The following is a 55881-nucleotide window of genomic DNA, read 5'->3' as shown; positions in this document are numbered from 1 at the left end:
CGGTCCAGGTCCTGCGCGACGAGGACGTGCAGGCCGTGCTGGAACAGGCGGTCGTGCGCAAGGTCCTCGCCCAGCCGTGGGGCCCGCCGCTGGGACGCATCCTCGGCCAGGTTTTCGCCGACGGCTCGCACCACAAGCTCGTCGACCTCGTCTGCGACCGCGCCTACGACTGGGTGCGCGACAACCACGAGACGGTGCTGCGCGTGGTGAGCCAGCGCGCACCCTCCTGGTCGCCGAAGTTCTTCGACACGATGGTCGCCGACAAGATCTACGCCGAGGTGCTGTCGTTCGCGTGGGCGGTCAAGACCGACCCCGAGCACCAGATGCGCAAGGCGGTCGACCGCTTCCTGGTCGAGTTCGCCGACGACCTGCAGAACGACCCGCGCACGATGGGCAAGGCCGAGCAGATCAAGCAGCAGGTGCTGGAGCACCCCGAGGTGCAGAACCTGGTCTCGTCGGCGTGGGGCACGGCGAAGAAGATGCTGCTCGACGCCGCCGAGGACCCTTCCAGCGAGCTGCGGATCAGGGTGCGGGACGGCCTGCGTTCGCTGGGCCGCCGCCTGGTCGAGGAGCCCGAGTTGCGTGCCAAGGTGGACGGCTGGCTGGAGGGCGCGGCGGTCTACGTCGTGTCGAACTACCGGGCCGAGATCACCACGCTCATCACCGACACCGTCGAGCGCTGGGACGCGGAGGAGACCTCGCGCAAGATCGAGCTGCAGGTCGGCCGGGACCTGCAGTTCATCCGCATCAACGGCACGGTCGTGGGCGCCCTCGCCGGCCTGGCCATCTACACGATCTCGCAACTGTTCTTCTGAGGCGCAATGAGCGGGCAGGCAGGTGGGATGCACCGCGGCGGCAGGGGATGAGCCGCCGCTGGTGCAGCGGGACAAGTCGCGCCGTCGCAGGCGGGCAAGGTGCCGGTGGCAGGCGGACAAGCTGCAGTGGCAGGCGGGCAACCTGCGGTCGCAGGCGGGCAAGCCGGCGGCTGGCCGACCGGTGCCCGAGAGCGGTAGACGTCAGCGGCCCGCTCCGTGGTCGCGGCGCGACAGATGCCCGCGGCGCGACAGATGCCCGCGGCGCGACAGATGCCCGCGGCGCGACAGACGCCCGCGGCTCGACAGTTAGCCCGAGTGGCGTTCGCGCCAGGAGCGTGCCTTCTCCCGGTTGCCGCAGACCCGCATCGAGCACCACGTGCGTGAGCGGTTCCTCGAGCGGTCGTAGAACGCCCAGAGGCAGTTCTCCGCCGGGCAGATCTTGATGCGGTCCCAGTAGCCGGTGTGCACCAGGTGCGTCGCCGCGACGAGCACGTCCCCGAGGGCGTCGGCGCCGGCGAGCACCGGGATTCCCGCCCGGAGCTCGACCTGCACCTGCCAGGCCGGTGCGACGAGCGCGGCCGGTGCGGCGCAGGAGATCGCCGCGCGCATCGAGTCGCGGATCTCCCGCACCGCGGCCGGCTCCGGCGCCGCGCCCAGCCCCCGCTCGGCGCACCATCGGCGCCAGAGCTCCGGATCGTCCAGGACGTCGGTTCCGGCTTCGACGTCGCACGTGTTGAGGAAGTTCAGGACGAGTTCGAGGTCGCGGTCGGCATCGAGGGCGGCGGCCTGCTGAGCGGGCGGCCGGACCACCTCGGGCGCGACAGCATCGCTGTTCACGAACACCATCGTAGGCCAATAGGAGGTTGCACCTCCGTTCGGTAACCCGCATAATCGTCTCACTGGTTAGTAACCGGCTAATCGAATACACGGGTTTGGTGAGGTGTGATGAACGCGTTTCCGATCGAGTTCCCACTGCGGGACGAGTCGAACCGGCGCCGCTCCGCGGAGGCCGCGGCGCAGGCGGACATCGAGCGCGCGCTGCGGGAGGGCGGCAGGCTTCGTCCTGTCTGGCTCGACCGCTTCGCCAACTGGTGGGCGATGGCGGTCCGGGAGCTGCGGCCGGGCGCCGCGGTGGATCCGGGGCCCGCGCCGCGCGGCTGCCTCAACTGAACCGGGAGCGAGGAGAACCATGACGGCGTCCACTTCGACAGCGCTGCGCCTGGCGGCGTTCGCGCTCGACTGCCCCGACCCGCGCGCGCTCGCCGCCTTCTACGGGCGGCTGCTCGGCTGGGAGATCGACGAGGCCGAGTCCGAGCCGGACTGGGTCGAGCTGGCCGACCCGGCGGGAGGGGCCCCGCTGGCGTTCCAGCGCGACCCGCACTTCCGGCCGCCGACCTGGCCCGGCCGGGAGCGGCCGCAGATGGCCCACCTCGACGTCCGGGTCCAGACGCTCGAAGAAGGGCACGAGCGGGCGCTCGCTGCGGGTGCGACGCCGCTGCCGCAGCCGGAGGACCAGCTCGACGCGAGCTGGCGCGTCTACGCGGACCCCGCCGGTCACCCGTTCTGCATGTGCGCCTGCGCGTAGGAGCACAGGGCTTCCGCACGGGCGCCTACGCGATGTGCGTCATGCGTGCAACGGGGCTTCGGCAGCGGGGCGGAGCAGGGCTTCGGAATCGGGCGCGGGCCGCATGGCTCGCGCCCGATTCGCGTGTGCGGGGTGCCGCGCATCCGCTGCCGAGCGGCGATGCGCTGCCTCCTCGTATGCGCTTCGGCGCGTCCCCGCGCCTCGGCCCGCCTGCGCAAGGCGTGGCGCAGGCAAATCACCCGCCAGTGGTCGCAATCACGCCCGATAGGTGCAAGCAGTGTGCTTGCAGTAGCTAGCACGCCTGGTTATCGTGGGTTTCGACCGGAAAGGTGATCGCAGATGGAACGCGTGGACAAAACGGTCAACAAGGCCGTGAACCAGGCGGTCAGCGATCTCGGCGGCTACATCCGCACGCAGCGCGGCAACGCCCAGATCTCGCTGCGGCAGCTGGCCAAGCGCGCCGGTGTGTCCAACCCCTACCTGAGCCAGGTCGAGCGCGGGCTGCGCAAGCCGAGCGCGGAGATCCTCCAGCAGATCGCCAAGGCGCTGCGGATCTCCGCCGAGGCGCTTTACGTGCAGGCCGGCATCCTGGAGCGCCGCGAGGGCGGTCCGGTGGTCGACGCAATACTCGCCGACCCCGACCTGAACGAGCGGCAGAAGCAGGTCCTGCTGGACATCTACGGCTCTTTCCGGCGCGAGCAAGGCGGCCCCGCAGCGGCCGACGGGGCGCCGGAGGGGACGACCTCCACGACGGCAGACGCCGCGAAACCGCAAACCGAGGAGTGATCGCCATGCCCACACTGCCCAAACCCGAGGACGTCCAGAAGATGCGGGACCAGGCCGCCCATGCCTTCGGCGGGGCCGTCGAGCACGCGCGTCAGCCGCTGCTGGCCGCGCTCGGCGCCGGTGACCTCGCCGCCCATGCGGTGATCGACACCCTGACCCGGATCCGCACCGAGCTCGGCGACCGCGCCGAGTCGGCGCGCGCCGACCTGCCCACCGACTTCAACGAGCTGCGCGAGCAGCTCGACCCGGCCGAGCTGCGCAAGCGGGTCGACGCCTACACCCAGTCCGCGGTCAAGCTCTACGACTACCTCGCCGAGCGGGGCGAGGGCGCGCTGGAGCGGCTGCAGCCGCAGGTTCAGCAGGCGCGCAAGCAGGCGGAGTCCGCGCAGGGCCGGGTCGAGGAGGTCGTCGGCGAGGTCCGCGTGCTGGCCGACGACGTGCTCGGCAAGGTGACCCGCGGCGCCCGCTCCTACGGCGAGAAGGCCGCCAGGCAGACCGAGCAGGCCGCCGACGACGCCGCCGAGACGGTCCAGGACGCGGGTGCGAAGGCTGCTTCCGCCACGCGCAGCACCGCCCGCAAGGCCGCCGCCAAGACCGAGGCCGCCAAGACCGGCGAGTCCGAGAAGTCCGGCTCCGCCGCGAAGGCGACCACGGCGGGCAAGTCGAGCGCGAAGAGCACGCCGGGAGCGGCGAAGACCGCGGGCGGCAAGGCGGCCGGGACCAAGGGCACCACCGCCAAGAGCACCTCCGGCGAGAGCGAGAGCTGAGCCGGAGCACGTGGGTGCCGCGGCCGGAGCCGAGCACGTAGGGTGGGTGACGTGGGCCTGGACACCTGGACGTTGCTGATCATTTGGGGTGCGGGGATCCCGGTCGGGATCTACGCGTTCGTGCACGCCGCGCTCCAGCGCGCCGACGCGTTCACCGCCGCCGACAAGATGACCAAGGCGGCCTGGCTCGGCATCACCGGCGCCGGCGCGCTCGTGCTGATCCTGTTCCGCGGGCCGATGACCATACTGTGGATCATCGGCATGGTCGCGGTGCTGGTCTACATCGTCGACGTCAGGCCCAAGGTCACCGAGGTCCAGAAGGGCAGCTCCTGGTAGTGGCGGCCACCTGGACCACGCTCGGCCGCGGCGCGCCGGTCACGCTCGTCGTGCACGGTCTCGGCGCGACCGAGGGCGAGGCGCGCATCCCGTCGTCCGGTCTGCCCGGGACCCGCGTGGTGCTGAGCCTGCCCGGTCACGGCAGTGCTCCGGACGCCCCGCCCGGCTACTGGGACTACGGCCAAGTCGCCGCCGACGTGCTCGCCGCCGCCGACGAGGTGGGGGCGACGCGCGCGGTGGGCGTCTCGCTGGGCGCGGGCGCGCTGACCAGGATCGCCGCCGACCACCCGGACCGGTTCGATCGGCTGGCGCTGCTGCTGCCCGCGTCGCTCGACCGGCCGCGCGACGTGGCGGCGATGTGGGCGTTCGAGCGCCTCGCCGAAGGCGTCGCGGCGGCGCCGGGCGACGGCGGGGCGAAGCTGCGTGCGGCCGTCGCCGCCGAGATCCCGGAGGGCGTCGACGTCGGTGAGCACGTCGCCCGCCGGGCCGACGCGCTGCTGCGGCTGGAGGACGCGTTGCGCACGCTGCCAGAGCGCAGCGCCGTGTCCGACGCCTCCGCGCTGGCGGCGGCGACCGCGGAGGTGCTGGTCGTCGGCGCCACCGAGGACCCGATGCACCCCGCCGAGGTGGCCAAGTCGGTGGCGGCCGCCTTCTCAGGGGCCCGGCTGGAGCTGCTGCCTTCGGCGGCGCCGATGCTCACCCACCGCAGGGAGCTGCGCGCGATGCTCGTGGACTTCCTGGGCTGACCGCGCCTGCTTGTATCGTCGCGACATGGCTGTTGACTGGTCGCTGGCCGCGGGCACGCTGGAGGTCGCCCCCGCGCTGGAACGCCCCGATCTGCTCGCCGACCCGGTCGCCGAGGCCGTCCGCGCTCTCGGCGAGACCGAGGCGGCGCGTGTCGGGGTGGCCGAGATCGACCCGGAGCTCGCCGACACCGCCGCGTTCTGCGCGCAGTACGGGTCGCCGCTGGAGCTCTCGGCGAACTGCGTCGTCGTCGCGGGCAAGCGCTCCGGTGAGCTCCGCTACGCGGCGTGCCTGGTGCTGGCCACCACCCGCGCGGACGTCAACGGGGTCGTCAAGCGGCGGCTGGACGTGCGCAAGGCCTCCTTCGCGCCGATGGACGAGGCGGTGAGCCTGACCGCCATGGAGTACGGCGGGATCACCCCCTTCGGGCTCCCCGACGGCTGGCCGCTCCTGGTCGACGCCGCGGTGGCCGAGGTGCCCGCCGCCGTGGTCGGCAGCGGGCTGCGGCGCAGCAAGATCCTCACCGCGGGCGAGGTGCTGGCCGGACTGCCCGGCGCGGAGGTCATCGAGGGCCTCGGCCGCTGACGGTCGGGCGCGGCCGGAGTACCGACCCACGGAGTTCCGGGCCGCACCGCTGATCAGTCGAGGCAGAACTCGTTGCCCTCGGGGTCGGCCATCACGATGTGACCGCCGTCGAGCGGGGGCGCGGGCTCGTGGCGCCGGAGCCGGGTGGCGCCGTGGGAGACGAGCCGCTCCGCCGCGGCCTCCAGGGCCTTCATACGCGCGTCACCCTCGAGGCCGGGGGCCGCTCGTACATCGAGGTGCACGCGGTTCTTGGCCTGCTTGCCCTCCGGCACCCGCTGGAAGAACAGCCGCGGCCCGGCGCCATCGGGATCGAGCACCGCGGAGGCGTCGTTGCGGTTCTCGGGCGGCACGCCCATCGCCTCCAACGCCTGCTCCCACGACTCGAAGCCCTCGGGCGGGTCCTGCATCCGGTAGCCGAGCGCCTCGGCCCAGAACGCGGACAGCCCGGCGGGGTCGGCGCAGTCGAAGGTGATCTGGACGTCGCGGGCCATCTCAGCTCGCCTCCCGCCGGGTCCGCTGGTGGGTGTGCAGGTGCAGGTCGCGGAGCAGGCACACCTCGGCCAGATGATGCAGCACCTCCCGGTGGATGTGCAGCACCAGCGTCGCCATGGGGCGCTCGGCGTGCGCTCCCTCCGCCTCCCCGCACGGAAGGGCGAGACCGCTTTCCCCGAGGGACTCGACCCCGGCGAGCCACGTCGCGTACTCCGCGTCGAGCTGGTCCAGCGCCTCGGCCGCGGTCGTGGCGTACTCGAACGACCAGTAGTCGGTGGCCGCGCGACCGAAGTGCGAGGCGTTGCGCATCGCGAGCACGCCGACGATCACGTGCCCGAGCCGCCAGGCGATCGTGGTGAACGGCGTGGGGTCGGGCTCCGGCATCGCGAAGTCGATGGTCATCGCGCCGGACCCGCCCTGCACCGGTGCGGTGCTGGTACCGCGGGGGCGCACGCTCCAGCAGCCGGGTACCGGCTCCCAGAAGTACTCGTCGTCGGTGAGCCCGTCGAGGCGTTCGCGCAGCTGGTTGGTCCAGTGCCAGGTGAGCTGCTCTCGGAGCAGGGCGTTCCAGGTCAGGTCGGTCATGCGCTCAGCCTCTCGCGAACAGCGGACAGGATCGTTCCGCGATCTGTGCGACGATGACCGCGTGACCGTGGAGGCGACGACCGAGCGGGTGCTGCGGTTGCTGGCGCTGCTGCAACGGCGGCCGTCCTGGACCGCCGCCGAACTCGCCGCCGAGCTGGACGTCACCGACCGATCGGTGCGCCGCGACGTCGAGCGGCTGCGTGCGCTCGGCTACCCGGTGCACGCGACGGCGGGCGTCGGCGGCGGCTACCAGCTTGGCGCGGGCACCCGGCTGCCGCCGTTGCTCCTCGACGACGAGGAGGCGACCGCGACGGCGGTCTCCCTGCGGCTGGCGGCGGGTGGAACGGTCGCGGGTGCCGGCGAGGCGGCGCTGCGGGCGCTCGCGAAGCTCGACCAGGTGATGCCGCCCCGGCTGCGCGCCGAGGTGCGGGCGGTGCACGGCGCCACCGAGACCCTCGTCGGCCCCGGGGTCGAGATCGACGCGGAGCTGCTGGTCACGCTCGCGCGGGCCTGCCGCGACGCCGTGCGGGTGCGGTTCCGGTACACCGGCCGCGACGGCGCGGAGCGCGAACGCACGACCGAGCCTGTGCGGATGGTCACCACCGGCAGGCGCTGGTACCTGATGGCCCGCGACGTCGACCGCGACGACTGGCGCACCTTCCGGCTGGACCGGATGCGCGAGGTGGAGGCGACCACCTGGCGCTTCCGGCCCGCTGAGCATCCGGACCCGGTCGCCTACGTGCAGCGGTCCGTGGCCGAGGCGCCGTACCGGTACATCGCCCGGGTGCGGCTGCGCGCCCGGCCCGAGCAGGTGCGGGAGCTGGTACCGCCCCAGGTGGGGCGCGTCGAGGACGACCGCGACGGGTGGTGCGTGCTCGTCGCCGGCGGTGAGGACCTGGACTGGATCGCCGTGCACGTGGCCCGGCTGGGCTTCGAAGCGGAGATCCTGGAGCCTCCGGAGCTGCGGGAGGCCGCCGCCCGCCTGGCCCGCCGCCTCGCGTCGATGGCCGGGACCGGCTGACGGACGCAGCCGCGCACCGGTCAGTCCTCGCTCGACACCTCGCCTGGAGGGCCGGGCGCCCGGTCAGAAGACGACCGTGCGCTTGCCGTGCATCAGCACGCGGTCCTCGAGGTGGGAGCGCAAACCGCGGGCCAGCACCAGCTTCTCGATGTCGCGTCCTTTTCGGACCATGTCGGCCACGGAGTCGGTGTGGTCGACGCGGATCACGTCCTGCTCGACGATCGGGCCCGCGTCCAGTTCGGCCGTCACGTAGTGGCAGGTCGCGCCGATCAGCTTCACCCCGCGCTCGTATGCCTGGTGGTACGGGCGGGCGCCCGCGAACGACGGCAGGAAGCTGTGGTGGATGTTCAGCGCCCGGCCGGCCCACGCCTCGCACAGCTCCGCGGGCAGGACCTGCATGAACCGGGCCAGCACCACCGCGTCCGGCTCGTGGGTGTCGACCAGCTCCCGCACCTGCGCGAAAGCGTCCGCCTTGGCCTCGGGGTCCTTCGGGAAGGGCACGTGGTGGAACGGGATGCCGTGCGCCTCGGTGATCGGGCCGAGGTCCGCGTGGTTGCCGATCACCGCGCGCAGGTCGACGTCCAGCTCGCCGGAACCGACGCGGCCCAGCAGGTCGTGCAGGCAATGGCCTTCCCGGGAGACCAGGATGACCACGCGGCGGCGCTCGGCGGTGTCCGACACCCGCCATTCGGTGCGGTCGCCGAGTTCGGCCGCCACCGCCGCGAAGCGGGTGCGCAGCTCCTCCAGGCCGAACGGGACGGAGTCGGCGCGCACCTCCTGCCTGGTGAAGAACCAGCCGGTGTCCGGATCGGTGTGGTAACCGGCCTCGACGATCCAACCGCCCCAGTCGGCGAGGAAACCCGCGATGCGGGCGACGATCCCGGTGCGGTCGGGGCAGCCGAGGCTGAGGACGAAACGGCGTTCAGGCGTGGTCACGGTTGGTCATTCTCGCAGGCCGGACGTGGTGCCGTGGGAGGCGCCCGGTCACGCGCGGTGACTCTCGTCCGGAAGGGGCGCGGCCGGGCTCAGCGGCCCGCCGCGACGTGCGCCAGCACGGCGTCGCCGCTCACCGACGCGTTGCTCGGGCGGCCCCACACCTTGCGGTAGACGGCGTCGGCGGTGCCCGCGACGGTGGCGTCCACCTCGGTCGCGTCGAGCGCGGAGTCGTGCGGCGAGCCGATCTCGGGCGCCGCGCCCGGCCGGTAGGTGACCAGCCACGCCCGGCCCGCGTCGGCGGCGTGGTAGAGGACGCGCCCGCTGTGCTCCCTTGTGGACCAGTCGGCGAGCGGCAGCAGCAGCGACAGCATCTCGTCGATTCCGTCGGCGGCGAACTCGGGGTCGAACAGCAGCTCGCGCACGTGCTCGCCGCAGGCGTGTTCGGCGTCGAGCCGGTGGATCGCGGTCTCGTGCGCCATCCGCCGGGTCCACGACGACGATGTGCCGCCGGGAAAGAAGGACCACACCGGACGGTCCGGGTCCGCTGTGGACAGCGCGGTGGTGAACTCGACGAGCTGCTGGTTCCAGAAGTCGAAGGCCGCGTCGAAGTCCTCGGGAACGCTTTGCGGCGCCGGCCGCTCGTCCGACGGGCCGAGTTCCAGAGCCAGGTTGACCATCGCGTAGACGCGGGCGAGGTGACGCACCAGCCGGGTGACGTCCCAGCCGGGGCAGGTCGGCACGGGCGCGTCCGGCCCGGCGTCGACGGCCGCGGTGCGGAACGCGGATGCCTGCTCTTCGAGTGCGTCGCGGAAGGAGGCGCTCATGGTTGCGGATTCTAGGGCCCGCACCCGGAGTTCCGGAGCCGTCGACGGGAACGGACTCCCGCGCGCGGAGGTCAGGGGGCGACGGCCGACCACGGGACGGTCAGCTCGCCGAGGCGCCAGCGGCGGCGCCGGTCCAGCACCGGCCAGCCGATCCCGGCCAGCATGGCGACCGCCTCCGCCCACCTGGCGCGGGGGCCGAACGGCGCGTGCGGTGCGGCCTTCGCCCAGCACACGTCCAGCTCGGAGAGCAGGGCGTGCACGCGCTCACCGGGCACGTTGCGGTGGATCAGCGTCTTGGGCAGCCGTTCGGCCAGGTCCGACGGCCGTTCGAGGTCCGACGGCAGGCACGCCAGCGTGAACGTCAGCGGTCCGCTGCGGTCCAGCGTCACCCAGCAGCAGCGGCGGCCGATCTCGTCGCACGTGCCCTCGACCAGCAGCCCGCCCGGCGCCAGCCGCGAGCGCAGTTCGTCCCACGCCTTCCACGCCTCCTGCTCGGTGTACTGGCGCAGCACGTTCAGCGCGCGGACCAGAGCCGGGCCGTCCGAGCCCGCGACTCCGGCGGCCAGCCCGGCCAGCTCGAACCCGCCGCGGCGGAACTCCAGCGCGGGCGGGTCGGCGACCAGCTTGCCCGCCGCCACCCGCTCGGGGTCGATCTCCAGGCCGAACACGCGGGTGTCGGCGCGCAGCGGCCGCAGCCGCGAAGCCAGCTCGACGGTCGTCACCGGGGACGAGCCGAAACCGAGGTCGACCACCAGCGGGTCGGCGGCCTCGCGCAGCGTGCGCGCGACCCACGGTGTGCCCGCCATCCAGCGGTCGATGCGGCGCAGCCGGTTCGGGTTGGTCGTGCCCCGCGTCGGCACCCCCAGCGCGCGCGCCCTCCCGGCGGCCAGTCGCGGCGCCTTCTTCCGAGGCGTCGACATCAGCTGTGCCGGGCGAGCCAATCGCTGGTGAAGCGCTCCTCGGAGGCCAGCAGCTGCTGGATCTGGTCGCAGACGAACTCCTCCAGCTTGCCGCCGACGAACGGCACGTTGACCCGGACGGAGCCGTCCACCACGAACTCGCTGACCGCGTCATCGGCCGGTTCGGCGAGGTCGCGCAGCCACATCGAGCCGGTGATCGAGCACGGCGCACCGGCGATCTCGGCGGCGATCTCCCCGGTGTAGTGGCCCTCCTCGGCACACCGCCACGACTCGCTGCGGTCGATCATGAGGTCGCCGCCCACCACGGTCCGCGCGATCGGCGGCAGCGACTCCGCACGCACCCCCTGGCGGATCTGGAACCGCACGTCGTCACCGGTGACGACGTGTTCGACCAACTCGGTCTTGGTGCCACCGATCTCGTTGAGCCGGTGCTTGAGGTAGTCGACGTCGACCAGCGCCTCATACACCCGAGATGCGGGCCATTCGGAGGTGCTCCGGTGCTCGATGCGGCGTGCCATGCAGCGGAGGTTACCTTTGGCAACCGTGATGCCCTCCATGTCCGGTGCCGAAGGAACCCGCGACGGCGCCTCCCCGAGCGGCGGCTCCGCGCTCGCCGCGCACACCACGCTCCGGCTCGGCGGCCCCGCGGCCGGTTTCGTGGTGGCCGAGGACGCCGAGACCCTCGCCGACGCCGTGCGCGAGGCCGACGCGGCGGGCAGCAGGTTGCTGGTGCTCGGCGGCGGCTCGAACCTCGTCGTGGCCGACGACGGCTTCGACGGCCACGTGGTGAGGATCGCCACCAAGGGCCTGCGCTTCGACAGCGTCGGCGACGGGCTGGTGCAGCTCACGGCCGAGGCGGGCGAGGACTGGGACGCGGTGGTGGCCGAGACCGTGCGGCAGGGCCTCGGCGGCCTGGAGTGCCTGTCCGGCATCCCCGGGCTCACCGGCGCGACCCCCGTGCAGAACGTCGGGGCCTACGGCGTCGAGGTGTCCGAGCTGCTGCTCTCGGTCGACCTGCTCGACCGGCGCACCGGCAACGTGCGGACCGTGCGCGCCGAGGACCTCGGCCTGGTCTACCGGGGCAGCGTGCTCAAGCACAGCGACCGGGCCGTGGTGCTGCGGGTGCGTTTCCTGCTGCGCGACGGCGGGCGCTCGGCACCCGTGCGCTACGCCGAACTCGCGCGCACGCTGGACGTGGAGCCGGGTGCGAGCGTCGCCGTCGCCGAGGCGAGGGAAGCGGTGCTGGCGCTGCGCCGCGGCAAGGGCATGGTGCTCGACCCCGCCGACCACGACACCTGGAGCGCGGGCTCCTTCTTCACCAACCCGATCGTGGAAGCCGCCGACCTGCCCGCGGTGCTGTCGCGGATCGTCGCGAAGGTCGGCCCCGACCAGCGCGTTCCGCAGTACCCGGCGTCGGACGGGCGGACCAAGCTGTCGGCGGCGTGGCTGATCGAGCGCGCCGGCTTCGGCAAGGGCCACCCGGGTCCCGGCGGGCGGGCCCGGCTCTCGACCAAGCACACCCTGGCGCTGACCAACCGCGGCGAGGCCACCACGGCCGACCTGCTCAGCCTTGCGCGTGAAGTCCGGGACGGGGTGCTGGCGCAGTTCGGCGTGTCCTTGGCGCCGGAACCCGTTCTGGTGGACTGTGCCCTGTAGCAGGCGTGGCGCACCGGCCGTAAGAGTGACTCTTCGTGACTAATTAATCACCCTGTGTGTTAATGGTAGGTGGAGGGGCCACCATGCTGAGCATCAGGGAACTTCGTGACCGCGCGGTCATCCGGCCGATCAAGCGTGCGGTGGAAGACCAGTTGCTGGATCTTCCGGGCGTCACCGCCGTCGACATCGGCGAGAAGCGCACGTCCGGGCGAAGCACCGGTCAGCAGGTCATCGTGGTGTCGGTGGCGAACAAGCTGCCCGCCGACCAGCTGGCGTCAGAGCTCCAGGTGCCGGCCGACATCCTCGGCATCCCCACCGACGTCATCGAGGAGACGCCGGTGCTGCACCACCTGCACGCGGGTGTCGACCAGCCCGCGCCGCCCATGCAGCGGCGCACCGACCGGATCGGCGGCGTCCGGGCGGGTGGCGGCATCGCGCCGCACCGCTCGGTGCAGCTCGCACCCCCCTTCGTGCCCGCCACCGGCGAGTACCGGCGGATCGGCACGCTGGGCCTGCTGGTCACCGGCAACGGCCCTGCTTCGGTGACGATGGGCCTGACCACCTTCGACGTGGCGTGCCTGGACGACGCGTGGTCGGTCGGCGACCGGATGATCGACCCCGACCTCGACGAGGTCTACGCCGACCTGGCGCGGGCGGCGCTGTCCGGCCGGGTGGACGCGGCGGCGGTCACCCTCGGGGCAGGCGTCCACCACTGCGGGGCGATCGACGGCATCGGCCCGGTCGGCGGGCAGCGCGGGGCCTACCCGGGCGAGGTGGTGCGCAAGAGCGGTTACGCGACCGGCCTGACCTCGGGGATCGTCACCTCCATCGACACCACGCTGCGCGTGGACCACGGCGACGCGCTCGGCGTCCGCATCCTGCGCGAGCAGATGCGCATCACCACCACGGCGGCCCGCTTCGCCGGCGCGGGCGACGCCGGGGCGGCGCTGATCGACTCCACCGGCTACGTCGTCGGCCTGCACATCGCGGGCAGCGGCGACGGCGAGATCGGCTTCGCGAGCCCCATCGCCGACGTCCTCGCCGAACTCGACGTCGAGCTCTACACCGAGAGCGAGAAGCTGGAGGTCTGACGCGCAGCGTCAGATGACCCGAAGGGTGTCCGGCCACAGGCCGGAGGGAAAGTGGCGGTGCTGGTCCGTCCGGGGCTGCTCCGCCGCTAGCTAGCCCACCGCCCAGGCCACCCGCCGTCGCGCTCTGCGCGCCTCAACGCCGCTGCGCGGCGTCGCGCCGTCGCGTGTCAGACCGTCCGCGGTCGACCTCGCGCGCTGCCTCCCGCGGCGCGCCAAGGCCGCCTCACGCCGTTACGACTGCCGGTGCGCGCGGGTGGCGGAAGCCTGGGCGCGCGGCTTCATCTCGATGAAGTCGAGGTTCACGTGCGAGGGACGGGTCACCGCGAACGCGATGACGTCGGCCACGTCGTCGGCCGTGAGCGGGGTGAGGCCCTGGTAGACCGCCGCCGCGCGCTCGGCGTCGCCGCCGAAGCGGACCTCGGAGAACTCCGTCTCCACCATCCCCGGCGCGATCTCGGTGAACCGCACCGGCTCGCCGAGGTGCTCGCCGCGCAGCGTGCGGTGCAGCGCGCCCTGCGCGTGCTTGGCGGCGGTGTAGCCGGAGCCGTTGTCGTAGATCTCGGTGGCGGCGATCGAGGTCACGGTCACCACGTGCCCGTCGCCGGAGGCCACCAGCTTGGGCAGCAGCGCCTTGGTGACGCGCAGGGTGCCCAGCACGTTGGTCTCCCACATCCAGCGCCAGTCGTCCTCGTCGGCGTCGGCGACCTTGGCCAGGCCCTTGGCGCCACCGGCGTTGTTGACCAGCACGTGGCAGGTCCCGACCTGCTCGACGAAGGCCTCGACCGAGGCCGGGTCGGTGATGTCCAGCGCGACGGCGACGCCGTCGATCTCGGAGGCCAGTTCGTTGATCCGCTCGACCCGGCGGGCTCCCAGCACCACGCGGAAACCCTCGGCGGCGAGCTTGCGGGCGGTGGCCGCGCCGATGCCCGAACTGGCACCGGTCACCACGGCCCAACGGGTGTCAGGTGTCGTGCTCACGCCCCGATCTTCCCCCAACCCCGCGGAGGGGGCGCGCGCTCACCCGATCGATGTGACACGAGACACTGTGGTGTCCAGACATCTTTTCGGGGCGTCATACGTCTTACACACAGGGTCAGAGATCGATTGGAAAGAAGGTCAAGGTGCTGAGCAGGGTTGGGCGCTCGCGGTCGCGGGCGCTGTGGACCGCGGTGGCGGGCATGCTGGCGGCGTTGCTGCTGGTGTCGGGATGCGGATCGAGCGCGCCCGGCGGCAGCGGGAACGCGGCGCAGGCGGCTCCGGTCGCCAAGGTCTCGATCGAGCCGGGTGCCGGTGCGGTCGACGTCAACCCGGCCGCGCCGATCAAGGCGGGTGTCGAGGGCGGCAGGCTCGACGAGGTCACCCTGACCAACTCCGACGGCAAGCAGGTCGCGGGCGAGCTGGCCCAGGACGGCCGGAGCTGGAAGGCGACCGAGGCGCTGGGCTTCGGCAAGACCTACACCTGGTCGGGCAAGGCCACCGGCTCCGACGGCCGGACGGTGCCGGTCGAGGGCGAGTTCACGACGCTGAAGCCGGCCAAGACCGTGCGCGCCACGATCAACCCCACCGACCACGCCGAGGTCGGCATCGGGATGCCGATCAGCATCAAGTTCGCCGAGCCGGTGCAGGACAAGGCCGCCGCGCAGCGGGCGCTGTCGGTGCGCACCTCGGTGCCGGTCGAGGGCTCGTGGGCGTGGTTGTCGGACACCCAGGTCGACTGGCGGCCCAAGGAGTTCTGGCCCGCGCACACCAAGGTGTCGGTCGAGGCCAAGCTCTACGGCGTGAACTACGGCAAGGGCCGCCACGGCGTGGCCGACCTGAGTACGGAGTTCACCATCGGCCGCGCGCAGATCGTCAAGGCCGACGTCAACACCCACATGATGGTCGTCGAGCGCGACGGCAAGCAGGTCGCCAGCTACCCGGCGAGCTACGGCAAGTCGGCGGACCCGAACCTGAACACGCCGAACGGCACCTACGTCGTGATGGAGAAGAAGCCCGTCGAGATCATGAACAACCCGCGCTACGGCTACACCGACGTGGAGAAGAAGTGGGCCCTTCGGATCTCCAACCACGGCGAGTTCATCCACGAGAACGAGGAGAACCGGGCCGCGCTGGGCAAGGTGAACAACTCGCACGGCTGCGTCAACCTCAGCGAGGCCGACGCGAAGTCCTACTTCGACAGCGCGCTGCTCGGCGACCCGGTGGTGGTGACCGGCTCCAACGCGGGCATGCCGCCGCACTACGACGTGTTCGACTGGCTGCTGAGCTGGGACCAGTGGAAGCAGAAGTCCGCGCTGTGACGCGCTGAACGACCGCCGAACGGCCTGTTCGTCCGGAACCTCCGGATGGGCAGGCCGTTCGTCGTTCCCGGGGTCTCGCGTTCGAAGGTGGTGTTCTCCCTGGTCAAGGGGCCGACCTGGGTGGGGCGAGCGATGGCCGGCCGCTTCGGTGTGCGGAACACGCTGGTCACCGAGCTGTCGGCGGTCCTGGAGGCCGTGGCCGGCGCGGCGCCGTCCGGTAACCGGGAGCCGAACACCGCGCGTCCAGCCGCCGAATGTGAACAGCGCCACCCGGCGGCGCCGGAACAGGGGTTATGGCACCGCCGGAGCGGTAGCGTCGTCGCGGGCCCCGGTTCGGCCGGACGCTACGGGAATGTTTCCGCGGTCGAAAATGTCGGGGTGGAGGGCGCTCGAAAGGCTCGGGCCGCCGGCGAAAGGCCTCGATGGACAGCAGATGACCGCCACCACTGATCTTTCGCGCACCTGGCCGCGCCGGGCCGCGGTGCTCTCGCTGCACACCTCGCCGCTCGAGCAGCCGGGCACCGGCGACGCGGGAGGGATGAACGTCTACATCGCCAGGACCTCGGCGAAGCTGGCCGAGCTGGGCACCGAGGTCGAGATCTTCACCCGCGCCACCTCCTCCGACATCCCGCCGGTCGCGCAGCTCGCGCCGGGCGTGACGGTGCGCAGCCTGCTGGCGGGCCCCTTCGAGGGCCTGGACAAGAACGACCTTCCGTCGCAGATCTGCGCCTTCGCCGCAGGCGCGCTGCGGGTCGAGGCGCGCCACGACCCCGGCTACTACGACGTCGTGCACTCGCACTACTGGCTGTCCGGGCAGGTCGGCTGGCTGGCCCGGCAGCGCTGGGGCGTGCCGCTGGTGCACACCGCGCACACGCTGGCCAAGGTCAAGAACGCCGCCCTCGCCGAAGGCGACACGCCGGAGCCGATGGTGCGCGTGATGGGCGAGGAGCAGGTCGTGGCCGGCGCCGACCGGCTCGTGGCCAACACCGAGTTCGAGGCCGCCGACCTGATCGAGCGCTACGACGCCGACCCCGACGCGGTCGCGACCATCCCGCCCGGTGTCGACCTGGAGCGGTTCACCCCCGGCGACCGGTCGGCCGCGCGGGCGGAGTTCGGATTACCGGCGGATGCGGTCGTGCTCGGCTTCGTGGGCCGCATCCAGCCGCTGAAGGCGCCCGACGTGCTCCTCAAGGCCACCGCGGCGCTGCTCGGAAGGCACCCCGGGCTGCGGGAGCGGCTGGTGGTGCTGGTCGTCGGCGGCCCGTCGGGCAGCGGTCTGGAGCGCCCGCGCGCCCTGCACGAGCTGGCGCAGTCGCTCGGCATCGCCGACGTCGTCCGGTTCCTGCCGCCGCAGCGCGGCGACGCGCTGGCGTCGGTGTACCGGGCGTGCGACGTCGTCGCCGTCCCCAGCTACAGCGAGTCCTTCGGCCTGGTGGCATTGGAAGCGCAGGCGTGCGGTACCCCGGTGGTCGCGGCGGCGGTCGGCGGCCTGCCGGTCGCCGTCGCCGACGGCGTCTCGGGTCTGCTGGTGGACGGGCACGAGACGCAGCGCTGGGCCGACGCGCTGGCGTCGGTGGTGCTGAGCCCGGGACGCCGTGCCCGGCTCGCGGCGGGGACCGTCGGCCACGCGGCGGGGTTCTCCTGGGAGAGCACCACCGAGTCGCTGCTGGACACCTACGCGCGGGCCAGGACGACATTCGACGCACGACTGCGGATCCGGGAGGTCACCGCGTGAGCCTCGACGAGGTCATCAGCTCAACCCTGGACGAGATCGGGCTGGAGTACCAGCACCGCGACGACGGGCGCTTCTTCGTCACGCTGCCCGGCACCAAGAAGCTGCAGACGAACTGCTGGCTGCTGGTCGCCGAGCACGCGCTGGTGGTCGAGGCGTTCGTGTGCAGGCAGCCGGACGAGGCCCACGAGGACGTCTACCGCTACCTGCTGCGCCGCAACGCCCGGCTCTACGGGGTGCACTACACGATCGACTCCTCCGGCGACATCTACCTCGTCGGGCGCATCGGCCTGCACGCGGTGACCGCCGACGAGCTGGACCGCATCCTCGGCCAAGTGCTGGAGGCCGCCGACGGCGACTTCAACACGCTGCTGGAGATCGGCTTCGCCACCGCGATCCGGCGGGAGTGGGACTGGCGCACCTCCCGCGGCGAGTCGCTGGCCAACCTGCGCCCGTTCCAGCAGCTGATCGAGCGCGACCGGCCGATGTCGGGCTGAGCGCCCGCGACGCGCGGCGAAGCGCCCACAGGCGGCGGGGCTCCCTGCAACGCCGTGATCACCTCCGCTCGTCCTCCGGTTGTCCGCGACGCGGACGCAGACCGAGGAGAGTGGAATGCGCGAACGCAGGGGCACGTGGCGATTACGGCGACCGGCCGTCGCGTTGCTGGTGGGGGTGCTGGCGGCCGGGTGTTCGGCCGGACAGGACGTGTCTTCGCAGGCAGGGCAACCGGCGATCGCTCCGGACCGGGCGGCCGAGTCCGACTCGAAGGGGCTGCACGCCGAACAGCAGCAGAATCCGGCGGTGCCGGAGCGGCAGGTCGTCCGGACCGCCGATCTGGGCTTGGAAGCCGCCGACGTGACGGGCGCGGCCGCCCGCGTGCGCGGGTTGGCCGAAGCCGCCGGAGGCCACCTGGCCCAGGAGGACAGCTACCGCGGTGGCACCGACCTGGTGCTCAGGGTGCCGTCGGAACGCCTCGACCGGCTGCTCGACGAGATCGCCGGTCTGGGCGAGGTCACGACGCGGAGCCAGCGCGCCGAGGACGTCACCGACCAGATCGTCGACACCAGGAGCCGGATCGAGTCCCAGCGCGCGAGCGTGCAGCGCCTGCGCGCGCTCATGGAACGGGCCACCAGCGTGGCCGACATCGTGCGGATCGAGAGCGAGCTGAGCAGCCGCGAGTCCGAGCTCGACGCCCTGCTGCGGCGCGACGCCGCGCTGTCCGGGCAGGTCGATCTGGCCACCCTCGACGTCCGGATCTCGGCGCCGCCGTCGGTCGCGGGCGATGACGACGACACGGGTTTCCTGTCCGGGCTGGCAGGCGGGTGGAACGCGCTCACGGCCGTCGGAGCGTTCGCGCTCACGGCGCTCGGCGCCGTCCTGCCGTTCGCGGTGGTGCTCGCGGTCCCGGCCGCCGGGGGCGGGGGATGGCTGCTGCTGCGGCGCAGGCGGCTCTTGAGGCGCTCGGAACTCTGACGCGCGGCGTCGGGCCGAGGGGTCCTCGGTGAGCGGAGATGGCGTCCGGGGGTGGGACGCGCGGGGCGGTTCGGGAGAGAGGGGGAGTCGCGAGCTCGAACCGCCCCGCGTAGGGGTCCCGCCTGTCGGGCCGATGGGCGGGGGGCACCCGCGGCCCGGCGGGGCGCGGTCCAGATTGGGGGAAAGCGAACCGCGCTCTTTGCTCTCATCGAATCGGGGAGTGCGTGGGAGCCGATCAATGAGAGCGATGACAACTTCGCAGAGTCGCGCACTGGTCACAAGGCCGTCGCTTTACTCCATTAGGGTGAAGTTGGTCTCTGAAAGTAACGCACCGGAATCGAGAGGCTGTCGGTTTGCGAAAGTGAGTGAGCTGCACCACTTTCGAGTTACGGAGGTGCGGTGATCGGATAACCGTCCCGTGACGGCCACAACCAAAGCTGCGGCCTGCCGCGCGCTGCGGGACCGTGGCCGGAGGGTCCGTGCGGGCCCGCGCGTCCACCGATGAGCGAACCCGCCGAGGAGCGTGAAGATGACCGAGCGAAACGCCACCACCCAGTGGACCGGAGACCTCAAGTCCGGTTCCGGCAACGTCGCGCTGGACTCCTCCGCGGCCGGGACCTTCCCGGTCACCTGGGCGTCCCGGGCCGAGGCGCCCGAGGGCAGGACCAGCCCCGAGGAGCTCATCGCCGCCGCGCACTCGTCGTGCTACTCGATGCAGCTCTCCGGGCTGCTCACCGCGGCGGGCACGCCGCCGGAGTCGATCAGCACCAGCGCCGAGGTGTCGTTCGGCCCCCGCGGGGACGGCTTCGCGATCACCGGTATCGCCCTGACCGTACGCGCCAGGGTCCCCAGCTCCGATGCCGCGGCCTTCGACGAGGCCGCGCGCAAGGCCAAGGACATCTGCCCGGTCTCGGCCGCGCTGGCCGGCACCACGATCACCCTCGACGCGGCGCTCGAGTGACGCCCGCGCCCACCGGGGCGTCCGGCCCCGGTGGGCGTGGTCACGGGTCGCCCGGAGCCGTATCCGCTGGTTATAGCCTGGGCCCATGACTGCTGGGACTCTGGTGCTGCTGCGGCACGGTGAGAGCACATGGAACGCCGAGAACCTGTTCACCGGCTGGGTGGACGTGCCCCTCTCGGAGAAGGGGCAGGCCGAGGCCGGACGCGGCGGTGAGCTGCTCCGCGAGAGCGGAGTGCTGCCCGAGGTGCTGCACACCTCGCTGCTGCGCCGCGCCATCTCGACCGCCAACATCGCCCTCGACGTCGCCGACCGGCACTGGATCCCGGTCCGCCGCGACTGGCGCCTCAACGAGCGCCACTACGGCGCGCTGCAGGGCAAGAACAAGAAGCAGACCCTGGAGGAGTACGGCGAGGAGCAGTTCATGCTCTGGCGCCGCTCCTACGACACGCCGCCGCCGGAGATCGAGCCCGGCAGCGAGTTCAGCCAGGACGGCGACGCGCGCTACGCCGGCATCGACGCGCCGCGCACCGAGTGCCTGAAGGACGTCGTCGCCCGGCTGCTGCCGTACTGGGAGGAGGCGATCGCGCCGGACCTGCGCGCCGGCCGCACCGTGCTGGTCGCCGCGCACGGCAACTCGCTGCGCGCGCTGGTCAAGCACCTGGACGGCATCTCCGACGCCGACATCGCGGGGCTGAACATCCCCACCGGCATCCCGCTGCGTTACGACCTCGACGACGACCTCAGGCCCACCAACCCGGGCGGCACCTACCTCGACCCCGAGGCCGCGGCGAGCGCCGCCGCGGCGGTCGCCAACCAGGGCCGCTGACCGCGCCGGGCGGGGTGCCGTGCGCAGGCGCCCCGCCCGGTCCACTGCGCTTCGCTGTGAGAGCGCGACCCGGATCAAGTGACACCGGGACGAATGATGCGAGTGGTGTTCGTGTCTCTGCGTCCAACGCGGCGGAACCGCTCGTCGTGACGGACGTGAACCGACCCCGACCCCAGGGTGAAATGGGGGTGAAGAAACTGGCCGATTCGTGTCATGGGTATCACGGAACGCCCATGTGGACTGGCCTCCGCCCGCCTCGGCCTGCTTACGATGCTTGCGTGACCGCATTGGGCTATACCGCCCTGATCATCGCCGTGCTGCTCGTGGGCGCGGCGAGTGGCTATCTGGCCGCGAGGGCGACTCGGCGTTATGAGCGAAAGCAGCCGAAGGGCCCCACCGTCGCCGAACTCCTCCAGCGACTGGTGCACACGACCAACAACGGGGTCGTCGTGGTCAACAGGTTCGGCGACGTGGTGCTGCACAACCCCCGCGCCGACGAGCTGGGGCTCATCCGCGACAACCAGGCCGACCCGCGCGCCAGGAAGGCCGCCGAGCAGGCAATCGCCACCGGCGAACCCACCGCGGTGGACCTCTCCCCGCTCGGCCGCGTCCTGCGCGGCCGCGGCCCCGCCGCGGTCCTCGGCGACGCCCGCCCCCTCGGCGACGGCTTCGCCGTCATCGACGCCGGTGACGAGTCCGACGCGGTGCGGCTGGAGGCGACCCGCCGCGACTTCGTCGCCAACGTCAGCCACGAGCTCAAGACGCCGGTCGGCGCGCTCGCGCTGCTGGCCGAGGCGGTGCTCGACGCGGCCGACGACCCGGACGAGGTCCGCCGCTTCTCCACCAAGATCCTGCACGAGTCGACCCGGCTGGGCACGCTGGTCTCCGAGCTGATCGCGCTGTCGCGGCTGCAGGGCGCCGAGCGGCTGCCCGAGCTCACCACCCTCGAGGTGGACGCCCTGGTCGAAGAGGCGCTGGGCCGTTGCCGCATCGGCGCCGAGTCGGCCGGGATAGAGATCGCGGTGGACGAGCCGTCCGCTCTGCTGCTCGACGGCGACCGCACGCTGCTGGTCACCGCGCTGAGCAACCTCGTCGACAACGCCGTGTCCTACTCGCCGCCGGGCAGCCCGGTCTCGATCAGCCGCAGGCTCTCCGGCGACTTCGTCGAGATCGCCGTCACCGACCGCGGCATCGGCATCGCGCCGGAGCACCAGGAGCGGGTGTTCGAGCGGTTCTTCCGCGTCGACCCGGCGCGGTCGCGGGCCACCGGTGGTACCGGCCTCGGGCTGGCCATCGTCAAACACGTCGCCGCCAACCACGGCGGTGAGGTGAAGCTGTGGAGCAGGCTCGGTACCGGCTCCACCTTCACGCTGCGGGTGCCCAGGCACGCCATCGGTGAGGAGGGCGGCAAGCCCGAGCCGGAACGGGCGCCCGTGCGGTCGAAGACCGAGAGTGCGGACGGGGTCGAAACCGTCGAAACGGGAGGAGTCCGGTGACCAGGGTGCTGATCGTGGAGGACGAGGAGTCCTTCGCCGACCCACTTGCCTTCCTGCTTCGAAAGGAGGGCTTCACGGCGGCGGTCGCGACGACCGGTCAAGAGGCGTTGGAGGAGTTCGACCGCAACGGCGCGGACATCGTCCTGCTCGACCTGATGCTGCCGGGAATGAGCGGGACCGACGTCTGCAAGCAGCTCCGGCAGCGTTCGGCGGTGCCGGTGATCATGGTGACCGCGCGGGACAGCGAGATCGACAAGGTGGTCGGGCTGGAGCTCGGCGCCGACGACTACGTCACCAAGCCCTACTCGGCCCGCGAGCTGATCGCGCGGGTGCGCGCGGTGCTGCGCCGCGGCGGTGAGGCCGAGGACATGCTGCCGCAGGTCCTGGAGGCAGGGCCGGTGCGCATGGACGTGGAGCGCCACGTGGTGACGGTCTCCGGCGAGGAGGTCAGCCTCCCGCTCAAGGAGTTCGACCTGCTGGAGTACCTGCTGCGCAACGTGGGCCGGGTGCTGACCCGCGGGCAGCTCATCGACCGGGTCTGGGGCGCGGACTACGTCGGCGACACCAAGACGCTCGACGTGCACGTCAAGCGGCTGCGCTCGAAGCTCGAACCCGACCCCGCCGAACCCCGCTACCTGGTGACGGTGCGCGGGCTCGGCTACAAGTTCGAGGTGTAGCGGGCGCGCTCGTGGACCAGGGGCACGGGACCGGTTTCCAGGGCGCTGGGGCCGGTCCCGCCTCATGTCCGGACGGCCGCGCCCGGACTCCGCGCCCCGGCGGCGGCCCCCGGGACGAAGCCGGTTCGGGGGCCGGCTCCCGGAGGGCGCTCCGCGCGGCGTCTGACCCACGTGCCGCCCCGCTCGGGTCGGGGCGTCCACCTCGGGCGGACCAGTCGCGTCCGCGTGAGCCGCGACCGCGCCTCGGCCGTTGCGCCCTCCGGGGCCATCACCTTCGTCCTGGTTGCCCGCTTCGCCTGTTTTGTTGCTTCCGTCGGGCCTGTGGCGCTACGCCGATCGGGTGGTTTGGTACGGAGTGTCGGCGTGTCGGCCACACCCGAATGGGCGTTGGCGCCGGTCCGCCCGCCGGTCTGCCGGGCTGTCGTGCCACGCCATGTCGTCTTCCGCGCAGCGTTGCCGCCGACCGGGTGAACAGTGGTGTTCCTGGTGCAGACGAGCAGGTACGGACTGTGACAAGCATCCGTCATGGGCCCCACCTGGCCCAGTCGCGCGGTCGCAGCCGGTAACGTTGTCGCTCATGCGCCTAGGGGTGCTCGACGTCGGATCCAACACCGTCCACCTGCTCGTGGTGGACGCGCACCGTGGTGCCCACCCGACGCCCATGACATCGGACAAGACCGTGCTGCGCCTGGCCGAGCGGATCGGCGAGGACGGCCACCTCGGTCCCGAGGACGCCGACGAGCTCGTCCGCACCGTCGCGCGGGCCCAGGACGCCGCCGTCGCGGCCGGGTGCGAGGAGCTGATGGCCTTCGCCACCTCCGCGATCCGCGACGCCGACAACGCCACCGAGGTGCTGGAGATGGTCCGGGACCAGACCGGTGTCGACCTCGAGGTGCTGCCCGGTGAGGAGGAGGCCCGCTTCACCTTCCTCGCCGCCCGCCGCTGGTACGGCTGGTCGGCCGGCAACCTGCTGCTGCTCGACATCGGCGGCGGCTCCCTGGAGATGGCGATGGGCATCGACGAACAACCCGACCTGGCGGTGTCGTTGCCGCTGGGCGCGGGGCGTCTCGCGCGCACCGTGCTGCACGACCCGCCGAGCCGGCAGGAGGTCGAGGACCTGCGGGAATGGCTGGAAGACGAGCTGGCGGGCACCGCCAAGCGGTTCCGCAAGCTCGGCAGGCCCGACCGGGTGGTGGCCAGCTCCAAGACGTTCCGGTCACTGGCCCGGCTGACCGGCGCCGCACCGTCCTCGGCGGGCCCGCGGGTGCCGCGCAGGCTGACCGACACCGGCCTGCGCCAGCTCCTGTCCTTCATCACCCGGATGTCGTCGGCCGACCTCGCGACCCTGGACGGGGTCAGCGGCGCCCGCGCTCACCAGCTGGTCAGCGGCGGGCTGGTCGCCGAGGCCGCGATGCGGGCGCTGTCACTCCGGGAACTCGACATCTGCCCGTGGGCGTTGCGGGAAGGAGTGATCCTGCGTCGACTGGACCACACCAACGGCAACGGCCACACTGCCATCCAGGCCCGGGCCGCGATCGGGTCCGGGCAGTCGGGGCCCCAGCAGGACGCGCAGCGAGTAACTGGACGGAAGGCTCAGCACGGGGCACGGTGGAATCGATGAGTCGGGACAGCGGGGCCAACGACCCCAGCCAGCGCACCGTCGCGGAGCTGCTCGCCGAGTACGGCGGCGGCTCCCAGCGCAGCACCCGGCGACGCCGCAGGCGTGCCGAAGATCCCAGTGAGACGGCTCCGCAGGCGATCATCGAACGGGTGATGTCGGACAGCGGCCAGCTCCGCGCCGTCGATCCGGAAGCCGAGCCGCCGCAGCGCACCAGCCACCGCCCGCAGCGGTCGGGCAAGCAGGCCCAGCCGCAGCAGGAGGCGCCGCCGACCGCGGGAGCCACCCAGGTCCCGCCGCCGACCGCGGGAGCCACGCAGGTCCCGCCGCCCGCGCCCCCGGCTCCTCCGCAGGAGCCGGCACCCGTGCAGCAGCAACCTCCCGCGCCGCCCGCTCCGCCTGCGCAGGAGCCGGTGCAGGAAGCGCCTCCCCTGCCGAAGCAGGACGCTCCGGAGCCGCCGCCGAAGAGCGGCGGAGGCAGCTTCTGGGCGCAGCGCTTCGCGTCGGGCGCGGGGGACAAGCCCGCGCCGCCCATGCCCGCTCCGCCGCCGCCGGCCGCGGGTCCGGCCGACGGGCCGGGCGCTGACCCGGAGGCGACGATCCAGCAGCCCGCGCTGCCGCGTCGCCCCTCCCCGCAGCCGCGGCCCAAGCCGGGGCCGCCGCAGGAGGTGGAGGGCGCCACCGAGCAGTTGCCGCGCGTCGAGGCCGAGGCCCGCAACGACGCAGGCGGCACGGCCATGATGCCGTACCCGCCGCAGGCCGCCGAGCCGGAGGGCACCGCCATGATGGCGTACCCGCCGCAGGCCGCCGAGCCAGAAGGCACGGCGATGATGGCCTACCCCCAGCAGGCGGACGCCGACCGCGACGACGACCCGTACGACTTCGACTCCTACGGAGACCCGCAGGAGTACCAGGACGACCAGGACTACGACTACGGGCAGGACTACGCCGAGCCGAGGGACCGCGAACGCGCCCGCGACTACGACGACTACGACCCCGAGGCGCCCGCCGGGCTCGACTCCGACGACTACCTGTCCGACGAGGAGGACGCCGAGGACGACGAGGAGCGGTCGCCGACCAAGGAGTGGGGCACCCTGGTGCTGCAGGGCGGCGTCGGCGTCGTCAGCGGCATCGGCGTCTGGTTCGCCTTCAACTGGCTGTGGCTGCAGCTCGCGCCCGCGGCGCTCGCGGCGGCGCTGGTCGTCACCGGCTGCCTTGTGTTCATCGCCAAGAAGTTCTTGCGCGGAGACGATCTGAACAGCATTCTGCTGGCGGTCGTGGTCGGCCTGGTGTGCACGGTCTCGCCGGCGGCTCTGCTGCTGCTTTCGCACTGACCGCGCCACCGGCTGGGGAACGACACCGGACCTCGGGCATGCTGGGCAGGACATGACATCGGAACGAGTCCCCGAACGCACAGACGAAACGCACGAGACGCACATACCGGTCGGGCTCTCGAGCGCGTCGGTGTGGCCCCAGCCTGCCCGGGCCGCCTTCGAGATGGCCGCGGACCTGGGTTTCGACGGTGTCGAGGTGATGGTCTGGGCCGACGCCGTCAGCCAGGACGTCGCCGCGCTGCACCGGTTGGCCGACCGCCACGGCGTGCCCATCCTCGCGGTGCACGCGCCCTGCCTGCTGATCACGCAGCGGGTGTGGTCGCCGGAGCCGGAGGAGCGGCTGCGGCGCTCGGTGGTGGCCGCCAGCGACCTGGGCGCGTCGACCGTGGTGGTGCACCCGCCGTTCCGCTGGCAGCGCCGCTACGCCGAGCGCTTCAGCGACCTGGTGGCGGAGCTGGAGGAGGCCAGCGGCATCCGGGTCGCGGTGGAGAACATGTTCCCGGTGCGCCCGCCCAACACGTGGAAGCGGCTGCGCGGCGGCAAGGCGTCGGGCCTGTCGGCGTTCAAGCCGTCGCCGGACCCGACCGACGTCGGCTACAACAGCTACACGCTCGACCTCTCGCACGCCGCCGCAGCGCACGTCGATGCCATCGAGCTGCTGAAGCGGATGAAGGACCGCCTGGCCCACGTGCACCTCGCCGACGGCACCGGCGCGCCGCGCGACGAGCACCTGCTCCCCGGGCAGGGCACGCAGCCGTGCGCCGAGGTGTGCGAGGCGCTGGCCGCCGACGGCTTCGACGGCTCGGTGGTGCTGGAGATCAACACCCGCAAGGCCCGCAGCGCCAAGCAGCGCGCGGCCCTGCTGGCCGAGGCTCTGCTGTTCGCCCGGCTGCACCTGGAACCGGTGAGCTCCTGAGGGGCGCCGACCGGGGGCTACCTGCGCGAAACCGATCCCGTGACCGCGAAGTGATCAAGAACGAGCAGGGTCCGTAGAATCGCTAACATGAATCGACTCCGCGCTTTGCTCGCCGACGAGCGTGGTTACCCGGTGGGTCGAGCGTGACCGACCTGCCCGACCTCTTCACCGCGGCCACCGCTGTTCGTTCTCTGGGGGACGGCAGTTTCGTCGCCGATCTGCACCCGGACTGGTCAGTCGGAGACCGCCCGCACGGCGGCTACCTGCTGGCGATGATCGCCAGGGCGGCCACCGAGGGCACCGACCTGAGCCCGCTCGCCGTCAGCGCGCAGTTCCTCCGCGCGCCGAAGACCGGGCCGGTCCTGGTCCGCAGCGAGACGCTGAAGACCGGCCGCACCGTCACGGTCCGCCGCACCACGCTGGAGCAGCGGGGGCAGGTCTGCGTCGACACGACCGTCACCCTCGGCCAGGTCCCGGTCGAGGAACCGGCGTGGTCCGACGTCCCGGACATGCCCGTGAACCCACCCGCGGAGGCACTGGACCTGTCCACCTCCGACGCGGTGAAGTTCTACAACCTCGCCCGCACCTGCGACGTCCGCCTCGACCGCGCGAGCGCCGGGTTCCTGGACGGCGACGTGGACCAGCCGCCGAGGCTGCGGCTGTGGGCGAAACCGCGCGGGGCGCAGCCCGACGTGCTGTTCAGCCTGGTCGCGGGTGACCTGACGATGCCGGTGACGTTCAACATGGGCCGCTTCGGCTGGTCGCCCACGGTGCAGCTGACGGCCCTGCTGCGGGCCCGGCCGGCCAACGGCTGGCTGCGCCTGGTCGTCGACTGCAGGTCCGTGCACGGCCGCTGGTTCGACGAGGACACCACGGTCGTCGACTCGACCGGCCGCGTCGTCTGCCAGGCCCGCCAGCTCGCGATCAGCGCCTGAGGCCACGCGGGCAGAAGCGTTGCGCCGCGCGGGCGGCGGGCAACAGCCCGCCGTCCGCGACCGGCAACAGGTGGCCGGTGTGCCTCAGCCGAGCGTCTGCACGTCGAGCTCGCCCTGCGAGTGCTGCTGGCGCAGGCGCTTCTTGTCGAACTTGCCGACGCTGGTCTTCGGGGTCTCGGCGACGAAGGTCCAGTGCTCCGGCAGCTGCCACTTGGCCACCCTGCCCGCCAGGAACTCGCTGAGCTCCTCGGCGGTGGCCCGCTGGCCGTCCCGGAGCACCACGGCGACCAGCGGCCGTTCGTCCCACTTCTCGTCCGGCACGCCGATGACCACGGCCTCGGCGACCGCCGGGTGCGACATCACGTGGTTCTCCAGCTCCACCGACGAGATCCACTCGCCACCGGACTTGATGACGTCCTTCGCGCGGTCGGTCAGGCGCAGGAACCCGTCGTGGGAGATGTGCCCGACATCTCCGGTGCGCAGCCAGCCGTCGTGGAACTTCTCGGGGTCGTCCTCCTGGTGGTAGGCCCCGGCGATCCACGGCCCGCGCACCTGGAGCTCGCCGACGCTGGCGCCGTCCCACGGCAGCACCGAGCCGTCGTCGCCGACCAGCCGCGCCTCCACCCCGGCGGGGATGCGCCCCTGGCTGGAGCGGTAGGCCCACAGCTCGTCACCGGTCGCCCCCGCCGGGGGCCGGGCGACGCTGCCCAGCGGCGAGGTCTCGGTCATTCCCCAGGCGTGCAGCACCGGGATTCCGTAGCGGTCGTGGAAGGCCCGCATCAGCGACGGCGGGCAGGCCGAGCCGCCGACGACGACCTCGCGCAGCGACGACATGTCCTGCGGGTCCTGTTCGAGGTGTTGCAGCACCCCTTGCCAGATCGTCGGAACCGCCGCGGCGAACGTCGGCCGCTCCGCGGCGATCACGTGGGTCAGCGGCTCCGGCTGGAGGAAGCGGTCCGGCATGATCAGCGACGCCCCGACCAGGAACGCGGCGTAGGGCAGGCCCCACGACATCGCGTGGAACATCGGCACCACCGCCAGCGCGCGGTCGGCCTGCGACAGCGCCATCCCGTCGGTCATGCACACCTGCATCGAGTGCAGGTAGATGGAGCGGTGCGAGTACACCACGCCCTTCGGGTTGCCGGTGGTGCCGGACGTGTAGCACATCGCCGCCGCCGAGCGCTCGTCCAGCTCCGGCCAGTCGAACTCGTCCGGCTGCGCCGCCAGCAGCTCCTCGTAGTCGTGCACCTCGACGCCCTCGGGAGCCTCCAACGATCCGCCGCCTGCCACGACGACGTGCCGGACGGTGCCGAGCTGGGGGAGGATCTTGGCGAACAGCGGCAGCAGCGTCGAGTCGACGATGACCACCCGGTCCTCGGCGTGGTCGGCGACGTAGACGATCTGCTCGGGGAAGAGCCGGATGTTCAGCGTGTGCAGCACCGCGCCCATCGACGGCACCGCGAAGTAGGCCTCCAGGTGCTCCGTGTTGTTCCACATGAACGTGCCGACCCGCTGGTCGCCGGTCACGCCGAGCGCGCGCAGCGCGCCGGCCAGCCGCGCGACCCTCCGCCCCACCTCGGCGTAGGCCGATCGCCGCGCACCGTCGCCGGTCCAGGTCACGACCTCGGCCGTCCCGTGCGGTCCGCTGCCCTGGGCGAGTATCCGGGCGGTCGTGAGGGTGCCATCCTGCATCGTGCTGAACATCGAGGTCATCCGCTCCTTCGATCAGGTGTGGCGGCGGGGTGGCTTGTGGTGGCAGACACACTAACGATCGTTGTCAACGTCCGGGAGGGGCCGGAGGGTGCACCCAGCGTGTTCTGGCAGGCTGCTGGGCATGACGACCATCGCGGTACTCGGAGCGGGCAAGATCGGTGAGTCCCTGATGTCGGGGCTGCTGCACGCCGGGAGGTCCCCGGAGGACCTGCTGTTCACCGAGCGCTACCCGGTGCGGGCGCAGGAGCTGACCGCGAAGTACGGCGTCGAGCACGTCGACGTGGCCGGAGCGGTGCGCCGGGCGGACGTCATCGTGGTCGCGGTCAAGCCGCAGGACATCGAGCCCCTGCTGGACGAGATGGCCGCCGACCTGCCGCCGGGCAAGCTGGTGGTGTCGCTGTGCGCGGGCCTGCCGACCGCGCTGTTCGAACGCAGGCTGCCCGAGGGCACCCGGGTCGTGCGGGTCATGCCGAACACGCCGATGCTCGTCGGCGAGGCGATGAGCGCGATCTCCGGCGGCGAGCACGCCGAGGACGAGCACCTGCGGCTGGTCGAGGAGCTGCTGGGCAGCGTCGGCAAGGTCGTGCGGGTGCCCGAGAGCCAGCAGGACGCGGTCACCGCGCTCTCCGGATCGGGCCCGGCGTACTTCTTCTACCTGGTCGAGGCCATGATCGACGCCGGGATCCTGCTCGGCATCCCGCGCGCGGTGGCCGCCGACCTGATCGTGCAGTCCGCGGTCGGCGCGGCGGCGATGCTGCGCTCCGACGAGGGGCACCCGGTGATGCTGCGGGAGGCGGTCACGTCCCCGGCGGGCACCACCATCGCCGGCATCCGGGAGCTGGAGAAGCACGGCGTCCGGGCTGCGCTGATCGACGCGATCGAGGCGGCCAAGGAGCGCTCGGTGGAGCTGGGCCGCGCCCACCGCGAGGACTGAGCGCCTGTCTTCGGGCTCACCTCGCGGGCGAGGTGAGCCCGAAGGCCCGGAGTAGCGGCTGATCCTCAGCGGCCCGGCCGGAGCGGCTGGAGCGCACTCGCGCAGGCCCCGCCCGAGCGGTCGGCCGGGCCTGAATCCACCTGCGGCCCCGGCGCGACAAGGGCTCGCCGTGCGCGAGCGGCCCGGACGGCGGAGCATCGGTGATGCGCGCCACCGGCCGAAGCACCAGGCAGCAGCCGGTGTCCGCGGTTCGATACGTCGCATGCAGCACAGCAGTCCCGCTACTCTCGATGGAGCACGCGCGTGAGTTCTCGCCGGAGGGGAAGCCGGTGACGCGACGCGTGCGGAGGATCGGTGAAGCATGTCCGCGAACTCCGAACCCAGCCAGCAGTCCCCTCCCGGCATCGGCGAGGTGCGGTTCCTCACCGTCGCCGAGGTGGCGAAGCTGATGCGAGTGTCGAAGATGACCGTGTACCGCCTGGTGCACGCAGGCGAACTGCCCGCCGCCCGTGTCGGGCGCTCCTTCCGCGTCGCGGAGAAGGACGTGCACGCCTACCTGGAGCACGCCTACTACAACGCGGGTTGATCGCGCGACCGCGAGTGGCCGAGCACCCCGCGCCGATGGGCCGACGTACCCCGCGTCGTCGGGCCCTCACCCGTGGGCGGGTAAAGTGGCCAGTCGGTCGTGCCTGGTGCCATTGCTCCCGCGGTGCCGCGCCGGCACGTGATGACATCAGATCCGCCGACGACAGCTAAGGATTCCGCATGGGCTCGGTCATCAAGAAGCGCCGCAAGCGCATGTCCAAGAAGAAGCACCGCAAGCTTCTCCGCAGGACCCGCGTCCAGCGTCGCAAGTTGGGCAAGTGAGCCTGCGCCACCTGCCTCAACCGCCGTCGGCCGTACTGGGCCGGCGGCGGTGGTTTTTTCTGGGCCGCCCGTTCGGCCAGGCCCGGGAGCTGTCCTAACGGGTGACCCCGCCGTCGCGGGCGAAACCTGATGGTGGCGATGTGGACCCGGCGCCGTTACCTCGCCGACCCGTTTGGTGGAGGATTGCGGCGGTAGCATCGGCAGGTCGTAGGACTGCCGCAGTGTGTGAGCTGCCGGGAGGCGAGCTCGTCGGCCCGGGCAGCTCCTCGTAGACGCGGAGCGGGGAGGCGCGAGGTGCCCAACGTCGTCCTGGTCACGGGGGTCAGCCGGTTCCTGGGCGGACACCTCGCCGCGCGCCTTGCCGCCAATCCGGCCGTGGAGCGCGTCCTGGGCGTCGACACCACCCAGCCCGGCCGCGAGCTGCTCCGCCGGATGGGCCGCACGGAGTTCGTGCGCGCCGACATCCGCAACCCGCTGATCGCCAAGGTGATCGCGACCGCCAAGGTCGACACCGTCGTGCACGCCTCGGTGAACTCGCATCCGAGTCCCGGCGGGCGGGCCACGATGAAGGAAATGAACGTCATCGGCACCATGCAGCTGCTGGCGGCCTGCCAGAAGTCGCCGCTGGTGCGCAAGGTCGTGGTCCGCTCGACCAGCGCCGTGTACGGGTCGAGCCCGCGCGACCCCGCGGTGTTCACCGAGGACATGGAGCCGAAGGACCTGCCGACCTCCGGCTACGCCAAGGACGCCGTCGAGATCGAGGGCTACGTCCGCGGCTTCGGCCGCAGGCGCCCGGACGTCGGCATCACCACGCTGCGCTTCACCAACCTGATCGGCCCGCGCATCGACGCGGTGCTGACCCGCTACTTCGAGCTGCCGGTCGTGCCGACCGTGTTCGGGTTCGACGCGCGGCTGCAACTGCTGCACTCCGAGGACGCGCTGGCCGTGCTGGAGCAGGCGACGATGGAGGATTCCCCAGGGGCCTTCAACGTCGCGGGCGACGGGGTGCTGATGCTCTCGCAGGCGATCCGGCGGGCCGGGCGGATCGCGATGCCGGTGCCCAGCATGGCGCTGTCGCCGGTGAGCCGCTTCTTCCGCAGCACCCGTTTGGTGGACTTCTCCCCCGAGCAGTTGCGGTATCTGAACTTCGGCCGCGTCGTGGACACGACGCGGTTGCGCGAGCGGTTCGCGTTCACCCCGCGGTGGACGACCCAGCAGGCGTTCGACGACTTCGTGCGCGGGCGCGACCTGCGGCCGGTGATCGCTCCGGAGCGGGTGCGGTCGGTCGAGCGCGGGATCGGCGACGTGATCGCGCGACTGCGTTGAGGCGAGTACTGCCCGAGGGAGGGGCGATGGCGGAAGCACGGGTGATCCCGCTGCGCGCGTCGGAGCGGAGGTCCGCGTCCGGCGCCGCGGCACGACGCGCGCCGGCCGGCGGCGGGCGCGCCGGCTCGGACCGGTCGAAGGGCTCGTCCGCGCGGGCCGAGGCCCCTGCGGACGCGGCACCCGACGAGCAGGCGGGCGACGTCGCGCCGGACCTCGTCGATGGCCGACCGCCGGAGGGCGGACCAGGGCGGGCCGGTTCCGCTGGTGTCCCCGGCGCGGGCTCCGGTACGGCAGGAGGCGGCGCCGACTGGGAGGACGTGCTGGCCGACGCGCTGGCGTTCACCCGGCGCAGGCTGCTCGGCGACTACAAGGTCGACGAGTTCGGCTTCGACGAGGAGCTGACCGACCAGGTCTTCATGCCCCCGCTGCGGCCGTTCTACGAGAAGTGGTTCCGGGTCGAGGCGACGGGCCTGCACAACGTTCCCGACGACTCCGGCGCGCTGGTCGTGGCCAACCACTCCGGGACGCTGCCGTGGGACGCGATGATGACCACGCTGGCGCTGCGCGACCACCACCCTGCGGGCCGCCACCTGCGGATGCTCGGCGCCGACCTGGTGTTCCGGCTGCCGGTCGTCGGCGCGATGGCCAGGAAGGCCGGGCACACGCTGGCGTGCAACCCCGACGCCGAGCGGCTGCTCAGCGGCGGCGAGCTGGTCGGGGTGTGGCCGGAGGGCTTCAAGGGCATCGGCAAGCCGTTCCGCGACCGCTACAAGCTCCAGCGCTTCGGCCGCGGCGGTTTCGTGTCGGCGGCGCTGCGCACCGGCGCGCCGATCGTGCCTTGCTCGATCGTGGGTGCCGAGGAGATCTACCCGAAGCTCGCCGACATCAGGCCGCTGGCCAGGCTGCTCGGGCTGCCGTACTTCCCGGTGACGCCGTTCTTCCCGCACCTCGGGCCGCTCGGGGCGGTCCCGCTGCCGTCGAAGTGGTACATCGAGTTCGGCGAGCCGATCGAGACCGGCGGTTACCCGGACGGCGCGGCGGACGACCCGATGCTGGTGTTCGGCCTGTCCGACCAGGTGCGCGAGACCATCCAGCAGACCCTCTACCGGCTGCTCTCGCAGCGCCGGAACGTCTTCCTGGGCTGATCCCGGGCCGGCCGCGACGCGGTTGCCGCTGTCGGCGTCGCGTTGCCGCGGATGCCGTCGCGGGCGCGGATTGTAAGGCGATCGGCGCCGCACCGCCTGAGTTGCCGCCGCGGTGATCCCTTGGTCTATTTGTGCTGTTCGGCACGGTCGGCCTGTGGGGAAGGGGGCCGTGCGAACCGTGCCGCACGCCGTGTCCGGGACCTGCTGCGGCAGGCCCCGGCACCGCAACGGCGATCCGAACCGTGCCTCTCATCCGCCGCGACGGCATCCACTTGCCGTCCGCGACCTGCGAGCGCACGGTGGCGGCAGACCGCCGGACCGTGCGCGGCCGAGTTCGGGGGACGGGGCCGGGCTTTCCGCCTCCGGTCCTCTCACCGGACCTACTCAGGCTCGGGATGGTGCAGGATGAGCGTTCCCTCCTCCTTCAGTTCCCACGACCCGTTCGCCGAGCTGCTCAACCGGTTCCTCGGCATCGCGCCGACGGCCTCGCCGCCCGCCGTGCAGCGGGTGCCGATCGGCAGGCTGCTCACCGAGGCGGGCACCCAGCTGATCTCCGCGGCCGCCGAGCGGGCCAAGCAGGACGGCAGCTCCGACCTCGACACCGAGCACCTGCTGTGGGCGGCCACCCAGATCGAGCCGGCGCGCGGCCTGCTCATCCGGGCCGGAGCCGAACCGGACCACCTGGCCGACCGCATCGCCGAGATCCTGCCGGGTGCCAGCAGCCAGCCCTCGGCCAGCCCGGGGCTCACGCCCTCGGCCAAACGCGCCCTGATCCGGGCGCACGTGCGCTCGCGCGCGGCGGGCGTGTCCTACATCGGTCCCGAGCACATCCTCGGAGCGCTGCTCGACGACCCGGACGCCGCCGCCGTCAAGCTGCTGCGCGCCCAGGAGATCAACACCGAAAAGCTGCGCGACCGCGTGGACGGCGCCGCGAGCGCGGAGGGCATCCCGGCGACAGCCGGGCCGAGCGACACTCCGACGCTCGACGACCACGGCCGCGACCTGACCGAGCAGGCGCGGTCCGGGCGGCTCGACATCGTCGTCGGCCGGGGTGAGGAGATCGAGCAGACCATCGAGATCCTCTCTCGCCGCTCCAAGAACAACCCGGTGCTCATCGGTGAGCCGGGTGTCGGCAAGACCGCCATCGTCGAGGGCATCGCGCAGCGCATCGTGGCCGGGGACGTCCCTGAGACGCTGGCGGGAAAGCGGGTGGTCGCGCTCGACCTCACCGGCCTGGTGGCCGGTTCGAAGTACCGGGGCGAGTTCGAGGAGCGGCTGAAGAAGGTCATCGACGAGGTCCGCGAGGCCGAGGGCCGGGTGGTCCTGTTCATCGACGAGCTGCACGGCGTCGTCGGAGCCGGGGGCGGCGAGGGCGGCATGGACGCGGGCAACATCCTCAAGCCCGCGCTGGCCAGGGGCGAGCTGCACGTCGTCGGCGCGACCACGGTCGACGAGTACCGCAGGTACGTGGAGTCCGACGGGGCGCTGGAGCGGCGCTTCCAGCCGGTCATGATCCCGGAGCCGTCGGTCGAGGAGACCGTCCAGATCCTGGAGGGCCTGCGCGACTCCTACGAGGCGCACCACGGGGTCCGCTTCACCGACGAGGCGCTGACCGCGGCCGCGGTGCTCTCCGACCGCTACGTCAGCGACCGCTTCCTGCCGGACAAGGCCATCGACCTGGTCGACCAGACCGGTGCTCGCGTGCGGTTGCGCTCGATGCGCCGCAGCACCGGCGTCCGGGAGCGCCAGGACCGCCTCGCCAAGCTGCGCAGGGAGAAGGACCAGGCGGTCAGCGGCGAGCGCTATGAACGCGCGGCCCGGCTCAAGCACGACATCGAGGTCGTCGAGGGCGAGCTGGCCGGGATCTCCGAGCGCCGGGAGGGCGTCTGCGACGTCACCGGCCACGACATCGCCGAGGTGCTGTCGCGGCGGACCGGCATCCCGGTCGCCCAGCTCACCGAGAGCGAGAAGGAGCGGCTGCTGAAGCTCGAGGAGGCCCTGCACGAACGGGTCGTCGGGCAGGAGGAGGCGGTCACCGCGGTCGCAGAGGCGGTGCGGCGCAGCCTTGCCGGGATGGGTGATCCGGATCGCCCGGTCGGGTCCTTCCTGTTCCTCGGCCCCACCGGCGTCGGCAAGACCGAGCTGGCGAAGGCGCTGGCGGGGCTGCTCTTCGGCGACGAGGACCGGTTGGTGCGCTTCGACATGAGCGAGTTCCAGGAGCGCCACGCGGTGTCACGGCTCGTCGGAGCCCCGCCGGGCTACGTCGGTCACGAGGAGGCCGGGCAGCTCACCGAGAGGGTGCGGCGCCAGCCCTACAGCGTGCTGCTGTTCGACGAGGTCGAGAAGGCGCACCAGGACGTCTTCAACGCGCTGCTCCAGGTCCTCGACGACGGGCGGCTGACCGACGCGCAGGGCCGCACCGTCGACTTCCGCAACACCGTGGTGATCATGACCAGCAACATCGGCGCGAAGCGCATCCTGGCCCACCGCGGTTCGGTGGAGACCATCCGGGACGAGCTGATGCAGGACCTGCACAGCCGCTTCCAGCCCGAGTTCCTGAACCGGGTCGACGAGATCATCATCTTCCACGGGCTCGCCCGGGAGCACCTGACGGGCATCGTCGCCCTGCTGCTGGACCGCAGCAGGCGGCTGCTCCGCGCGCAGGAGGTCGACCTGGAGGTCACCGACGGTGCGAAGCGGTGGCTGGTCGACCGGGGCCACCACCCGGAGTTCGGCGCCCGCCCGCTGCGCCGCACCATCCAGGCGGAGCTGGACAACCGCATCTCGCACCTGCTGCTCAAGGGCGACGTCGAACCGGGCGACACGATCGTGGCGGTGGAGGAGGACGGCGAGCTGGTCTGCACGCTGGCCAGGCCGAGCCGGGACGGCTGACGGGCCCTTGCGACGGCTGGCAATCTGGCCGGGTGACCGACGACGAAGGCACCCGCATCGGCGAGGAGGCGGCGCGCCGGCTCGCCGAGCTCGGCCGCTGCGAGATCGAGCCGGGGTTGACCGACGCCGAGATCGACCGAGTCGAGGCCCGCCACGGCTTCGAGTTCGCCACCGACCACCGCGCCTTCCTCGCGGTGGGGCTGCCGGTGGGCGGGCCGGGGCGGGAGCGGCCCGGCTCCTGGCCTGACTGGCGGAACGGCGACCCCGGGCAACTACGCGCGCAGATCGGCAGAGCCGCCGACCTCCTGCTGTTCGACGTCCGGCACGGGCACTGGCGGCAGAGCTGGGGGCCGCGTCCGGACACGCCGGAGGAAGCGGTCGAGGTGGCGAAGGTGCACGTGGCGCGGGCGCCGGCCATCGTGCCCGTTTACGCCCACCGCTACTTGCCGGCGGGGCGCGGCTTCTACGGCCATCCCGTCCTGTCCCTGTACGGCGCGGACTGCATCTACTACGGCACCGACCTCGCCGACTACGTGCGCCGGGAGTTCGAGGTCCCGCCACCTCCGCGCGGAGACGACTGGCGGCCGCGGGCCACGGTCCCGTTCTGGCGCGACTACCTGTGACCGCGGGACCTCGGGCGGGATTGCACCTGTCACTGCGATGGCAGGTAGGCGAGGACGTTCGCGGCCCGGACTGCCCGCCGCTACATGATTCAGCGAACGCGCCGAAGTTCGGTGCTCCCGTTCGGCTGCCCTCTGCAGATGCCCCACCTCGCCCATCTGTCCACTGTGGACATCGATGCGGGAGGCGACGGCGGACGACACCCTGTTCAGCCCGCGGCTTGCCGCGCGGCTGCTGAGCCACCTGAGCGGGCCGGCTCCGGGCGGCACGCCGCCGACGCGGCAGGTGTCAGGAGCGGTCGCGGCGCCGGTAGGCGAGCCCGGCCGCGATCGCCCCGGCGACCGCGCTGGCCCCGGCGATCGAGTTGAGCCCGATCTTGGCCGCCTTGCGGCCGGTGCGGAAGTCGCGGATCTCCCACCCCCGGGTGCGCGCGATGTCCCGCAACCGCTGGTCGGGGTTGACCGCGACCGCGGTGCCGACCGCCGACAGCATCGGGACGTCGTTGGAGGAGTCCGAATAGGCCGTGCAGCGCCGCAGGTCCAGGCCCTCGCTCGCCGCCAGCGCACGCACCGCGTGCGCCTTCGCCCTGCCGTGCAGCATCTCCCCGACGAGCCGGCCGGTGAACACGCCGTCCTCGCTCTCGGCGACCGTGCCCAGCGCGCCGGTGAGCCCGAGCCTGCGGGCGATGATCTGCGCGAGCTGCACCGGCGTCGCGGTGACCAGCCACACCCGCTGCCCGGCGTCGAGGTGCATCTGCGCCAGCGCCCGGGTGCCCGCCCAGATCCGGTCGGCCATCAGCTCGTCGTAGATCTCCTCGCTGAGCTCGACCAGCTCCTGCACCGCACGACCGCGCACGAACGACAGCGCGTGCTCCCTGCTGGCCTTGACGTCCTGCGGGTTCTCCCGGCCGCCGATGCGGAACTTGAGCTGCTGCCAGGCGAACCCGGCCAGGTCGGAGGCGGTCAGGAACTTGCGGGCGGCCATCCCCCTGGCGAAGTGGAACAGCGAGGCGCCCATCATCATCGTGTTGTCGACGTCGAAGAACGCCGCCGCGGTGAGGTCCGGCGGCGCGGCCAGCGAGCCGTCCGGCAGCCCGGCCGCGGCGACGGCGGCCTCGGCAGACGCACGACCGGCGACCTTGGCGCTGTCCATCGGATCGGGAACGTGAAGATCCTGCTCGCCGTCGTGGCTCGCGCCATCGGCTGAGCCCTGACGTGTCGGCACCGCCGCGCCTCCCGGGGTTCCTCCGGTGTTCGTGTCGTCCTGGTAGCCCAGGGCTGGGATCCGGGCTCGGCAGGCCCGAACAGCAGGGCCCTAGCTTAAAGCCTGTGTTCAACCGGGTTGCCGTGGCTGTGGTAACTCGCCCGCCGCTCAGCGCACGTCGTCGGGCAGGAGCTGGGCGAGGCGCCGGATCGCGCGGTGCTGGAGCGCCTTGATCGCACCCTCGTTGCGGTTCATCCGGGCCGCCGTCTCGGTGACCGACAGGCCCTGGAAGAACCGCAGCCGGATGCATTCGCGCTGGTCGGTGTTGAGACGGCAGACGCTGCGCAGCAGCTCGCGGTTGGTCACCTCGCTGAGCACGTGGTGCTCCGGCCCGACCTGGTACGGCCTGCGTTGCGACGGAGTCTCGGCCAGGTCTGCGGTGGGCACCTCCAGGCGGTTCCGGCCGGACTTGATGTGGTCGAAGATCAGGTTCTTGGCGATGGTGATGAACCAGGCCGCGACGTCCCGGCCCTGGTAGCTGACCGAGGCGATCCGGCGCAGCGCGCGCAGGAAGGTCTCGCTGGTGATGTCCTCGGCCAGGCAGTGGTCGCTGACCCTGAACAGCACGTAGCGGTAGACGACCTGGGAGTACTGGTCGTAGAGCTTGCCGAACGCGTCGCTGTCGCCTTTCTGCGCGGCGTCGACGTAGGCCCAGTTCTCGCCGGGCCCCTCGGGATCGGCAAACGTCCCGGGCGCGGCTTCCGCTCCTGTCCCGTTCGCCTCGGTCGGTGTACCTGGCACCTGACCTGGTGTCGCGGTCCGGGGCAGCGTGCCGGCCGCCGCTGCCGTCCCGGCGGCCGGTCTGGGCTCGACCGCGCTGGGCACCGGGGTTCGCGCGGTCGCGGCGGGTGCCGCGACCGCCCCGGGCGCCGTGACATGGCCGGTGGTCTCCGCCGGCTCCGGCGACGGTGTCTCGGGCGCGGTGCGCCGCGCAGGCCGGACCCGGGTGGCGTGCCGGGCCGCGATCTGGGTGACCGGGGGTTCGAGCGTGTCCGTGCTGCTCATTTCTCGACCGACCTCCTGCCTTGGGGGCGTTTCGGTCCGGTCTCGGTGTGGAGCACCGAGAGGCGTCGCCGGTTGCGGCCGTGTGGCCGGCTTGCTGTCGATGTTGGGCGGTTGGAGGAGCAGCATACGGGTTGCTACTCATAAGTAGGTAGGCCGAGAGGCAGGTGAATTTGGCACCGAGGGCCATTCGTTACGCACGATCCAGGCGATTTGCTGGGTGATTTCGGCCACTCGTGCAAGACTGCGGCCGACGAGTTCGGCGCGGATGCGAGGAGGTCGCCATGTCGGCGGAGACGTCCCCGAGCGTGAACGGCGACGATCCCGGCCGGGAGCCGGCGAGCCGGCTGGAGGACGGCAACATCGCGGACCTGGTGGCGGCAGCCGCCCGCCGCGGGCCCCAGCACCCCGCTCTCGTCGACGGTCCGACCGCGCGCCGACTGACCTGGTCCGAGCTGGACGCCGCGGTCGACGGCGAGGCGCGCAGGCTGCTCGCCGCGGGGGTCGCGCCCGGCGACCGGGTGGCGATCCGCCTGCCGACCGGCGCCGCGTTCTGCGTGGCCCTGTTCGCGGTGCTGCGCGCGGGCGGTGTGGTGGTCCCGCTGCCGACCCCCTCGCCCGGTCCCGAGCTGGCGCGGATCATCGCCGACAGCGGCGCCGAGGTGCTGATCGCCGACCAGGACGCCGTGGACGGGGCAGAGGCGCGAATCCTGCCGCCACCCGATTTGGCACTCAGTGCCAAGCCGGATCCGGTGCCCGTACGGACCGGTGGGGACGACCTCGCGGTGCTGTCCTACACCTCGGGGACTTCCGGCCCGCCGCGCGCGGCGATGCTCTCCCACCGCGCGCTGCTGGCCAACGCCCGCCAGTGCGGCCGGCTGCGCCCGATGCCGGTCAACGCCGCCGACCGGGTGCTGCTCGCGCTGCCGCTGTTCCACGTCTACGGCCTCGGCCCCGGGCTGCTGCAGGTCGCCTCGGTCGGTGCGACCGCCGTGCTGCTGCCGCGCTTCGACGCCGAGGAGGCGCTCGACGCGATCGCCCGGCTGCGCGTCACGACCGTCGTCGGTGTCCCGCCGATGTACGTGGCGTGGCTCGGGCTCCCGTCCGACCGGCTGCGCGAGGGCATGGCCACGGTGCGCCTGCTGACCTCCGGCGCCGCCCCGCTCGGGCCCGAGGTCGCCGCCGCCGTGCGCGCGGCGACCGGACTCGACGTGTTCGAGGGCTACGGCCTCACCGAGACCGGCCCGGTGGTCACCACGACACTCGCGGGCGGGCACGCCAAGCCCGGCTCGGTCGGCAGGCCGCTGCCCGGCGTGGAGCTGCGGCTGGTCGACTCCGACGGAATGCCGCTGGCCGAGGACGACGACGGCGACACCGGCCGGGTCTCGGTGCGCGGGCCGAACCTGTTCAGCGGGTACTGGCCCGACGGCGAGCACGGTCCCGACGCCGACGGCTGGTTCCGCACCGGCGATGTCGGCTACCTGGACGCCGACGGCGACCTGCACCTGGTCGACCGGGCCAGCGACCTGATCATCGTCAACGGCTTCAACGTCTACCCGCACGAGGTGGAGCACGTGCTGCTGGAACTCGACGGGGTGGTGGAGGCCGCCGTGGTCGGCGTGCCCGACGGCGGCACCGGCGAGGCGGTCAAGGCGGTGGTCGTGCAGGCCGACGGCGCGGGGCTGTCGGCGGCGGACGTGCGCGAGCACTGCGCGGCCAGGGTGGCGAAGTTCAAGGTCCCGGCCGTGGTCGAGTTCGCCGAGTCGCTGCCGCATTCCCCGACCGGCAAGGTCGCGCGGCGGGTGCTCCGCGGCTGAGCCCGGAGAACGCCGGCCGGGCCGGGCGGCGAGAATGGGGGGCGACCCCGAGTTCGTGGAGGCGCAGCGAACATGACCGGCACCGCCGCTCACACCGTCACCGTGATGGTCCGGGAGGACTGCCACGCCTGCCACCAGGCCGTCGCCGACGTGGAGCGGATCTGCGGTGAGCTCGGCGTCGGCTGGCACGCCGAGGACGTCGACACCGACCCGGAGCTGCGCGCCGAGTACGGCGACCGGGTGCCGGTCATCCTGATCGACGACGTCGAGCACGGCTTCTGGAAGGTCGAGGAAGACCGGTTCCGCGCCGCGCTCGCGCGCTGAGCCGAACGTCACTCTCTGCCTGGGGGTGCGGGCCTGAGTGCAGGGGCCAGTCCCGAGCCGGGGCTCCGCCCAAGGCGCTCCCCACGTGGGTACGTGGGTCGCCCAACTGGGACTCCGCTGCTGCTGCGCCGAGCCGCTTCGCGAAGTCGTCTCGTCAGCGCACCGCGAAATCAGCCCAGCCGTCCCGCGACACGCCTCCTCCGACACGCCGCGGCGTCGCCGCCGTCACTGGCGAACGCGCCGCCGTCACGGGCCGCCACGGCGGGACCGGGCGGCCCGCCCGGCGCTCCTCGACGGATGCCCCGGGGCGCGAGTGACGTTCGCCGCAGCCCTCTCACCAGACGTTTTGGCACGTCGGGGGGCGATCGGCGATGATGTGGGCGCCAGGCTGTGGGTCTGGCTACCTTCCCCGGCATCGACTTTGTGCATGTGTTCACAAGTAGCTACGGTGTAAGGGGTCGTGTCGCCGGATCCGCGCGACGGCAAGTCGAGTGACACCCGAAAGGGTGGCGCTCGGTCGTGGCCGTTACGCCGAGTGGGCGGCGTGGGATCGGCAGCGGAATCCGGTGGGCGAATCGCCGGGCTCCGGCACGGCCGCGCGTGTTCCGCCTCCACCGCGCCGGAACACGGGTGACCGAACGCGCGCCCACCGGGGAACCGGGCGGCGGGCGGAACGCAGCACCAGGGCGAGGGAGAGCCAGTGACGGCCCACGGAGAGGGCGTGCAGGACGGCGACGGACAGGCCGCGGCCGACGGTCCGTCGCGGCCCGGCCAGTCGTCGAACCGGCCGCCGGAGGCGGCGATCGAGGTGCCCGCGGCGCGGGAGCGGGCCCGGGCCATCCCGGAGGCGGCGGTGGCGCGGCTCGCGGTGTACCTGCGCGCGTTGTCGGGTCTGGGCGAGCAGGGCGTCAGCACGGTGTCCAGCGAGGAGCTGGCCGCCGCGGCCGGGGTCAACTCGGCCAAGCTCCGCAAGGACCTGTCCTACATCGGCTCCTACGGCACCCGGGGCGTCGGCTACGAGGTCTCGGTGCTCGTCGGCCAGATCGAGCGCACGCTCGGACTGACCCGCAAGCACAGCGTCGCGGTGGTCGGGATCGGTAATCTTGGTCACGCCCTGGCCAACTACGGCGGCTTCCCGAGCCGGGGTTTCCCGGTCTCCGCGCTCTTCGATCTCGACCCCGATCTGGTGGGCGTCCCGGTCGGAGGCATCCCGGTCAGCCACATCGACGACATCGTCGAGGTGTGCTCCGAGCGCGAGGTGACGATAGGCGTGATCGCCACTCCGGTGCAGGGGGCGCAGGAGGTCTGCGACCGTTTGGTCGCCGGAGGCGTTGCGTGCATCCTGAATTTCGCGCCCGTCGTCCTCCAGGTCCCCGAGGAGGTCGAGGTGCGCAAGGTGGACCTGGCGGTGGAGATGCAGATTCTTTCCTTCCACGTCGCCCGCAGGCAGCAGGAAGCGGCCGCGGTCGACGGTGCCGGCATCGGTGCCCCGTCCCCGGACGGCGCGGCACCGGACGGCGCGCCCTCCGGCCGTGCGGTGGGCAACGAGATCGACCCGATGAACGGGATGGTGGTTCGGCCGTGAACCTGCTCACCGTCGGGCTTTCGCACCACAGCGCGCCGGTGCGGGTCCTGGAGCGAGTCGCGATCGGTGCCGACGAGCTCGGCAAGGTCCTGCACGAGCTGCTCCAGCGCGACCACATCTGCGAAGCCTTCGTGGTGTCGACCTGCAACCGGGTCGAGGTCTACGCGGTCGCCGAGACGTTCCACGGCGGCCTCGAGGACGTGACCTCGGTGCTGGCCCGCCACTCCGGTTCCGACGTGGCCGAGCTGACCGACCACATGTACGTCTTCTACGCGGGCGCCGCCGTCGAGCACCTGTTCTCGGTCGCCGCCGGGCTGGACTCGATGGTCGTCGGCGAGGCCCAGATCCTCGGCCAGATCCGCCAGTCCTACGGCGTGGCCGACGAGGCGGGCACGGTCGGCAAGACCCTGCACGAGCTGGCGCAGCAGGCGCTGCGGGTCGGCAAGCGCGTGCACGCCGAGACCGGCATCGACTCCGAGGGCGCCTCGGTGGTGTCGGAGGCGCTTGCCGACGCCGAGACCGAGCTCGGCGGCCTGGACGGCCGCCGTGCGCTGCTGGTCGGCGCCGGATCGATGGGCGGGCTCGCCGCCGCGCAGCTGCGCCGCGCGGGCATCGGCGAGGTCGTGATCGCCAACCGGACCGCCGTGAACGGCGAGCGGCTCGCCGAGTCGCTGCGCACCGACGGCGTGACCGCCAGTGCGGTGGGCCTCGACGGGCTGCGGTCGGCGATCTCGTGGGCCGACCTCGTCGTCACCTGCACCGGCGCCGTCGGCGCGGTGGTGACCACCGAGCACGTCGAGACCGGCGACCGCGGTCCGCTGGTGTTCTGCGACCTCGGCCTGCCCCGCGACACCGCGCCCGAGGTGGCCGAGCTGCCCGGTGTGACCGTGGTCGACCTGACGACGCTGCAGCGCAGGCTTTCCGAGCAGCAGGGCGGCAACGAGTCCGAGCGGGCCGCCGCGATCGTCGCCGAGGAGGTGCGCGGCTACCTCGCGGCGCAGCGCTCGGCCGAGGTGACCCCGACGGTGACCGCGCTGCGCAAGCGTGCCGCCGAGGTGGTGGACGCCGAGCTGCTGCGGCTGGACTCCAAGCTGCCCGCGCTGGAAGGCGACGTCCGGGACGAGCTGGCGCGCACCGTCCGCCGCGTGGTGGACAAGCTCCTGCACGCGCCGACCGTCCGGGTCAAGCAACTCGCGTCGACGCCCGGTGGCTCCGGCTACGCCGACGCACTCCGCGAACTCTTCGAACTCGATCCGCAGACCGCCGCGGTGCTCGGCACCGTGCAGGCTGACGACGGCCGCGCGCGCGGCTCGGCATCGGTGGCCGAGGCCCGCCGGGCCGGCGCCCCGGGCGCCCGCGACGAGCTGCGCGATCTGCCCGCACAGGACGGTGATGACCGTTGAACAAGACCCTCCGCATCGGTACCCGGGGCAGCGCGCTGGCGATGGCGCAGACCTCCTGGGTGGCCGAGGCGCTGGAGAACGCCGGCTACCGCACGGAGCTGGTGACCGTGAGCACGCCGGGGGACCTGTCCATGGCGCCGATCGCCGAGATCGGGGTGGGCGTGTTCACCTCCGCGCTGCGCGAAGCCCTCGCCGACGGTGAGGTCGACGTCGCGGTGCACTCCTACAAGGACTTGCCGACCGCACCGGACCCGCGGCTCTCGCTTGCCGCCGTTCCGGTTCGCGAGGACCCCCGGGACGCGCTGGTGGCCCGGGACGGTCTGACGCTCGGTGAACTACCCCCGGGCTCCGTCGTGGGCACCGGTTCGCCGCGTCGCGCAGGCCAGCTCAAGGCCCTCGGCCTCGGGCTGGAGGTGCGCGACATCCGCGGCAACGTGGACACCCGGATGCGCAAGGTGACCGACGGCGAGCTGGACGCCGTCGTGCTCGCCCGCGCCGGCCTGGCCCGAGTGGGCCGGCTCGCCGGGATCACGGAAACGCTCGATCCACTGCAGATGCTGCCCGCGCCCGCTCAGGGCGCGCTGGCAGTGGAATGCCGCGTCGACGACGTGGACACCGAGCACCTGCTGCAGTCCGTTTTGGACGATCAGGCCAGCCGCGTCGCGGTGGCCGCCGAGCGCGCCATGCTGGCCGCGCTCGAAGCGGGCTGTAGTGCGCCTGTCGGCGCGCTGGCCGAAGTGGTGGAGGACCTCGACGCAGACGGCCGCGTGGCGCAGCGGCTGTTCGTGCGCGGGGTGGTGGCTGTCGACGACGCTTCCGGGCGTGTCGACCTGCTGCGTGCCTCCGTCACTGGTGAGACGACCGCCGCTGAGCAGCTGGGCCGTGAACTGGCCGCCCAGCTGCTCGATGCCAGGGCCGCCCTGCTCAGCGGCCCTGGGCAGTAGTTGATGGGGAGTGCCCTGATGACCCGAGCACGTAAGACCCCCGGACGGATTGCTTTCGTGGGCTCAGGCCCCGGTGATGCTGGACTGCTCACCGTCCGGGCCAGGCATGTGATCACCAACGCATCGCTGGTGGTCACCGATCCGGACGTACCCGCCGACATCGTCGGGATGGCCGCCGAGGGAGCCGAGGTGCGCCCCGCGGTGGGCGACCCGGCCGACGTGGCGCTGGACCTGGCCAACGAGGCCAAGACCGGCCGCCCCGTGGTCCGGCTGGTCGCCGGCGACCCGCTGACCGCCGACGCGGTGGTGCGCGAGGTGCAGGCGGTCGCCAAGACCGACGTCGCCTTCGACATCGTTCCCGGCGTTCCCGCAGGCTCCGCCGTGCCCGCCTACGCGGGTGTCGCGCTGGGCGCGGTGCACGCCGAGGTAGATGTCCGCGGCGACGTCGACTGGGCCTCGCTGGCCAAGGTGCCGGGCGCGCTGGTGCTGCACACCGCGGGCAGCCACCTGGCCGAGGCGGCCTCCGCGCTGGTCGAGCACGGCAAGGCCGCGCAGACCCCGGTCGCGGTGACCGCGTCGGGCACCACGGTCCAGCAGCGCACCATCGACACCACGCTGGCCTCGCTGGCCGCCGACGCCGGTGAGCTGCAGGGGCAGCTCGTGGTGACCATCGGCGACGTGGTGTCCGAGCGCCATGGCCTGTCGTGGTGGGAGTCCCGCGCGCTGTACGGCTGGAAGGTCCTGGTGCCCCGCACCAAGGAGCAGGCCGGCTCGATGAGCGAGCGGCTCTGGTCGCACGGCGCCGTCTCGCACGAGGTCCCGACGATCTCGGTGGAGCCGCCGCGCAGCCCCGCGCAGATGGAGCGCGCGGTCAAGGGCCTGGTCGACGGCCGCTACCAGTGGGTGGTGTTCACCTCGACCAACGCCGTTCGCGCGGTGTGGGAGAAGTTCCGGGAGTTCGGGCTGGACGCCCGCGCCTTCTCCGGCGTCAAGATCGCCTGCGTCGGTGAGGCCACCGCGGAGAAGGTCCGCTCCTTCGGCATCAACCCCGAGCTGGTGCCCTCCGGGGAGCAGTCCAGCGAGGGCCTGCTGCAGGACTTCCCGCCGCACGACGACATCCTGGACCCGGTGGACCGGGTTCTGCTGCCGCGCGCCGACATCGCCACCGAGACGCTGGCGGCCGGTCTGCGGGAGCGCGGTTGGGAGATCGACGACGTGACGGCCTACCGCACGGTGCGGGCGGCGCCGCCGCCCGCCGAGACCCGCGAGATGATCAAGACCGGTGGGTTCGACGCGGTCTGCTTCACCTCGGCCTCGACCGTGCGCAACCTGGTCGGCATCGCGGGCAAGCCGCACGCGCGGACCCTGGTGGCCTGCATCGGCCCGAGCACGGCGGAGACGGCCAAGGAGTTCGGCCTGCGCGTCGACGTCCAGCCGGAGGTCCCGCAGATCCCGGTCCTGGTCGACGCCCTCGCCGAGCACGCCGCCCGCCTCCGCGCCGAAGGCGCCCTCCCACCCCCGAAGAAGGCCAAGCGGGCCCGGAGGTCTTGACGCTCCAGGTGGGCTTGAGGCCCCCGATGGGGCCTCAAGTGGTGCGAAGCACCATCCGCCCGCAGGGCGGATGACGCCTCGTGCACCTTTCCGGCGTGTCGGGTGGGTCGGGGTCCAGCCTCGGCCCGCCGGGCCGGGATGTCGGCTCGTGCGCCTTTCCGGCGTGTCGGGTGGGTCGGGGTCCAGCCTCGGCCCGCCGGGCCGGGATGTCGGCTCGTGCGCCTTTCCGGCGTGTCGGGTGGGTCGGGGTCCAGCCTCGGCCCGCCGGGCCGGGATGTCGGCTCGTGCGCCTTTCCGGCGTGTCGGGTGGGTCGGGGTCCAGCCTCGGCCCGCCGGGCCGGGATGTCGGCTCGTGCGCCTTTCCGGCGTGTCGGGTGGGTCGGGGTCCAGCCTCGGCTCACCGGAGTCCGGAGTCCGGGGACGGGGTATGGCTCGGACACTCCCCGGTGTGCCGGACGGGGCGAGGCTTCGCCTTGGCCCCTCCGGGGCCGGGACGACGCCCTCAGACACTCCCCGGCGTGTCGGAAAGGCCGACCGCCGCCCCCAGTAGGTCGACCCCGTGTTCCGCTCCGCGGCCGGAGGCCAAGCCGCGTCCGCGGCTCCGCTCCGCCTGCGGACCGACGCTGCCGCGTCTGTCCGCAGGCTGCGGCTCCGCCGCAGCCTGCGGACCGCCGCGAGCCCGCGGCTCCGCCTCCGGCGGACGCCAGACGGCTCCGCTCCGCTCCGCCTGCGGACCGACGCTGCCGCGTCTGTCCGGCGCGCCCGGCGGACCAGGCCGTGATCCACCGCCGGACCGAGCCCTCCCGGCCCGCCCGGACAGACGCTGCCGCGTCTGTCCGGACCCGGGTCCGACCCCCATCCGCCCCCGGGCGGATGATGGACCGCGGGATCCGCCGGTGCGCCCCCGGCGCGTCCCGGCCCGACCTCCATCCGCCTCCGGCGGATGCAGTCCTCCGCCCGGAGGGACCGGCCCGCGCGGCCGGTCCCTCCGGGCGGAGGACCAACCTGAAGACGAGCAGTTCGCGAGGAAGCCCATGTACCCGTCGCACCGTCCGCGTCGCCTTCGCAAGAACGCCGCCGTCCGCCGCCTGGTCTCGGAGACCTCCGTGGAACCCAGGCAGCTCGTGCTGCCGATGTTCGTGCGGGAGGGCATCACCGAGCCGATGCCGATCCGGTCCATGCCCGGCGTGGTGCAGCACAGCCGGGACTCGCTGCGCAAGGCCGCCGTCGAGGCGGTGTCGGCCGGAGTGGGCGGGCTGATGCTGTTCGGCGTGCCCGCCGAGCGCGACGCCGTCGGTTCGGCGGGCACGGACCCGGACGGCATCCTCAACGTCGCACTGCGCGACCTGTCCGCCGAGGTCGGCTCCGACACCGTGCTGATGTCCGACCTGTGCCTGGACGAGTTCACCGACCACGGCCACTGCGGCCTGCTGGACTCCGACGGCGCGGTCGACAACGACCGGACGCTGCAGGTGTACGGCGAGATGGCGGTGGTGCAGGCCGAGTCCGGCGCCGACGTCGTGGGCCCCAGCGGGATGATGGACGGCCAGGTCGGGGTCATTCGCGAGTCGCTGGACGCGACCGGCTTCTCCGACACCGCCGTGCTCGCCTACTCGGCGAAGTACGCGTCGGCGTTCTTCGGCCCGTTCCGCGACGCGGTCGACTCCCAGCTCAAGGGCGACCGCAAGACCTACCAGCAGGACCCGGCCAACGGCCGGGAGGCGCTGCGCGAGGTGGACCTCGACCTGGCGGAGGGCGCCGACATGGTCATGGTCAAGCCCGCCATGTCGTACCTGGACGTGCTGCGCGACATCGCGGGTGTCGCCGACGTGCCGGTCGCGGCCTACCAGGTGTCCGGGGAGTACTCGATGGTCGAGGCCGCGGTCGCCAACGGCTGGCTGGACCGGGAGCGCACCGTGCTGGAGTCGCTGACCTCCATCCGGCGCGCGGGAGCCGACATCGTCCTGACCTACTGGGCGGTCGATGCCGCGCGTTGGCTGAAGGCGGACCGGTGAGCCAGGTCGACGCCTTCGGCCGCCCGGTCGAACCGAAGACCCCCACCCCGCCGCGCTGGCTGCTGCTCGCGCGGCGGCTGTGGGTGGCGGGGGTCCTGGTCGGCTTCGCCGGCTCCTTCGTCCGCCTCAGCGACCGCTCGGCGCTGGTCGCCGACCTGCGGCAGCACTCCCCGGAGCTGCGCCAGGACCAGGTCGACTCCGCCGTCACCAGCGGTATCGCCTCCTCGCTGATGATGTCGGCGCTGAGCCTGCTGGTCTACGTGATGCTGTCGACGCGGATGGTCCAGGGCCGCAACTGGGCGCGGATCGTGCTGACCGTGCTCGGCGGTCTAAACGCGCTGGGCACCGCGATGCTGTTGCTGCTGATCGGCGCGCTCGGTTTCGACATGGTCAACCGGCTGGCGGGCGGCACGTTCACCGGCGTGGACATCGCCTTCTCGGTCGTGATCATGTTCGTGAACCTGGCCGCGATCGTGCTCATGTTCCACCCGGAGTGCAACGCGTACTTCCGCGAGCTGCGCGGACGCGGCCCCAAGCAGGTCGTTCGTCCTTAGACGGGCCGGTCCGGCGTTCCTACCGTCGGGGTATGACTACTCCGGACCAGCCCTGGCAGCAGCCGTACTCGGCGCCGCCCCCGCCCGACCGGGAGTCGGCGGTGGCGCGGCCGCCGGACTCGGTCACGCTGTCGTTCTGGATGGGCATCGCCAGCGTGGTCGTCGGTTTCGCGATGATGCTGGCGTCGTTCCTGTCGATCGACGACGCCGAGCTCGGCATGATCCTGCGGGAGGCGCAGTCGCCGGAAGTGCAGCTGTCGGTGCAGGAGGCGCGCACGATCTACACCGCCTTCGTGGTGGGCTCGATGGTGTTCATGGCGGTCGTGGCGGCGTTGTGGATCATGTTCCTGTTCTTCATGCGGCGCGGGCGCAACTGGGCGCGGATCGTCATCACCGCGGTCGGCGTCACCTGGTTCGCGCTGACCGGCCCGGCGCTGCTGGGCGGCTCCACCGGTGGTGCCACCGCGATGCTGCTGGCGCTGCTGCAGATGCTGGCGGTCGGCGCGACGGTCGTGTGCGCGTGGCTGACGCCCTCCAACCAGTACTTCGCGACCGCGAAGCACCGCTGACCGGCCGCGTCGTCGCACGAGCAACGGTTGTGGCCGATTCGGTGGACAACCGTCGCTCGCGGTTCCTACTGTCTCTGCTGTGACATCTCCACAGGGTCCTTGGCAGCAGGGCGGGTACCAGCAGTACCCGCAAGGGGGACAGCAGTACGGGACGCCTTCGGGCGGCTTCCCGGTGCAGGGAGCACCTGGTTACGGGCCCGGGCAGATGAGCCCCTACGCGGCACCGCAGGTGCCCGCGCACGAGCTCGTGGGCGTCCGGCGGCCCCAGACGGTCAACCTCGCGTTCTGGGTCGCCATCGTCAACCCGCTGCTGTTCACCGTCCTCACCGCCGTGGTCATGCTCATGGCGATGCAGGCCCTCAGCGGGGCGATGCCGCAGGGGGACGGCATGGACGAGCTCCGCAACGCCATCGGCTACACGATGATGATCGTGATGGGGATCTTCATCTTCTTCTACCTGATCCTGACCGGGCTCTGGATCGCGTTCGGGTTCAAGCTGCGCGCCGGGCGCAACTGGGCCCGCATCACGCTGACCGTCCTCGCGTCGATCTGGGCCGTGGCGTGCCTCACCGGACTGGTGAGCGGGCCGGTCAACCTGACGGGGAGCGAGGGCTTCGAGCTGCCGGGCGGGCTCATGGCCATGAGCTACGCCACGAACGCGCTCGGTCTGATCGGCTGCGCGGCCTTCATCGCGCTGGTGTTCGTCAAGCCGTCGAACTGGTACTTCCAGGCGGCGAACCACCGGGGCTGAGTCTCGGCAGCAGGGGGCGCGGACGGTTCCGGCGGAACCACCCGCGCCCCCTGCGCTTTTCGGCGCTGCTAGGAAGTGGGCATGAACACCACACCCGACCGCGACGGCCCGCCGCGCCAGCTCCTGGTGGCGATCCTGCTGTGGTGGGTGGTGGCCGCCCTCGTCGTCGTGCGCGTGGCCGGCATGTGGCTCGACCGCGCCGAGATGCCGGCTCGCCTCGTCCGGCAGGGTGCGGTCGTCCCGGAGCACGCCGCGCAGCGGGCGTGGGAGCTGCTGACCCTCAACACCGCTGTGCAGGTGCTCTTCGTGCTGGTTTACTGCGCCACGACCCTGCTGATCCGCAAGCGGCGGCCGTGGGCGCGCATCGTGCTCACGGTGTGCGGCCTGCTGCACCTGGTGGTGACGATGTCCGCCGGAATCTCGAACCTCCCGCTCGCCGTCGGCCTGGTGGCGGCGCTGGTGCTGCTGTGGTGGCCGGTCAGCGGCGAGTGGCTGACGGGTGAGCATGACTGAGCCCGTCCTCTACGCCGAACGGGGCGCGAGCTGGTGGCCCGTGCTGTGGGGCCCGGTCTTCGCGCTCGTGGGCATCGCGGTCGAGCTGCTGACGCCCGGACCGAGACACCTGGTCGCCTGGCTGCTGCTGGCGGGAGCCCTCGCCGCGGCGGCGACCGTGTGGGTGTACGGCAGGCGCAAGGTCTGCTCGGTGCGGCTCACGCCCACGACCCTCGCGGTCGGCCGTGAGGTGCTGGAGGTCGAGCGGATCGCCGCGGCGACCGATGTCGGCGCCCCGGTCGGTGCCCGGGTGCTCGGCGGCGGCTGGACCGCGCCGAAGGGCACCGGCGAGGTGCCGCTGCGCCTCACCGGCGACCGCGTCGTGCTGGCATGGGCCCGCGATCCCGAAGCCCTGGTGACGGCCCTGCGGAGGCTGCTCCGCGAGGAGTGATCGATACGCGGAGCAGTTGGACGACTGCGTTCGGTGATCGACAGTCTGATCGAAAGGCCCGGCGGAGGCAGTCCTGGAGGAAGTCCTCAGCGGCAGCAAAATGCCCCGGGTGGCATGCAAAGCAGAGGCGCCCCGGGGCTCACGCCTTGAACACTACCACGAGAAAACCGGCCCGCCGCAACCATCATCATCCTTCTGAGGGACTACATGCACACCGAAGCTCTGGACTGGGTCCATGGTGCCCTTTCCACGGCCAGATTCGACCGCTACCGCACGGCTGCCGACGGTGACGCCGAGGTGGCGCTGCGCCTGTACCAGTGGAACATCGAGCTCTCCGAGGCCTTCTATGGTCCGCTGCACTGGCTCGAAGTCAGCCTGCGCAACGCCCTGAACGAGCGCCTGCGCCGCCGTTTCGGCCGGGACGACTGGTGGGCGGTCGCGCCGCTGCGGTCCAACGGTCAGCACAAGGTCGCGCACGCCAAGCACAAGCTCAGGCGCAAGGAGGTCGTCGAGCCCACCGCGGACGACATCGTGGCCGAGCTGACCTTCGGTTTCTGGGTGTCGCTGCTGAGCCGGTCCAACGACCGGGACTTCTGGATCCCGGCGCTGCACGGTGCTTTCCCGCACTACTCCGGTCCACGGGACCAACTGCACCACGACCTGATCCGGATGCTCGACCTGCGCAACCGGATCATGCACCACGAGCCGATCTTCGACGGCGACCTCACGACCCACCGCGAGCGGATCTTCCGCCTGCTCGGCTACCTCTCGCCGCACGTGGTCGCCCAGGTGCGGCAGCACGACCGCGGGCCAGAGGTGCTGATGCGTTGGGGCGGTGCGGGGGGAACCGGCCACGCGGGGCATTCGTGAGAGTCTTTCCGATGTGACTGTTCCGGAACCCTGGCCCGCGGACGGGCCGAGGCTGAGCGAGGAAGAGCTGGAGCGCCCGCGGACGCCCGCGCCGCTGCACCAGCCCTGGCGCGGTGTGGTCGCGGCGGCCGAGGTCGTGGTCGCGGTGCTGCTGGTGCTGCTCGCCTGGTGGGTCTGGGGCAAGGCGGCGGTGTCGATCCCGCTGCCGGTCGACAGCGGTGTGGCGGACGCGTCGACCAGGCTCATCGGCAGCCGGATCGGGATGGCCGTCGCGGTGGCGACGCTGGCCGGGCTGCTGGTGCTGGACGCCGGTCGCCACGCCGTGCTGGCGGTGCGCACCCGCACGAGCTGACTCAGGGTGACGTCGAGCACACCCGGCAGCCTGTCAGACTGGGTGTCGTGACTGCTGCGAATCCCGCATCGACTCCGAACCCCGAAAGCGCTCCGCGTTCGCGCGAGCTGTTCGACCGGGCGCTCGCGGTGACGCCCGGCGGTGTCAACTCGCCGGTGCGCGCGTTCCACTCCGTCGGTGGCACCCCGCGGTTCATGGTGCGCGGTGCAGGCGCCTACCTGTGGGACGCCGACGACAACCGGTACGTCGACCTGGTCTCCTCCTGGGGACCGATGATCAACGGCCACGCGCACCCGGACGTCGTGCGGGCCGTTCGGGAAGCGGCCGCGGGCGGCCTGTCGTTCGGCACCCCCGGCGTCGGGGAGATCGACCTGGCCGCCGAGATCATCGACCGGGTGGGCCCGGTCGAGCAGGTGCGGCTGGTCAACTCCGGCACCGAGGCGACGATGAGCGCGGTGCGGCTGGCGCGCGGGTTCACCGGCCGCCGCAAGGTCGTGAAGTTCGCCGGTTGCTACCACGGGCACGTCGACGCGCTGCTGGCCAGCGCCGGCTCCGGGGTGGCCACCCTCGGCCTGCCGACGACGCCGGGCGTCACCGGCGCGCAAGCCGCCGACACGATCGTGCTGCCCTACAACGACCTGGACGCGGTGCGCTCGACCTTCGCCGAGTTCGGCGACGAGATCGCCTGCGTGATCACCGAGGCGGCCGCGGGCAACATGGGCGCGATCGCCCCGGCGGCCGGCTTCAACGCGGGACTGCGCGAGATCACCAGCTCCGCCGGTGCGCTGCTGATCATGGACGAGGTCATGACCGGCTTCCGGGTCTCGGCCGCGGGCTGGTTCGGCATCGACGGCGTGGCGGGCGACCTCTACACCTTCGGCAAGGTCATGTCCGGCGGACTGCCGGCCGCGGCCTTCGGCGGACGCGCCGACGTCATGGAGCGGCTCGCGCCTTCCGGGCCGGTGTACCAGGCGGGCACGCTGGCGGGGAACCCGGTGGCCGTCGCCGCGGGCCTGGCGAACCTGCAAGCCGCGACCGCCGAGGTCTACGCGGCCCTGGACCGCAACGCCGAGCGGCTGGGCGAGCTGCTCGGGTCCGCGCTGAGCGCCGAGGGCGTCCCGCACCAGGTGGCGTTCGCGGGCAACCTGGTCAGCGTCTTCTTCTCCGAGGACCCGGTGCGCGACTACGCGGGCGCGCAGGCGCAGCAGGCGTGGCGCTTCCCGGCGTTCTTCCACGCGCTGCTGGAGCGCGGCATCTACCCGCCGCCGAGCGCGTTCGAGGCCTGGTTCGTCAACGCCGCGATGGACGACGCCGCGTTCGACGCGATCGCCGAGGCGCTGCCGCACGCCGCCAAGGCCGCCGCGGCGGCGACCGAGCCGGGGGCCGGGGCATGACCGACGAGTCCAGGACCGTCGTGCACTTCATGCGGCACGGCGAGGTGCACAACCCGGAGGGCGTGCTCTACGGCAGGCTCCCCGGCTATCGCCTGTCGGACCGCGGTGAGCAGCAGGCCAAGCTCGTCGCGGAGTTCCTGGCCGGACGGCGTGTGACGCACGTGGTGGCTTCGCCGCTGCAGCGCGCGCAGCAGACCGCCGGGCCGATCGGGGCGATGTTCCACCTGGACGTTGCGACCGACAACCGGCTCATCGAGGCCGACAACCGGTTCGAGGGCCTGAAGGTGTCGGTCGGCGACGGCGCGCTGCGCTCGCCGCGGCACTGGCCGAAGCTGTGGAACCCGCTGCGCCCCTCGTGGGGCGAGCCGTACCTGGAGATCGCCCACCGCATGCTGGCGGCGGCGCACCGCGCCCGTGCCGCGGCGGAGGGCGGCGAGGCGGTGTGCGTCTCCCACCAGCTTCCGATCTGGACGCTGCGGCGGTTCCTGGAGGGCAAGCCGATGTGGCACGACCCGCGCCGCAGGCAGTGCTCGCTGGCGTCGCTGACCAGCCTGGTCTTCCAAGGCGAGGAGCTGGTGCGGGTCGCCTACGTCGAGCCGGCGGGCGGTACCGACCCGAAGGTGACCGGGGCATGAGGCGGCTGTTGGTCAGGGCCGCGCTGGCGCTCAGCGCGGTGGCGCTGGTCGGAGGCTGCGCCACCGCGGGTGAGGACGCGGTGGCCAAGGGCGGCGAGTTCACCTTCGTCTCGCCGGGCGGGCAGACGCGCATCTTCTACCCGCCGCAGGAGCGCGGCAGGCTCACCAGCCTGCACGGGGAGAACCTGCTGGAGAAGGGCCAGGATCTCGGGATCGCGGACTTCCACGGCAAGGTCGTGGTGCTCAACGTGTGGGGCTCCTGGTGCGGACCGTGCCGTTCGGAGGCCGACGACCTGCAGGCGGTGCAGGACAAGACGGCGGCGCAGGGCGTGCAGATGCTCGGCGTCAACGTGCGCGACAACCGCTCGGCCGCCGTGGACTTCCACCGCGACCGCGGCCTGACCTACCCGTCGATCTTCGACCCGTCGGGACGGTCGCTGCTGGCGTTGAAGAACTTCCCCCGCAGCACGGTGCCCGCGACGATCATCCTGGACCGCCAGCACCGGGTGGCGGCGATCTTCCTGACCGACCTGCTGGAGAAGGACCTGCTGCCCGAGGTGCAGCGCATCGCCGCCGATCCGTAGGCCGCATCCGAAGTGCCGCCCGGGCCGCCGGGCCGAGTCGCCGGGCAGTGGCGGCGCGGTCGCCTGGTATGTGCAGGTCTGTCCGGATCGGCATGAGGGCCTTCAGGGCGATTGCGCAGGTCACGTGCGGCCGAGTGGCCGATGTCCCGAATTCGGGGGACCTATGGCCCTGGCGGACCAGGCCGGAACCTGGGCCAACGCCCTCACCAGGCACGACTGTGCGCGGGCTCACCCGGCCCGGTGACGGTGTCCCCTCTTGACTTCCCTACCCTCGAAGCCGTGGACCCCACTGAGCTCGCCGCGTCCGGCCCGCTGCTGCTCGCGGCCGGTGTGGCCGTGCTCGCCGGGGCGATCAGCTTCGCCTCGCCCTGCGTCGTGCCGCTGGTGCCGGGCTACCTCGCCTACCTCGCGGGCGTAGT

At 72.4% G+C, this 55881-nt stretch carries 60 protein-coding genes (2 of these 60 cut by a window edge); 49 read left to right on the top strand and 11 right to left on the bottom strand.

Annotation, left to right across the window (positions count from 1 at the left end; translation table 11 throughout):
• On the top strand, positions 1-815 hold the 3' portion of the coding sequence (locus tag HUO13_RS35205; RefSeq protein ID WP_249124302.1) for a DUF445 domain-containing protein. It extends 391 nt beyond the left edge of the window; the window shows 815 of its 1206 coding nt (coding positions 392-1206); the start codon falls outside the window, past its left edge; its stop codon occupies positions 813-815.
• Between the two features lie 306 nt (positions 816-1121).
• Here HUO13_RS35205 and HUO13_RS35200 read toward each other — a convergent pair whose 3' ends face one another.
• The gene (locus HUO13_RS35200; RefSeq protein WP_211899156.1) at positions 1122-1661 is read right to left on the bottom strand and encodes a CGNR zinc finger domain-containing protein; all 540 of its coding nucleotides are present in this window, start codon (positions 1659-1661) and stop codon (positions 1122-1124) included.
• Positions 1662-1760: 99 nt separating this feature from the next.
• On the opposite strand from HUO13_RS35200, the gene HUO13_RS35195 reads away from it, so the two are divergent.
• The 7 genes from HUO13_RS35195 (at position 1761) to HUO13_RS35165 (ending at position 5618) form a co-directional block, all read left to right on the top strand.
• Entirely contained in the window at positions 1761-1985 is a 225-nt protein-coding gene (locus tag HUO13_RS35195) for a hypothetical protein (protein WP_009946181.1), read from the top strand.
• A 19-nt stretch (positions 1986-2004) separates the two neighbouring features.
• Entirely contained in the window at positions 2005-2400 is a 396-nt protein-coding gene (locus HUO13_RS35190; RefSeq protein ID WP_211899155.1) for a VOC family protein, read from the top strand.
• Between the two features lie 339 nt (positions 2401-2739).
• Complete coding sequence (locus HUO13_RS35185) at positions 2740-3186, top strand: helix-turn-helix domain-containing protein (RefSeq protein ID WP_211899154.1); 447 nt, start codon at positions 2740-2742, stop codon at positions 3184-3186.
• Positions 3187-3191: 5 nt separating this feature from the next.
• Positions 3192-3953, top strand: a complete 762-nt coding sequence (locus HUO13_RS35180) for a hypothetical protein (protein WP_211899153.1) — start codon at positions 3192-3194, stop codon at positions 3951-3953.
• A 51-nt stretch (positions 3954-4004) separates the two neighbouring features.
• Positions 4005-4289 (top strand): DUF2516 family protein, encoded by a 285-nt coding sequence (locus tag HUO13_RS35175; RefSeq protein WP_211899152.1) that lies wholly within the window; start codon positions 4005-4007, stop codon positions 4287-4289.
• A complete protein-coding gene (locus HUO13_RS35170) occupies positions 4289-5035 on the top strand; it encodes an alpha/beta fold hydrolase (RefSeq protein ID WP_211899151.1) in 747 nt (248 codons plus the stop codon). Before HUO13_RS35175 ends, HUO13_RS35170 begins: the two co-directional genes overlap by 1 nt.
• Positions 5036-5060: 25 nt before the next feature.
• Positions 5061-5618: a YbaK/EbsC family protein gene (locus tag HUO13_RS35165; protein ID WP_211899150.1), complete on the top strand. Its 558-nt coding sequence runs from the start codon at positions 5061-5063 to the stop codon at positions 5616-5618.
• A gap of 53 nt (positions 5619-5671) precedes the next feature.
• Here HUO13_RS35165 and HUO13_RS35160 read toward each other — a convergent pair whose 3' ends face one another.
• Complete coding sequence (locus tag HUO13_RS35160) at positions 5672-6109, bottom strand: VOC family protein (protein ID WP_211899149.1); 438 nt, start codon at positions 6107-6109, stop codon at positions 5672-5674.
• A gap of 1 nt (position 6110) precedes the next feature.
• Positions 6111-6695, bottom strand: coding sequence for a DinB family protein (locus tag HUO13_RS35155; RefSeq protein WP_211899148.1), 585 nt, complete (start codon positions 6693-6695; stop codon positions 6111-6113).
• Between the two features lie 61 nt (positions 6696-6756).
• On the opposite strand from HUO13_RS35155, the gene HUO13_RS35150 reads away from it, so the two are divergent.
• Positions 6757-7716, top strand: a complete 960-nt coding sequence (locus tag HUO13_RS35150) for a helix-turn-helix transcriptional regulator (RefSeq protein ID WP_211899147.1) — start codon at positions 6757-6759, stop codon at positions 7714-7716.
• Positions 7717-7779: 63 nt separating this feature from the next.
• Here HUO13_RS35150 and purU read toward each other — a convergent pair whose 3' ends face one another.
• The 4 genes from purU to HUO13_RS35130 all read right to left on the bottom strand — a co-directional run bounded on the left by purU (position 7780) and on the right by HUO13_RS35130 (position 10914).
• The gene (gene purU, locus HUO13_RS35145; protein WP_211899146.1) at positions 7780-8652 is read right to left on the bottom strand and encodes a formyltetrahydrofolate deformylase; all 873 of its coding nucleotides are present in this window, start codon (positions 8650-8652) and stop codon (positions 7780-7782) included.
• A gap of 89 nt (positions 8653-8741) precedes the next feature.
• A complete protein-coding gene (locus tag HUO13_RS35140; RefSeq protein WP_211899145.1) occupies positions 8742-9476 on the bottom strand; it encodes a maleylpyruvate isomerase family mycothiol-dependent enzyme in 735 nt (244 codons plus the stop codon).
• A gap of 71 nt (positions 9477-9547) precedes the next feature.
• Complete coding sequence (locus HUO13_RS35135) at positions 9548-10396, bottom strand: class I SAM-dependent methyltransferase (protein WP_211899144.1); 849 nt, start codon at positions 10394-10396, stop codon at positions 9548-9550.
• Positions 10396-10914, bottom strand: a complete 519-nt coding sequence (locus tag HUO13_RS35130; protein WP_211899143.1) for a DUF2505 domain-containing protein — start codon at positions 10912-10914, stop codon at positions 10396-10398. The genes HUO13_RS35135 and HUO13_RS35130 overlap by 1 nt, the downstream gene beginning before the upstream one ends.
• A 37-nt stretch (positions 10915-10951) precedes the next feature.
• Here HUO13_RS35130 and HUO13_RS35125 point away from each other — a divergent pair, with 37 nt between their 5' ends.
• Complete coding sequence (locus HUO13_RS35125) at positions 10952-12052, top strand: UDP-N-acetylmuramate dehydrogenase (protein ID WP_211899142.1); 1101 nt, start codon at positions 10952-10954, stop codon at positions 12050-12052.
• Positions 12053-12135: 83 nt separating this feature from the next.
• The gene (locus HUO13_RS35120) at positions 12136-13143 is read left to right on the top strand and encodes a hypothetical protein (RefSeq protein WP_211899141.1); all 1008 of its coding nucleotides are present in this window, start codon (positions 12136-12138) and stop codon (positions 13141-13143) included.
• Between the two features lie 231 nt (positions 13144-13374).
• On the opposite strand, the gene HUO13_RS35115 is transcribed toward HUO13_RS35120, so the two are convergent.
• A complete protein-coding gene (locus tag HUO13_RS35115; protein ID WP_211899140.1) occupies positions 13375-14121 on the bottom strand; it encodes an SDR family NAD(P)-dependent oxidoreductase in 747 nt (248 codons plus the stop codon).
• A 143-nt stretch (positions 14122-14264) separates the two neighbouring features.
• On the opposite strand from HUO13_RS35115, the gene HUO13_RS35110 reads away from it, so the two are divergent.
• The 13 genes from HUO13_RS35110 (at position 14265) to HUO13_RS35050 (ending at position 27408) form a co-directional block, all read left to right on the top strand.
• On the top strand, positions 14265-15440 hold the full coding sequence (locus HUO13_RS35110; protein WP_211899139.1) for a L,D-transpeptidase: 1176 nt from the start codon (positions 14265-14267) through the stop codon (positions 15438-15440).
• 45 nt (positions 15441-15485) lie between these two features.
• On the top strand, positions 15486-15890 hold the full coding sequence (locus HUO13_RS35105; protein WP_211899138.1) for a hypothetical protein: 405 nt from the start codon (positions 15486-15488) through the stop codon (positions 15888-15890).
• Positions 15874-17175, top strand: coding sequence for a D-inositol-3-phosphate glycosyltransferase (mshA, locus tag HUO13_RS35100; RefSeq protein WP_211899137.1), 1302 nt, complete (start codon positions 15874-15876; stop codon positions 17173-17175). The genes HUO13_RS35105 and mshA overlap by 17 nt, the downstream gene beginning before the upstream one ends.
• A complete protein-coding gene (locus HUO13_RS35095; protein ID WP_211899136.1) occupies positions 17172-17669 on the top strand; it encodes a YbjN domain-containing protein in 498 nt (165 codons plus the stop codon). The genes mshA and HUO13_RS35095 overlap by 4 nt, the downstream gene beginning before the upstream one ends.
• Before the next feature lie 115 nt (positions 17670-17784).
• Positions 17785-18645, top strand: a complete 861-nt coding sequence (locus HUO13_RS35090) for a DUF4349 domain-containing protein (protein ID WP_211899135.1) — start codon at positions 17785-17787, stop codon at positions 18643-18645.
• A 529-nt stretch (positions 18646-19174) separates the two neighbouring features.
• The gene (locus tag HUO13_RS35085; protein WP_211899134.1) at positions 19175-19606 is read left to right on the top strand and encodes an OsmC family peroxiredoxin; all 432 of its coding nucleotides are present in this window, start codon (positions 19175-19177) and stop codon (positions 19604-19606) included.
• An 85-nt stretch (positions 19607-19691) separates the two neighbouring features.
• The gene (locus HUO13_RS35080) at positions 19692-20432 is read left to right on the top strand and encodes a phosphoglyceromutase (RefSeq protein WP_211899133.1); all 741 of its coding nucleotides are present in this window, start codon (positions 19692-19694) and stop codon (positions 20430-20432) included.
• Positions 20433-20710: 278 nt separating this feature from the next.
• Positions 20711-21928, top strand: coding sequence for a sensor histidine kinase (locus tag HUO13_RS35075; protein WP_432757803.1), 1218 nt, complete (start codon positions 20711-20713; stop codon positions 21926-21928).
• A complete protein-coding gene (locus HUO13_RS35070) occupies positions 21925-22605 on the top strand; it encodes a response regulator transcription factor (protein ID WP_009943965.1) in 681 nt (226 codons plus the stop codon). The genes HUO13_RS35075 and HUO13_RS35070 overlap by 4 nt, the downstream gene beginning before the upstream one ends.
• A gap of 577 nt (positions 22606-23182) precedes the next feature.
• Positions 23183-24226 carry a Ppx/GppA phosphatase family protein gene (locus HUO13_RS35065; RefSeq protein ID WP_211899132.1) on the top strand — a complete coding sequence of 348 codons (1044 nt, stop codon included), beginning with the start codon at positions 23183-23185 and terminating at the stop codon, positions 24224-24226.
• Positions 24223-25557, top strand: a complete 1335-nt coding sequence (locus HUO13_RS35060) for a hypothetical protein (RefSeq protein WP_211899131.1) — start codon at positions 24223-24225, stop codon at positions 25555-25557. Before HUO13_RS35065 ends, HUO13_RS35060 begins: the two co-directional genes overlap by 4 nt.
• A gap of 52 nt (positions 25558-25609) precedes the next feature.
• Positions 25610-26473 (top strand): sugar phosphate isomerase/epimerase family protein, encoded by an 864-nt coding sequence (locus HUO13_RS35055; RefSeq protein WP_211899130.1) that lies wholly within the window; start codon positions 25610-25612, stop codon positions 26471-26473.
• A gap of 143 nt (positions 26474-26616) precedes the next feature.
• Positions 26617-27408, top strand: coding sequence for a thioesterase family protein (locus HUO13_RS35050; protein WP_211899129.1), 792 nt, complete (start codon positions 26617-26619; stop codon positions 27406-27408).
• Between the two features lie 84 nt (positions 27409-27492).
• On the opposite strand, the gene HUO13_RS35045 is transcribed toward HUO13_RS35050, so the two are convergent.
• Complete coding sequence (locus HUO13_RS35045) at positions 27493-29112, bottom strand: long-chain fatty acid--CoA ligase (protein ID WP_211903374.1); 1620 nt, start codon at positions 29110-29112, stop codon at positions 27493-27495.
• Between the two features lie 130 nt (positions 29113-29242).
• Between HUO13_RS35045 and proC the strand changes: the two genes are divergently transcribed.
• The 7 genes from proC (at position 29243) to HUO13_RS35010 (ending at position 36908) form a co-directional block, all read left to right on the top strand.
• Positions 29243-30055 carry a pyrroline-5-carboxylate reductase gene (gene proC / locus HUO13_RS35040; RefSeq protein ID WP_211899128.1) on the top strand — a complete coding sequence of 271 codons (813 nt, stop codon included), beginning with the start codon at positions 29243-29245 and terminating at the stop codon, positions 30053-30055.
• Positions 30056-30416: 361 nt separating this feature from the next.
• Positions 30417-30641: a helix-turn-helix domain-containing protein gene (locus HUO13_RS35035; RefSeq protein ID WP_009943973.1), complete on the top strand. Its 225-nt coding sequence runs from the start codon at positions 30417-30419 to the stop codon at positions 30639-30641.
• Positions 30642-30820: 179 nt separating this feature from the next.
• Positions 30821-30922 carry a 30S ribosomal protein bS22 gene (locus tag HUO13_RS35030; RefSeq protein ID WP_003402602.1) on the top strand — a complete coding sequence of 34 codons (102 nt, stop codon included), beginning with the start codon at positions 30821-30823 and terminating at the stop codon, positions 30920-30922.
• 294 nt (positions 30923-31216) lie between these two features.
• On the top strand, positions 31217-32248 hold the full coding sequence (locus HUO13_RS35025) for an NAD-dependent epimerase/dehydratase family protein (protein WP_211899127.1): 1032 nt from the start codon (positions 31217-31219) through the stop codon (positions 32246-32248).
• A gap of 26 nt (positions 32249-32274) precedes the next feature.
• Positions 32275-33393 (top strand): lysophospholipid acyltransferase family protein, encoded by a 1119-nt coding sequence (locus HUO13_RS35020; protein ID WP_211899126.1) that lies wholly within the window; start codon positions 32275-32277, stop codon positions 33391-33393.
• Positions 33394-33798: 405 nt separating this feature from the next.
• Positions 33799-36285, top strand: a complete 2487-nt coding sequence (locus HUO13_RS35015; RefSeq protein WP_249124300.1) for an ATP-dependent Clp protease ATP-binding subunit — start codon at positions 33799-33801, stop codon at positions 36283-36285.
• A gap of 32 nt (positions 36286-36317) precedes the next feature.
• Entirely contained in the window at positions 36318-36908 is a 591-nt protein-coding gene (locus tag HUO13_RS35010; RefSeq protein ID WP_211899125.1) for a hypothetical protein, read from the top strand.
• 286 nt (positions 36909-37194) lie between these two features.
• Here HUO13_RS35010 and HUO13_RS35005 read toward each other — a convergent pair whose 3' ends face one another.
• Together HUO13_RS35005 and HUO13_RS37955 are read right to left on the bottom strand one after the other, a co-directional pair.
• Positions 37195-38058, bottom strand: coding sequence for an HAD family hydrolase (locus HUO13_RS35005; protein WP_211899124.1), 864 nt, complete (start codon positions 38056-38058; stop codon positions 37195-37197).
• Between the two features lie 219 nt (positions 38059-38277).
• On the bottom strand, positions 38278-38937 hold the full coding sequence (locus tag HUO13_RS37955; protein ID WP_432757871.1) for a sigma-70 family RNA polymerase sigma factor: 660 nt from the start codon (positions 38935-38937) through the stop codon (positions 38278-38280).
• Between the two features lie 518 nt (positions 38938-39455).
• Between HUO13_RS37955 and HUO13_RS34995 the strand changes: the two genes are divergently transcribed.
• The 18 genes from HUO13_RS34995 to HUO13_RS34910 form a co-directional block, all read left to right on the top strand.
• Positions 39456-40988: an AMP-binding protein gene (locus tag HUO13_RS34995; protein ID WP_211899122.1), complete on the top strand. Its 1533-nt coding sequence runs from the start codon at positions 39456-39458 to the stop codon at positions 40986-40988.
• A 72-nt stretch (positions 40989-41060) separates the two neighbouring features.
• Positions 41061-41312 carry a glutaredoxin family protein gene (locus HUO13_RS34990; protein ID WP_211899121.1) on the top strand — a complete coding sequence of 84 codons (252 nt, stop codon included), beginning with the start codon at positions 41061-41063 and terminating at the stop codon, positions 41310-41312.
• Positions 41313-42012: 700 nt separating this feature from the next.
• Complete coding sequence (locus tag HUO13_RS34985; RefSeq protein ID WP_211899120.1) at positions 42013-42897, top strand: redox-sensing transcriptional repressor Rex; 885 nt, start codon at positions 42013-42015, stop codon at positions 42895-42897.
• Entirely contained in the window at positions 42894-44300 is a 1407-nt protein-coding gene (locus tag HUO13_RS34980; RefSeq protein WP_211899119.1) for a glutamyl-tRNA reductase, read from the top strand. Before HUO13_RS34985 ends, HUO13_RS34980 begins: the two co-directional genes overlap by 4 nt.
• Positions 44297-45244: a hydroxymethylbilane synthase gene (gene hemC, locus HUO13_RS34975; RefSeq protein WP_211899118.1), complete on the top strand. Its 948-nt coding sequence runs from the start codon at positions 44297-44299 to the stop codon at positions 45242-45244. Before HUO13_RS34980 ends, hemC begins: the two co-directional genes overlap by 4 nt.
• Positions 45245-45262: 18 nt before the next feature.
• On the top strand, positions 45263-46795 hold the full coding sequence (locus HUO13_RS34970) for a uroporphyrinogen-III synthase (RefSeq protein WP_211899117.1): 1533 nt from the start codon (positions 45263-45265) through the stop codon (positions 46793-46795).
• 1034 nt (positions 46796-47829) lie between these two features.
• Positions 47830-48810 (top strand): porphobilinogen synthase, encoded by a 981-nt coding sequence (hemB, locus tag HUO13_RS34965; protein ID WP_211899116.1) that lies wholly within the window; start codon positions 47830-47832, stop codon positions 48808-48810.
• Positions 48807-49364, top strand: coding sequence for a hypothetical protein (locus HUO13_RS34960; protein ID WP_249124299.1), 558 nt, complete (start codon positions 48807-48809; stop codon positions 49362-49364). Before hemB ends, HUO13_RS34960 begins: the two co-directional genes overlap by 4 nt.
• Positions 49365-49396: 32 nt before the next feature.
• Complete coding sequence (locus tag HUO13_RS34955) at positions 49397-49933, top strand: hypothetical protein (RefSeq protein ID WP_211899114.1); 537 nt, start codon at positions 49397-49399, stop codon at positions 49931-49933.
• A 79-nt stretch (positions 49934-50012) separates the two neighbouring features.
• Positions 50013-50684, top strand: coding sequence for a hypothetical protein (locus HUO13_RS34950; RefSeq protein WP_249124298.1), 672 nt, complete (start codon positions 50013-50015; stop codon positions 50682-50684).
• Between the two features lie 81 nt (positions 50685-50765).
• Positions 50766-51197 (top strand): hypothetical protein, encoded by a 432-nt coding sequence (locus HUO13_RS34945; protein ID WP_211899113.1) that lies wholly within the window; start codon positions 50766-50768, stop codon positions 51195-51197.
• Positions 51190-51627, top strand: a complete 438-nt coding sequence (locus HUO13_RS34940) for a hypothetical protein (protein ID WP_211899112.1) — start codon at positions 51190-51192, stop codon at positions 51625-51627. Before HUO13_RS34945 ends, HUO13_RS34940 begins: the two co-directional genes overlap by 8 nt.
• 207 nt (positions 51628-51834) lie before the next feature.
• Positions 51835-52497 carry a hypothetical protein gene (locus HUO13_RS34935; protein ID WP_211899111.1) on the top strand — a complete coding sequence of 221 codons (663 nt, stop codon included), beginning with the start codon at positions 51835-51837 and terminating at the stop codon, positions 52495-52497.
• 13 nt (positions 52498-52510) lie between these two features.
• The gene (locus tag HUO13_RS34930; protein ID WP_211899110.1) at positions 52511-52849 is read left to right on the top strand and encodes a hypothetical protein; all 339 of its coding nucleotides are present in this window, start codon (positions 52511-52513) and stop codon (positions 52847-52849) included.
• A gap of 47 nt (positions 52850-52896) precedes the next feature.
• Positions 52897-54243 carry a glutamate-1-semialdehyde 2,1-aminomutase gene (hemL, locus tag HUO13_RS34925; RefSeq protein WP_211899109.1) on the top strand — a complete coding sequence of 449 codons (1347 nt, stop codon included), beginning with the start codon at positions 52897-52899 and terminating at the stop codon, positions 54241-54243.
• Positions 54240-54878 carry a histidine phosphatase family protein gene (locus tag HUO13_RS34920; RefSeq protein ID WP_211899108.1) on the top strand — a complete coding sequence of 213 codons (639 nt, stop codon included), beginning with the start codon at positions 54240-54242 and terminating at the stop codon, positions 54876-54878. Before hemL ends, HUO13_RS34920 begins: the two co-directional genes overlap by 4 nt.
• Entirely contained in the window at positions 54875-55462 is a 588-nt protein-coding gene (locus HUO13_RS34915) for a TlpA disulfide reductase family protein (protein WP_211899107.1), read from the top strand. Before HUO13_RS34920 ends, HUO13_RS34915 begins: the two co-directional genes overlap by 4 nt.
• Positions 55463-55741: 279 nt before the next feature.
• Positions 55742-55881: the 5' end (the start) of a cytochrome c biogenesis CcdA family protein gene (locus HUO13_RS34910; protein WP_211899106.1), read on the top strand. Its footprint extends 643 nt past the window's final position; only the first 140 of its 783 coding nucleotides appear in the window; its start codon is at positions 55742-55744; its stop codon lies off the right edge, out of view.

This window comes from Saccharopolyspora erythraea (genome assembly GCF_018141105.1).
Lineage (GTDB): Bacteria > Actinomycetota > Actinomycetes > Mycobacteriales > Pseudonocardiaceae > Saccharopolyspora_D > Saccharopolyspora_D erythraea_A.
The sequence above is the reverse complement of the archived record's forward strand: the minus strand, read 5'-3'. Positions and strand labels throughout refer to the sequence as shown.

What these genes read in the sequence shown, in the direction of transcription:
- HUO13_RS34940 (WP_211899112.1), top strand. Translation starts at nt 51,190, where the DNA reads ATGACTGAGCCCGTCCTCTACGCCGAACGGGGCGCGAGCTGGTGGCCC.
- HUO13_RS34945 (WP_211899113.1), top strand. Translation starts at nt 50,766, where the DNA reads ATGAACACCACACCCGACCGCGACGGCCCGCCGCGCCAGCTCCTGGTG.
- HUO13_RS35105 (WP_211899138.1), top strand. Translation starts at nt 15,486, where the DNA reads ATGGGCAGGCCGTTCGTCGTTCCCGGGGTCTCGCGTTCGAAGGTGGTG.
- HUO13_RS35005 (WP_211899124.1), bottom strand. Translation starts at nt 38,058, where the DNA reads ATGGACAGCGCCAAGGTCGCCGGTCGTGCGTCTGCCGAGGCCGCCGTC.
- HUO13_RS35035 (WP_009943973.1), top strand. Translation starts at nt 30,417, where the DNA reads ATGTCCGCGAACTCCGAACCCAGCCAGCAGTCCCCTCCCGGCATCGGC.
- HUO13_RS35195 (WP_009946181.1), top strand. Translation starts at nt 1,761, where the DNA reads ATGAACGCGTTTCCGATCGAGTTCCCACTGCGGGACGAGTCGAACCGG.
- HUO13_RS35140 (WP_211899145.1), bottom strand. Translation starts at nt 9,476, where the DNA reads ATGAGCGCCTCCTTCCGCGACGCACTCGAAGAGCAGGCATCCGCGTTC.
- HUO13_RS34935 (WP_211899111.1), top strand. Translation starts at nt 51,835, where the DNA reads ATGCACACCGAAGCTCTGGACTGGGTCCATGGTGCCCTTTCCACGGCC.
- hemB (WP_211899116.1), top strand. Translation starts at nt 47,830, where the DNA reads ATGTACCCGTCGCACCGTCCGCGTCGCCTTCGCAAGAACGCCGCCGTC.
- HUO13_RS35125 (WP_211899142.1), top strand. Translation starts at nt 10,952, where the DNA reads ATGTCCGGTGCCGAAGGAACCCGCGACGGCGCCTCCCCGAGCGGCGGC.
- HUO13_RS35020 (WP_211899126.1), top strand. Translation starts at nt 32,275, where the DNA reads ATGGCGGAAGCACGGGTGATCCCGCTGCGCGCGTCGGAGCGGAGGTCC.
- HUO13_RS34990 (WP_211899121.1), top strand. Translation starts at nt 41,061, where the DNA reads ATGACCGGCACCGCCGCTCACACCGTCACCGTGATGGTCCGGGAGGAC.
- HUO13_RS34995 (WP_211899122.1), top strand. Translation starts at nt 39,456, where the DNA reads ATGTCGGCGGAGACGTCCCCGAGCGTGAACGGCGACGATCCCGGCCGG.
- HUO13_RS35030 (WP_003402602.1), top strand. Translation starts at nt 30,821, where the DNA reads ATGGGCTCGGTCATCAAGAAGCGCCGCAAGCGCATGTCCAAGAAGAAG.
- HUO13_RS35085 (WP_211899134.1), top strand. Translation starts at nt 19,175, where the DNA reads ATGACCGAGCGAAACGCCACCACCCAGTGGACCGGAGACCTCAAGTCC.
- HUO13_RS35130 (WP_211899143.1), bottom strand. Translation starts at nt 10,914, where the DNA reads ATGGCACGCCGCATCGAGCACCGGAGCACCTCCGAATGGCCCGCATCT.
- HUO13_RS34920 (WP_211899108.1), top strand. Translation starts at nt 54,240, where the DNA reads ATGACCGACGAGTCCAGGACCGTCGTGCACTTCATGCGGCACGGCGAG.
- HUO13_RS34970 (WP_211899117.1), top strand. Translation starts at nt 45,263, where the DNA reads ATGACCCGAGCACGTAAGACCCCCGGACGGATTGCTTTCGTGGGCTCA.
- HUO13_RS35155 (WP_211899148.1), bottom strand. Translation starts at nt 6,695, where the DNA reads ATGACCGACCTGACCTGGAACGCCCTGCTCCGAGAGCAGCTCACCTGG.
- HUO13_RS35135 (WP_211899144.1), bottom strand. Translation starts at nt 10,396, where the DNA reads ATGTCGACGCCTCGGAAGAAGGCGCCGCGACTGGCCGCCGGGAGGGCG.
- HUO13_RS35165 (WP_211899150.1), top strand. Translation starts at nt 5,061, where the DNA reads ATGGCTGTTGACTGGTCGCTGGCCGCGGGCACGCTGGAGGTCGCCCCC.
- HUO13_RS35090 (WP_211899135.1), top strand. Translation starts at nt 17,785, where the DNA reads ATGCGCGAACGCAGGGGCACGTGGCGATTACGGCGACCGGCCGTCGCG.
- HUO13_RS35185 (WP_211899154.1), top strand. Translation starts at nt 2,740, where the DNA reads ATGGAACGCGTGGACAAAACGGTCAACAAGGCCGTGAACCAGGCGGTC.
- HUO13_RS35060 (WP_211899131.1), top strand. Translation starts at nt 24,223, where the DNA reads ATGAGTCGGGACAGCGGGGCCAACGACCCCAGCCAGCGCACCGTCGCG.
- HUO13_RS35190 (WP_211899155.1), top strand. Translation starts at nt 2,005, where the DNA reads ATGACGGCGTCCACTTCGACAGCGCTGCGCCTGGCGGCGTTCGCGCTC.
- proC (WP_211899128.1), top strand. Translation starts at nt 29,243, where the DNA reads ATGACGACCATCGCGGTACTCGGAGCGGGCAAGATCGGTGAGTCCCTG.
- HUO13_RS35015 (WP_249124300.1), top strand. Translation starts at nt 33,799, where the DNA reads ATGAGCGTTCCCTCCTCCTTCAGTTCCCACGACCCGTTCGCCGAGCTG.
- HUO13_RS35160 (WP_211899149.1), bottom strand. Translation starts at nt 6,109, where the DNA reads ATGGCCCGCGACGTCCAGATCACCTTCGACTGCGCCGACCCCGCCGGG.
- HUO13_RS35080 (WP_211899133.1), top strand. Translation starts at nt 19,692, where the DNA reads ATGACTGCTGGGACTCTGGTGCTGCTGCGGCACGGTGAGAGCACATGG.
- HUO13_RS34955 (WP_211899114.1), top strand. Translation starts at nt 49,397, where the DNA reads ATGACTACTCCGGACCAGCCCTGGCAGCAGCCGTACTCGGCGCCGCCC.
- HUO13_RS34915 (WP_211899107.1), top strand. Translation starts at nt 54,875, where the DNA reads ATGAGGCGGCTGTTGGTCAGGGCCGCGCTGGCGCTCAGCGCGGTGGCG.
- HUO13_RS35120 (WP_211899141.1), top strand. Translation starts at nt 12,136, where the DNA reads ATGCTGAGCATCAGGGAACTTCGTGACCGCGCGGTCATCCGGCCGATC.
- HUO13_RS35065 (WP_211899132.1), top strand. Translation starts at nt 23,183, where the DNA reads ATGCGCCTAGGGGTGCTCGACGTCGGATCCAACACCGTCCACCTGCTC.
- HUO13_RS35045 (WP_211903374.1), bottom strand. Translation starts at nt 29,112, where the DNA reads ATGTTCAGCACGATGCAGGATGGCACCCTCACGACCGCCCGGATACTC.
- mshA (WP_211899137.1), top strand. Translation starts at nt 15,874, where the DNA reads ATGACCGCCACCACTGATCTTTCGCGCACCTGGCCGCGCCGGGCCGCG.
- HUO13_RS35180 (WP_211899153.1), top strand. Translation starts at nt 3,192, where the DNA reads ATGCCCACACTGCCCAAACCCGAGGACGTCCAGAAGATGCGGGACCAG.
- HUO13_RS35055 (WP_211899130.1), top strand. Translation starts at nt 25,610, where the DNA reads ATGACATCGGAACGAGTCCCCGAACGCACAGACGAAACGCACGAGACG.
- HUO13_RS35200 (WP_211899156.1), bottom strand. Translation starts at nt 1,661, where the DNA reads ATGGTGTTCGTGAACAGCGATGCTGTCGCGCCCGAGGTGGTCCGGCCG.